This is a genomic window from Hyphomonas sp. CACIAM 19H1, assembly GCF_003325995.1.
Taxonomy (GTDB): Bacteria; Pseudomonadota; Alphaproteobacteria; order Caulobacterales; family Hyphomonadaceae; genus Hyphomonas; species Hyphomonas polymorpha.
Genome location: NZ_CP016437.1, coordinates 2722464 through 2778351, shown reverse-complemented (window position 1 = coordinate 2778351; position 55888 = coordinate 2722464). Strand labels below are relative to the sequence as shown.

54 protein-coding genes, 1 tRNA gene and 4 pseudogenes (2 of these 59 only partly in view) are annotated in these 55888 nt (G+C 61.2%); 16 read left to right on the top strand and 43 right to left on the bottom strand.

Annotation, left to right across the window (positions count from 1 at the left end; all coding sequences use genetic code 11):
- Together rpmA and BBF93_RS12825 are read right to left on the bottom strand one after the other, a co-directional pair.
- Nucleotides 1-144, bottom strand: partial view of a 50S ribosomal protein L27 gene (gene rpmA / locus BBF93_RS12830; RefSeq protein ID WP_035596616.1) — the 5' portion only. 126 nt of this gene lie to the left of the window's left edge; the window shows 144 of its 270 coding nt (coding positions 1-144); it begins with the start codon at nucleotides 142-144; the stop codon falls past the left edge of the window.
- A 42-nt stretch (nucleotides 145-186) separates the two neighbouring features.
- Nucleotides 187-783, bottom strand: a complete 597-nt coding sequence (locus BBF93_RS12825; protein WP_035596613.1) for a 50S ribosomal protein L21 — start codon at nucleotides 781-783, stop codon at nucleotides 187-189.
- 281 nt (nucleotides 784-1064) lie between these two features.
- Here BBF93_RS12825 and BBF93_RS12820 point away from each other — a divergent pair, with 281 nt between their 5' ends.
- Nucleotides 1065-2177 (top strand): endonuclease/exonuclease/phosphatase family protein, encoded by a 1113-nt coding sequence (locus BBF93_RS12820; RefSeq protein WP_114106185.1) that lies wholly within the window; start codon nucleotides 1065-1067, stop codon nucleotides 2175-2177.
- Between the two features lie 16 nt (nucleotides 2178-2193).
- Here the strand turns inward: BBF93_RS12820 and BBF93_RS12815 are convergent, their stop codons facing one another.
- Nucleotides 2194-3405, bottom strand: a complete 1212-nt coding sequence (locus tag BBF93_RS12815; RefSeq protein ID WP_114106184.1) for a GGDEF domain-containing protein — start codon at nucleotides 3403-3405, stop codon at nucleotides 2194-2196.
- 311 nt (nucleotides 3406-3716) lie between these two features.
- Between BBF93_RS12815 and BBF93_RS12810 the strand changes: the two genes are divergently transcribed.
- Nucleotides 3717-3806, top strand: a tRNA-Ser gene (locus BBF93_RS12810).
- 349 nt (nucleotides 3807-4155) lie between these two features.
- Here the strand turns inward: BBF93_RS12810 and BBF93_RS12805 are convergent.
- The 5 genes and pseudogenes from BBF93_RS12805 to BBF93_RS12785 form a co-directional block, all read right to left on the bottom strand.
- Complete coding sequence (locus BBF93_RS12805; RefSeq protein ID WP_114106183.1) at nucleotides 4156-5811, bottom strand: recombinase family protein; 1656 nt, start codon at nucleotides 5809-5811, stop codon at nucleotides 4156-4158.
- Nucleotides 5811-6215 (bottom strand): DUF2924 domain-containing protein, encoded by a 405-nt coding sequence (locus tag BBF93_RS12800; protein ID WP_255417536.1) that lies wholly within the window; start codon nucleotides 6213-6215, stop codon nucleotides 5811-5813. Before BBF93_RS12800 ends, BBF93_RS12805 begins: the two co-directional genes overlap by 1 nt.
- Nucleotides 6212-6466 carry a DUF3489 domain-containing protein gene (locus tag BBF93_RS12795; protein ID WP_114106181.1) on the bottom strand — a complete coding sequence of 85 codons (255 nt, stop codon included), beginning with the start codon at nucleotides 6464-6466 and terminating at the stop codon, nucleotides 6212-6214. The genes BBF93_RS12800 and BBF93_RS12795 overlap by 4 nt, the downstream gene beginning before the upstream one ends.
- Nucleotides 6467-6592: 126 nt before the next feature.
- A complete protein-coding gene (locus BBF93_RS12790; RefSeq protein WP_114106180.1) occupies nucleotides 6593-6811 on the bottom strand; it encodes a hypothetical protein in 219 nt (72 codons plus the stop codon).
- 600 nt (nucleotides 6812-7411) lie between these two features.
- A pseudogene (locus BBF93_RS12785) lies at nucleotides 7412-7720 on the bottom strand (integrase core domain-containing protein); the annotation flags it as partial.
- Between the two features lie 134 nt (nucleotides 7721-7854).
- Between BBF93_RS12785 and BBF93_RS12780 the strand changes: the two are divergent.
- Nucleotides 7855-9127, top strand: a pseudogene (locus tag BBF93_RS12780) (IS110 family transposase).
- Nucleotides 9128-9364: 237 nt separating this feature from the next.
- Here the strand turns inward: BBF93_RS12780 and BBF93_RS19845 are convergent.
- The 4 genes and pseudogenes from BBF93_RS19845 to BBF93_RS12755 form a co-directional block, all read right to left on the bottom strand.
- A pseudogene (locus tag BBF93_RS19845) lies at nucleotides 9365-10194 on the bottom strand (IS3 family transposase); the annotation flags it as partial.
- A 25-nt stretch (nucleotides 10195-10219) separates the two neighbouring features.
- Nucleotides 10220-10468: a transposase gene (locus BBF93_RS12765; protein ID WP_114106177.1), complete on the bottom strand. Its 249-nt coding sequence runs from the start codon at nucleotides 10466-10468 to the stop codon at nucleotides 10220-10222.
- Between the two features lie 68 nt (nucleotides 10469-10536).
- The gene (locus BBF93_RS12760) at nucleotides 10537-11343 is read right to left on the bottom strand and encodes a hypothetical protein (RefSeq protein WP_114106176.1); all 807 of its coding nucleotides are present in this window, start codon (nucleotides 11341-11343) and stop codon (nucleotides 10537-10539) included.
- Nucleotides 11344-11345: 2 nt separating this feature from the next.
- Complete coding sequence (locus tag BBF93_RS12755; protein ID WP_114106175.1) at nucleotides 11346-12311, bottom strand: hypothetical protein; 966 nt, start codon at nucleotides 12309-12311, stop codon at nucleotides 11346-11348.
- Nucleotides 12312-12495: 184 nt separating this feature from the next.
- Between BBF93_RS12755 and BBF93_RS12750 the strand changes: the two genes are divergently transcribed.
- Nucleotides 12496-15228, top strand: coding sequence for a winged helix-turn-helix domain-containing protein (locus BBF93_RS12750; RefSeq protein WP_084324398.1), 2733 nt, complete (start codon nucleotides 12496-12498; stop codon nucleotides 15226-15228).
- An 89-nt stretch (nucleotides 15229-15317) separates the two neighbouring features.
- Here BBF93_RS12750 and BBF93_RS12745 read toward each other — a convergent pair.
- The 9 genes from BBF93_RS12745 to BBF93_RS19550 all read right to left on the bottom strand — a co-directional run bounded on the left by BBF93_RS12745 (nucleotide 15318) and on the right by BBF93_RS19550 (nucleotide 24752).
- Nucleotides 15318-16456 (bottom strand): IS3 family transposase gene (locus BBF93_RS12745; protein ID WP_233349123.1). Its coding sequence is split into 2 segments (ribosomal slippage): nucleotides 15318-16198 and nucleotides 16198-16456, totalling 1140 coding nucleotides; the frame shifts between segments, so codons are not numbered across the junction.
- A 197-nt stretch (nucleotides 16457-16653) separates the two neighbouring features.
- A complete protein-coding gene (locus tag BBF93_RS12735; RefSeq protein ID WP_114106173.1) occupies nucleotides 16654-19053 on the bottom strand; it encodes a heavy metal translocating P-type ATPase in 2400 nt (799 codons plus the stop codon).
- Between the two features lie 164 nt (nucleotides 19054-19217).
- On the bottom strand, nucleotides 19218-19697 hold the full coding sequence (locus BBF93_RS12730) for a nuclear transport factor 2 family protein (RefSeq protein ID WP_114106172.1): 480 nt from the start codon (nucleotides 19695-19697) through the stop codon (nucleotides 19218-19220).
- A 10-nt stretch (nucleotides 19698-19707) separates the two neighbouring features.
- Nucleotides 19708-20538, bottom strand: a complete 831-nt coding sequence (locus tag BBF93_RS12725) for a CopD family protein (RefSeq protein ID WP_114106171.1) — start codon at nucleotides 20536-20538, stop codon at nucleotides 19708-19710.
- Between the two features lie 12 nt (nucleotides 20539-20550).
- Nucleotides 20551-20904: a copper resistance CopC family protein gene (locus tag BBF93_RS12720; protein ID WP_114106170.1), complete on the bottom strand. Its 354-nt coding sequence runs from the start codon at nucleotides 20902-20904 to the stop codon at nucleotides 20551-20553.
- Between the two features lie 42 nt (nucleotides 20905-20946).
- Nucleotides 20947-21744, bottom strand: coding sequence for a copper resistance protein B (locus BBF93_RS12715; protein WP_114106169.1), 798 nt, complete (start codon nucleotides 21742-21744; stop codon nucleotides 20947-20949).
- Nucleotides 21744-23630 carry a copper resistance system multicopper oxidase gene (locus tag BBF93_RS12710; protein WP_114106168.1) on the bottom strand — a complete coding sequence of 629 codons (1887 nt, stop codon included), beginning with the start codon at nucleotides 23628-23630 and terminating at the stop codon, nucleotides 21744-21746. Before BBF93_RS12710 ends, BBF93_RS12715 begins: the two co-directional genes overlap by 1 nt.
- A gap of 69 nt (nucleotides 23631-23699) precedes the next feature.
- Nucleotides 23700-24221, bottom strand: coding sequence for a copper-binding protein (locus BBF93_RS12705; RefSeq protein ID WP_114106167.1), 522 nt, complete (start codon nucleotides 24219-24221; stop codon nucleotides 23700-23702).
- A gap of 108 nt (nucleotides 24222-24329) precedes the next feature.
- Nucleotides 24330-24752 (bottom strand): hypothetical protein, encoded by a 423-nt coding sequence (locus tag BBF93_RS19550; RefSeq protein WP_162786554.1) that lies wholly within the window; start codon nucleotides 24750-24752, stop codon nucleotides 24330-24332.
- A gap of 58 nt (nucleotides 24753-24810) precedes the next feature.
- On the opposite strand from BBF93_RS19550, the gene BBF93_RS12695 reads away from it, so the two are divergent.
- The 9 genes and pseudogenes from BBF93_RS12695 (at nucleotide 24811) to BBF93_RS12650 (ending at nucleotide 33384) form a co-directional block, all read left to right on the top strand.
- Entirely contained in the window at nucleotides 24811-25086 is a 276-nt protein-coding gene (locus tag BBF93_RS12695; RefSeq protein ID WP_114106165.1) for a metal-sensitive transcriptional regulator, read from the top strand.
- Between the two features lie 85 nt (nucleotides 25087-25171).
- A complete protein-coding gene (locus BBF93_RS12690) occupies nucleotides 25172-25876 on the top strand; it encodes an IS6 family transposase (protein ID WP_114106164.1) in 705 nt (234 codons plus the stop codon).
- A 371-nt stretch (nucleotides 25877-26247) separates the two neighbouring features.
- A complete protein-coding gene (locus tag BBF93_RS12680) occupies nucleotides 26248-26826 on the top strand; it encodes a TetR/AcrR family transcriptional regulator (RefSeq protein WP_162786553.1) in 579 nt (192 codons plus the stop codon).
- Between the two features lie 38 nt (nucleotides 26827-26864).
- Entirely contained in the window at nucleotides 26865-28250 is a 1386-nt protein-coding gene (locus BBF93_RS12675) for a TolC family protein (protein ID WP_114107082.1), read from the top strand.
- Nucleotides 28247-29320 (top strand): HlyD family secretion protein, encoded by a 1074-nt coding sequence (locus BBF93_RS12670; RefSeq protein WP_114106162.1) that lies wholly within the window; start codon nucleotides 28247-28249, stop codon nucleotides 29318-29320. The genes BBF93_RS12675 and BBF93_RS12670 overlap by 4 nt, the downstream gene beginning before the upstream one ends.
- Before the next feature lie 9 nt (nucleotides 29321-29329).
- Complete coding sequence (locus BBF93_RS12665; protein WP_114106161.1) at nucleotides 29330-30487, top strand: ABC transporter permease; 1158 nt, start codon at nucleotides 29330-29332, stop codon at nucleotides 30485-30487.
- A complete protein-coding gene (locus BBF93_RS12660) occupies nucleotides 30484-31620 on the top strand; it encodes an ABC transporter permease (protein WP_114106160.1) in 1137 nt (378 codons plus the stop codon). Before BBF93_RS12665 ends, BBF93_RS12660 begins: the two co-directional genes overlap by 4 nt.
- A 237-nt stretch (nucleotides 31621-31857) precedes the next feature.
- Nucleotides 31858-32520 (top strand): annotated as a pseudogene (locus tag BBF93_RS20070) (IS6 family transposase).
- A 159-nt stretch (nucleotides 32521-32679) separates the two neighbouring features.
- Nucleotides 32680-33384: an IS6 family transposase gene (locus BBF93_RS12650; protein WP_114106159.1), complete on the top strand. Its 705-nt coding sequence runs from the start codon at nucleotides 32680-32682 to the stop codon at nucleotides 33382-33384.
- Nucleotides 33385-33633: 249 nt separating this feature from the next.
- Here the strand turns inward: BBF93_RS12650 and BBF93_RS19830 are convergent, their stop codons facing one another.
- From BBF93_RS19830 to BBF93_RS12635, 3 genes are read right to left on the bottom strand one after another with little or no spacing between them, the layout of a single operon-like run.
- Complete coding sequence (locus BBF93_RS19830) at nucleotides 33634-34035, bottom strand: Atu4866 domain-containing protein (protein ID WP_114106158.1); 402 nt, start codon at nucleotides 34033-34035, stop codon at nucleotides 33634-33636.
- A 1-nt stretch (nucleotide 34036) separates the two neighbouring features.
- On the bottom strand, nucleotides 34037-34594 hold the full coding sequence (locus BBF93_RS12640; RefSeq protein WP_114106157.1) for a nuclear transport factor 2 family protein: 558 nt from the start codon (nucleotides 34592-34594) through the stop codon (nucleotides 34037-34039).
- 25 nt (nucleotides 34595-34619) lie between these two features.
- A complete protein-coding gene (locus BBF93_RS12635) occupies nucleotides 34620-35687 on the bottom strand; it encodes an aldo/keto reductase (protein ID WP_114106156.1) in 1068 nt (355 codons plus the stop codon).
- Nucleotides 35688-35854: 167 nt separating this feature from the next.
- On the opposite strand from BBF93_RS12635, the gene BBF93_RS12630 reads away from it, so the two are divergent.
- The gene (locus tag BBF93_RS12630) at nucleotides 35855-36733 is read left to right on the top strand and encodes an AraC family transcriptional regulator (RefSeq protein ID WP_114106155.1); all 879 of its coding nucleotides are present in this window, start codon (nucleotides 35855-35857) and stop codon (nucleotides 36731-36733) included.
- Between the two features lie 325 nt (nucleotides 36734-37058).
- Here the strand turns inward: BBF93_RS12630 and BBF93_RS12625 are convergent, their stop codons facing one another.
- Nucleotides 37059-38375 (bottom strand): MFS transporter, encoded by a 1317-nt coding sequence (locus tag BBF93_RS12625; RefSeq protein ID WP_114106154.1) that lies wholly within the window; start codon nucleotides 38373-38375, stop codon nucleotides 37059-37061.
- 162 nt (nucleotides 38376-38537) lie between these two features.
- On the opposite strand from BBF93_RS12625, the gene BBF93_RS12620 reads away from it, so the two are divergent.
- On the top strand, nucleotides 38538-39431 hold the full coding sequence (locus tag BBF93_RS12620; protein WP_114107081.1) for an AraC family transcriptional regulator: 894 nt from the start codon (nucleotides 38538-38540) through the stop codon (nucleotides 39429-39431).
- A gap of 237 nt (nucleotides 39432-39668) precedes the next feature.
- Nucleotides 39669-40601: an SDR family oxidoreductase gene (locus BBF93_RS12615; protein ID WP_114106153.1), complete on the top strand. Its 933-nt coding sequence runs from the start codon at nucleotides 39669-39671 to the stop codon at nucleotides 40599-40601.
- Between the two features lie 373 nt (nucleotides 40602-40974).
- Here the strand turns inward: BBF93_RS12615 and BBF93_RS12610 are convergent, their stop codons facing one another.
- The 18 genes from BBF93_RS12610 to BBF93_RS12525 form a co-directional block, all read right to left on the bottom strand.
- Entirely contained in the window at nucleotides 40975-41745 is a 771-nt protein-coding gene (locus BBF93_RS12610) for a sulfite exporter TauE/SafE family protein (protein WP_114106152.1), read from the bottom strand.
- Nucleotides 41746-41760: 15 nt separating this feature from the next.
- A complete protein-coding gene (locus BBF93_RS12605; protein ID WP_114106151.1) occupies nucleotides 41761-42954 on the bottom strand; it encodes a molybdopterin molybdotransferase MoeA in 1194 nt (397 codons plus the stop codon).
- Nucleotides 42951-43433, bottom strand: coding sequence for a cyclic pyranopterin monophosphate synthase MoaC (gene moaC, locus BBF93_RS12600; RefSeq protein ID WP_114106150.1), 483 nt, complete (start codon nucleotides 43431-43433; stop codon nucleotides 42951-42953). The genes BBF93_RS12605 and moaC overlap by 4 nt, the downstream gene beginning before the upstream one ends.
- Nucleotides 43434-43437: 4 nt before the next feature.
- The gene (moaB, locus tag BBF93_RS12595; RefSeq protein ID WP_114106149.1) at nucleotides 43438-43968 is read right to left on the bottom strand and encodes a molybdenum cofactor biosynthesis protein B; all 531 of its coding nucleotides are present in this window, start codon (nucleotides 43966-43968) and stop codon (nucleotides 43438-43440) included.
- Nucleotides 43969-43974: 6 nt separating this feature from the next.
- Nucleotides 43975-44436 carry a molybdenum cofactor biosynthesis protein MoaE gene (locus BBF93_RS12590; protein WP_114106148.1) on the bottom strand — a complete coding sequence of 154 codons (462 nt, stop codon included), beginning with the start codon at nucleotides 44434-44436 and terminating at the stop codon, nucleotides 43975-43977.
- Nucleotides 44437-44440: 4 nt separating this feature from the next.
- Nucleotides 44441-44689: a MoaD/ThiS family protein gene (locus BBF93_RS12585; RefSeq protein WP_035596566.1), complete on the bottom strand. Its 249-nt coding sequence runs from the start codon at nucleotides 44687-44689 to the stop codon at nucleotides 44441-44443.
- A 3-nt stretch (nucleotides 44690-44692) separates the two neighbouring features.
- Nucleotides 44693-45724: a GTP 3',8-cyclase MoaA gene (gene moaA / locus BBF93_RS12580; RefSeq protein WP_114106147.1), complete on the bottom strand. Its 1032-nt coding sequence runs from the start codon at nucleotides 45722-45724 to the stop codon at nucleotides 44693-44695.
- The gene (locus BBF93_RS12575; protein ID WP_114106146.1) at nucleotides 45717-47234 is read right to left on the bottom strand and encodes an NTP transferase domain-containing protein; all 1518 of its coding nucleotides are present in this window, start codon (nucleotides 47232-47234) and stop codon (nucleotides 45717-45719) included. Before BBF93_RS12575 ends, moaA begins: the two co-directional genes overlap by 8 nt.
- Nucleotides 47235-47265: 31 nt before the next feature.
- Nucleotides 47266-47994, bottom strand: a complete 729-nt coding sequence (gene soxA, locus BBF93_RS12570) for a sulfur oxidation c-type cytochrome SoxA (RefSeq protein WP_233349119.1) — start codon at nucleotides 47992-47994, stop codon at nucleotides 47266-47268.
- 62 nt (nucleotides 47995-48056) lie between these two features.
- Entirely contained in the window at nucleotides 48057-48377 is a 321-nt protein-coding gene (gene soxZ, locus BBF93_RS12565; protein WP_114106144.1) for a thiosulfate oxidation carrier complex protein SoxZ, read from the bottom strand.
- A 12-nt stretch (nucleotides 48378-48389) separates the two neighbouring features.
- Nucleotides 48390-48863: a SoxY-related AACIE arm protein gene (locus BBF93_RS12560; RefSeq protein WP_114106143.1), complete on the bottom strand. Its 474-nt coding sequence runs from the start codon at nucleotides 48861-48863 to the stop codon at nucleotides 48390-48392.
- A 7-nt stretch (nucleotides 48864-48870) separates the two neighbouring features.
- Nucleotides 48871-49326: a sulfur oxidation c-type cytochrome SoxX gene (gene soxX / locus BBF93_RS12555; protein WP_114106142.1), complete on the bottom strand. Its 456-nt coding sequence runs from the start codon at nucleotides 49324-49326 to the stop codon at nucleotides 48871-48873.
- Nucleotides 49323-50600, bottom strand: coding sequence for an NAD(P)/FAD-dependent oxidoreductase (locus BBF93_RS12550; protein WP_114106141.1), 1278 nt, complete (start codon nucleotides 50598-50600; stop codon nucleotides 49323-49325). The genes soxX and BBF93_RS12550 overlap by 4 nt, the downstream gene beginning before the upstream one ends.
- Nucleotides 50597-50800 (bottom strand): hypothetical protein, encoded by a 204-nt coding sequence (locus tag BBF93_RS19545; protein WP_162786552.1) that lies wholly within the window; start codon nucleotides 50798-50800, stop codon nucleotides 50597-50599. Before BBF93_RS19545 ends, BBF93_RS12550 begins: the two co-directional genes overlap by 4 nt.
- 140 nt (nucleotides 50801-50940) lie before the next feature.
- Nucleotides 50941-53124 carry a molybdopterin cofactor-binding domain-containing protein gene (locus BBF93_RS12540; RefSeq protein WP_114106139.1) on the bottom strand — a complete coding sequence of 728 codons (2184 nt, stop codon included), beginning with the start codon at nucleotides 53122-53124 and terminating at the stop codon, nucleotides 50941-50943.
- Between the two features lie 14 nt (nucleotides 53125-53138).
- Nucleotides 53139-53594, bottom strand: coding sequence for a (2Fe-2S)-binding protein (locus BBF93_RS12535; protein WP_035596547.1), 456 nt, complete (start codon nucleotides 53592-53594; stop codon nucleotides 53139-53141).
- Between the two features lie 652 nt (nucleotides 53595-54246).
- A complete protein-coding gene (locus BBF93_RS12530; protein ID WP_114106138.1) occupies nucleotides 54247-55626 on the bottom strand; it encodes a sulfatase in 1380 nt (459 codons plus the stop codon).
- 76 nt (nucleotides 55627-55702) lie between these two features.
- Nucleotides 55703-55888: the 3' portion of a TonB-dependent receptor gene (locus BBF93_RS12525; RefSeq protein ID WP_114106137.1), read on the bottom strand. Its footprint extends 2151 nt past the window's final position; 186 of the gene's 2337 nt are visible here — the last part of the coding sequence; its start codon lies beyond the right edge, outside the window; it ends in the stop codon at nucleotides 55703-55705.

Genomic DNA, 55888 nt, shown 5'->3' with positions numbered 1-55888 from the left:
GCCCGGCCACTTCTGGGTGCCGCGCTGACGCACGATGATGTTGCCCGGAACGACGACTTCGCCGCCGAACTTCTTCACGCCGAGATATTTAGGGTTCGAATCGCGACCGTTGCGGGACGAACCACCTGATTTCTTATGAGCCATAGTCTGCTCCTACTGTCCTTTAGCGGAAGGCCGGGGGTGGCCTTATGCGTCCTTAGCGAGTTCTTTGGCCTGCTCGACCCAGCCGTCCTTGGCGAAACGGCCCGAGAGGCTCAGCTCTTCTTCGAGCTTGGCGATGTCGGCCTCGGTGAGGGCAGCGATCTGAGCGAAGGTGGTGATGCCTGCGCCGTTCAGCTTTTTCTCAAGGGCCGGGCCAACGCCGGTGAGTTTCTTCAGGTTGTCACCAGCCGGGGCGTCAGCAGCGGGAGCGGCTTCAGCCTTCGGGGCGTCTTCCTTCTTGGCAGCGGCTTTCTTGGCCGGCGCCTTGCCATCGGTGTTGATGGAGGTGATCGTGACTTCCATCAGGTCCTGACGGTGGCCGATGGTGCGGCGGTAGGTCTGGCGCTGACGCTTCTTGCGGGTGATCAGCTTCGGGCCGCGCACTTCAGCGGCGACTTCGCCGGTGACCGTGGCACCTGCAACCGTGGGCGCGCCCACGGTGACACCGGCGCCTGCGCCAACCATGAGAACGGAGTCAAACGTGACCGTCTCGCCGGCAGCAGCTGCCAGACGCTCGATGACGATGGTATCGCCTTCGGCAACCTTGTACTGCTTGCCACCTGTTTTAATGACCGCGAACATGGGGCCAATCCTTCCGGCATGGAATAGTGAAAATGTGTGAGGGCGCCGCACCAGAAGGCGCCGCGCCCGAAGGTCGGGGGTAAACACCAAAGCGATGCGCCTGTCAAACCCCAACTTCACGCTGATTGCGGGAAAAGTGGGGGGATCTGCAGAGAGTTATGCCTGAGGCAGGCCGGCGGCGCCAGACCGCCAGGCAGCAGGCACATTGATCGGCCGGGCCGGGGCAAGTATTCCCTGCGGCCGCCGCAAATCCAGCCAGAAAGGGGGCTTCCCTGCACCCCATGCCGAAACCAAGCGCCCTTTTGAAGAACAAGCGTCTGCGGGCCTTGCTGGCGGGGCCGGCCCTGGCGATGCTGGCAACCGGATGCGCTCAATGGCCCAAGGAGCAGACGCTTCGCTGCAGCCCTGCCACCGGGCCTGGCGGGGGCACGGTTTCGGCCGATGGGGCGCTGAGATCCACCGAGCTTTCGGTTCTGATCTACAATGTGGAAGGGCTGCCCTGGCCGGCCCGGCGCAATCGGGGGCCTCTGCTCGACCAGATCGGCGAAGAGCTGGCGCGGATGCGGCGGGAAGGGACTGCGCCCGACGTGCTGCTGGTGCAGGAGGCGTTTACGGCGCGCGGCGCCCGGATCGGCCAGACCGCCGGATATGCCAACCGCGTGCGCGGACCGAGGCCGTCGGACATGGCGGACCCCGGGCTGGTTGATCAGGATCATATCGCCGGCCGCCGTTTCCGGAAGGGCGAGCGGTCTGGCAAGCTGCTGGGCTCGGGCCTCTATGCGTTCAGCGACTATCCGGTCATCGCGGTGCACCGGCGCGGTTTTTCGCGCCATGCCTGCGCCGGGCTCGACTGCCTTTCCGCCAAGGGCGCGCTGCTGGTGAGGATTATCATTCCCGGCATGCCCTCGCCGGTGGACATAATGACCGTCCACATGAACGCGCAGGGCGCCGCGCGCGTCCGCGAGGCGCGCACGCTGGCGGCGCACCGGTATCAGACCCTGGAAAGCGAGCGCTTCCTGCTGGAGACCCGCGACCCGGCCAATCCGCTGATTCTGGGCGGGGATTTCAACATGCGCCGGTCACCGGACCGTCTCGAACATTTCGATCAGCACAAGCCCTATAACATCGTGCGCCGCTGGTGTTCCGAGCCTGCCAATGACTGTGATGTGCGCATGTCATGGGATGGCGACGCGCCCTGGCTGGATACGCAGGACCTGCAGGTGTTCGATGATGGCCAGCTTGTGACCATCCGCCCGCTGCGGGTTGAGGCGGTGTTCGACGGGCCGGAGACCGGAGGAAAACTCTCCGATCATGACGGGTATCTGGTGACTTATGCGCTGAGCTGGCCTGCGGCTGCGGCCCCTATGCCGGCGGCGGCATGCTCCGGCGGCTGACCGCACGGCAGGCCAATCACTGCGGGATCTTGATCCGGACGACGTTGACCGCCGGGCGCGTGCCGAAGAGGCGGACCTGGTCGCGGCCGGCCTTCTTGGCGTCATAGAGGGCTTCGTCGGCCTGATTCATCAGGCCGTGCAGATCCGCCCCCGGCCCGGCCGCGCAGACGCCGATGCTGACGCTGGGAGCGACCTTGGGCGGCAGCATGCCGCTCCAATAGTCCCATGGGCAGGCCCGCAGGGATTCGGCAAACAGGCGCGCGGCCTGAATCTCATGCCCCGGCAGCAGCACGGCAAACTCTTCCCCGCCGATCCGCCCGGCCACCATCTCGTCGCTGCACATCGCCGCGACATGGCGCCCGAACAGGCCGATCACGGCATCGCCCACCGAATGGCCGAACGTGTCATTGATCTGCTTGAAATGGTCCAGATCGGCTATGATTATGCAGGCGGGCAGGCTGTTGCCGGCCTGGCAGCGCTTCAGGGCCGCCGTGGCCGCCGCTTCAAAGCCGCCGCGATTGAGCAGGCCGGAGAGCTTGTCGGTGCGCGCCTCCTGGCGCAGCTGCTCGATCAGATCGATGGCGATGGCGACCATCAGCGTGAGGGCGAGCGCAATGGAGATCAGCGGCTGGGTGAACTGGACCGTAGTCCAGTAGAGCGAATGCTGGAAACTGGTGTCGCTGCCAAAGCCGCCGGCCACCATCAGGATCACCAGCGGGCGCAGCACATAATTGGCAACCGACACGATCGCGACGGCGAAGATCAGCCGGTCGATCATGTGCTTCTTGCGGACCGGATAGAGCATTACCGCAATCATCAGCGTGACCACGCCGAGGGCCGTGTTCATTGCCAGGATGCGGCCGGGCACGCTGGGCTGGACCAGGAAGAACCAGCCAAGGGCAAGGGTGGCGGCGACGGTCGTGATCGCGAGAATCGGATAATGCGGCCGGCGGCCATAGCGCCCGAGAACGGCCGCGGCGAGCAGCCAGCCGGAGAACAGGAACATCAGGTTTGTCAGGATACGTTCGCCGCTTTGAGGCAGGGGCGTGACCAGATACTGGAAGACGATGTCCTGAATGAAGAAACCGGCGGCATTTATGCCATAGCCGGCAGAGGCATAGAGGATGTAGGTTTTCCCCCGCTGGCTGAGCCAGAGCAGGCAGAACGCGCCCGACAGCAGCGCGCCGATGCCGGGATTCAGCAGCATTATGAAGAATTCGGCGCTCATGGAGGTGGGCAAGCAATCCTTGTTGTCCAGGCTCTTCCTTTGACGCAGTTGGGATAAGACCCGCTTTCGCCGGTCTGGCAAATTTCATCGATTACTGCATTTTGACGGGGGCGCGGGCGAAAAAGGCCCGGCCGGGGGCCTTGGGGCGGGCGCAGGGCAAACCTCCGCAAAGCCAGCGGGACGCCTGCCGGGGCCGGGTGCGCGGAGCGGGCGCTGTTAAAAAAGCGGGAGACAGGCGAGGATTTACCAATCGGGCGCTTGCGCTTTGCGCCGCGCCGCGATAGTTCACCGCCCTTCAAAGACCCCGGCGCGGAGAGGTGGCGGAGTGGTCGATCGCGTCGGTCTCGAAAACCGATATACTCGCAAGGGTATCGAGGGTTCGAATCCCTCCCTCTCCGCCAGCCATTTTCAGATTTTGAGACAGTTCCGTTAGGCGGCTCCAAAACCCCGCAAACAGGCGGGGTTTGGCGCGAGGCTGCGGTCTCCGTTTTCCGTATCAGCGAATTTTTTGGCGCTTTTTGGCGCCCCGTCTCTATTCGGCTTTTGCAGCAGTTCCCTTATCGCCATTTTCCCTGCTCCAGGCCGATTTACAGGGAATTTCCTCAAAAGATCAGGGAATGCCTCTGATAGGCCCGATAAATCGCCCGTCATTTCAGGGCGATGCGCGCAAATTCCCTAAACGCGAAACAGGGAATTTTCCCGGCCCAAACAGGGACGGCCATTGCAAAAGCAGGGAATGATTTGACGTTATCAGGCGCTGGCTGAAAAGCCGAGTTCTGCCCACTGATCATCCCAGTCGAGCGGAATAGGATGGGTGATCAGCTTGGTGAGCGTCAGGTCGTGAGGCTGGCGACCTGCGAGGATAGCCTCGATGACCTTGGGCGAGAGAAACGCCAGCGGCAAACGCTGACGGATGAAGGCGAGCGTGCAGCTGCGGCGCTCGGCGAGGGTGGTCATAGAAGTGCCGGCGCGAAGCTCTGTTGCCCAGGCATGCGCCAGCGCAATTGCGCGGATCAATGTTTCATCCGTCCGGGGTGTAACGCCGCCGATGATGAGACGGGCTTCGACGCCTCGGCGCTTGATCTGAAAGGGCGAGGTGAAGCTGAGGGAGGATGCAGCCAGATCGGATTCCTGCACACTCAGCCGATCTGCGAGAGACTTCGCCGAGATTTCCAGCTCGAGTTGCCCTTGGGATATTTGGCATCGTTTGATGAGCTCCAGGCGCTCAGCGCCCGAGATCGACATCAACTGGGGCATACCTCGTTCAATGAGTGTCGCGGTGGGGCTTTGGAAGATCTGAGCGCCGGTTGTGATGAGATGATCGCTGACAGCCTGAGCAAGTTGAGCTTCGAGCTGTTTCGCAGGCAGGCGCCAGCCATCGGCGCGCTTGCCTCTGCCTTCGAGAAGGCGAGACGACACGTAGTAGCGATAGCGCCGAGGGCCTTTGCTCGCATGAGAGGGCGTAAGCCGATCGCCGGTTTCATCGACCAGCTTCCCGGTCAGAAACGGGCGATTGACAGATGTGCTTCGCCGGCCAGGCTTATCCTGCGCGCCGAGCTTTGCCTGAACCCGGTCCCACAGCGCCTCATCGATGAGCGGCTCATGCAAACCGTCGTGGACTTCGCGCTTGTGGCGAATGCGACCAATGTAAATTGGATTGCGCAGCAGAAAGTGGATGTGACCGCGCCTGAGCAGTTCCCCGCCTACTTTCCGGCCATTGCTGAACGAGCGGAATTTGGTTCGGTAGCCTCGGCGCGCAGCTTCCGCCTCGACCAGCCGGACGCAGCCAAGCGCATCATAAAGCTGGAACAGTTCCCGGACGACATCCGCTTCGGGAGAATTTATCACCAGGCTGCGGGTCTGAGGATCAGGATGGGGTTCGTAGCCGAGCGGCGGGAGTCCCCCCATCCAGTAGCCCTTTTTCTTGGATGCTGAAATCTTGTCCCGAATACGCTCAGCGGTCACTTCCCGTTCGAATTGGGCAAAGGAGAGCAGCACGTTGAGGGTCAGCCGGCCCATGCTGGTGGAGGTGTTGAACGCTTGGGTGACCGAAACGAAAGAGCAGCCGGCTGCATCGAACCTTTCCACCAGCTTGGCGAAGTCTGCGAGAGACCGCGTCAGACGGTCGATCTTGTAGACGACCACAAGGTCAATCTTCCCCGCGTTTATGTCGTCCAGGAGACGGGTTAGGGCCGGACGCTCGAGCGTTCCGCCGGAAAGCCCACCATCATCATAATGCGCAGGGACCAGCTTCCAGCCTTCATGTCGTTGGCTGGCGATATACGCTTCGCAGGCCTCCCTCTGCGCGTCGAGCGAGTTGAAGGCCTGGTCGAGACCTTCCTCGCTGGACTTGCGCGTGTAGATGGCGCAGCGGACAATCCGTCGGCCTGATCCGGCTGCTGACATTACGATGTGCCTTTCAAGCCGAAAAAGCGGGGGCCCGACCAGCGGGCGCCCGTGATTTCTCTCGCGATGGCAGAAAGGGATCGGTAGACGCGCCCCTGATATCGGTATCCTCCTTTCGCAACATCAACGACATGGGTGACCCCATTCCAATCACGGACAAGCCTTGAGCCGGATCGAAGGGAAGACCCTGCTGGCACGACGGCCTGGTCACTGGCAATCGCCTGCAGCTTGTTCCGGGTCCTGAGAGGTAGGCCACCATACCTGGCGGCCTGAACTTCATATGCAACGAGGCGGCAGAGCAGGGGCGTGCTTATACCTTTGGGCGGCGGCGCGCTGATCAGGTGCTCATACTGATCGATAAGGTAGGAGCGAGGCATCATTTCAAGTTCTGCCGTGGACGTCACTTCTTCGCTCCGGCGATACGGTAATGGGACTGGCGAGCGCCGTCAGCTGGATCGAGTTTCTCCAAACTGATACCGGCTTGTTTCAGGCGGGTGAGGGCGGCCCGCGTTGTGTGGGTCTGCCAGCCGAGTTTTGCGGAGAGCGCCTCGACTGTCATGCCCTCGGGTTTTCTGAGGAGACTTTTGAGTTGATCTGTTTTCGAGGACTTAGGTTGTGGTTTCTTGTCGGCTCGTGTCGATTTGCGTTTGGTCATGCAGTTCCTTTCGGGTTGAGGAAGCGATCAGCGCTTCCACGACCCAAAGGCCCGACTATCTGGCGGGCTGTCGCGGAGGCTGCCGCGACAGAGATAGCAATGCTTGGAATAGGGCCGTAGTCCAGCCTAATCGCTCTGTAGGCGGATATATTCGAGCATAAATGCTTCCGCTTCGGCGCATTGCGATTTTGCAGTGTCGATGAGGCGGTTGAGGGCTCGTATTTCCTGGAGTCGCGTTTCGTTTGGCAAATCTGGCAGTTGCGCTTCAGTTGCTTGCTCGCAGGCGTCCTCAAGTGCCTCTAGGGTCTTGATCAAGTTCCCGCGAATTCTATCGAGATTGTCCATACGGAGCACTTGGGCTTAGGTCGAAGCAGAAGTCCACGTTGCTGGCCGAGTGCTTCGATATTTGTTCAAGCTGAATTCCAGAGGTGCGAACCACTAGTCTGAATGCTGCCAAATGGGAGGGGCACCTGAGGTATCTATTGCGTCTGTTGAGGGCGCAGGAGGAGACGTATGGAACCCGGTACATTCGATTAGAGGAGGAGAAGCCCGCGCCTTCTTCGGCAGCAAGGCTTGAGCAGTTCGTCTTCCGGCTTCTCCCATGGCAGGCAAGTTTGCTCTTTTGAAGTACCGAGTTCATCGATTCCGTGTCTGAACGAGTACGGTGAGCACATACTCACTTTGTTGCAGAACCTGCTGTAAGTAACGATTATGGCCAGACGTTAGAATTCCAAATTCTCCAGGCGTCCAATCGTAGAACAAAAAAAGTACAAGCACTACCCCTTGCGCTTGGTTACAGCCATCACCACTTCATCTGGGGTGTCGCGACGGAATGTCTGATGTTGGTCAATTTGGCTGATAATACGATTGATAAACCGGCTGGCCTGCCCAATACGGCTAGTCCAACCGTAAAGTTAGAGTTGGCGGTTGGTATTGAAGCGGCGTTCATGCTGCCGCTTCCACATAGTAAGGCGGCATGAACGCCGCGGGCAAGATGGCTTTCGGCGCAGGCGGGTGGTAGCCCAGCGAGGAGTGCGGTCTGCGAGTGTTAAAGTGGCGGCGCCAGGCTTCGATCAGGATCTGAGCCTCGCGCAGATCGTAGAAGATCTCCCGAGCCAGCAGCTCATCTCGGAGTTTCGAGTTGAAGCTCTCGCAGTAGCCATTTTCCCATGGGCTGCCCGGTTCGATATAGAGTGTCTTCACACCAATCCGTCCCAGCCAATCTCGTAGGGCGGTGGCGATAAACTCCGGTCCATAGCACATTGGGAACCGACGTTCCGGAGGTCATGATTGCCTGCTTGTTCCATACATGCAGGCGGGCGGTCATGACCGGGCTCTCAGGTCTCTTACAGTGGTTTTGCCGACCACAACTGAAGAGGAGACCGGCCATGACCAAGATATCTCATAAGACAGAGCAGCCTGTTCTGGTAGCGATTGATATCGCAAAACATCGCAACGAAGTTCTGATCGCGGTGCCCGGACGACAACGCCGCAGGCGCCTCACGGTTCGCAATGCCAGGGAAGACGTCGACCGACTTGTCGAGACACTCGCCGCCTTTGAGGTGCCAGTGCAGGTCGGATTCGAGCCGACCGGTGACTACCATCGGCCGCTGGCATGGCTGCTTCATCAGGCGGGATTCGACCTGCGTCTTATTTCTTCGCTGTCGCTCGCCCGGACGCGCGAGGCGATGCACAACTCATGGGACAAGAACGACCCTAAGGATGCGCAGGTGATGCTGCATATGATGCAGACCGGACTAACCCAGATCTGGCATGATCCGCTCGTGCACGGCGTGAACGACATTCAAGAGCTGTCGAAGACCCATGCCGTCATCTCACAAACAAAAACCGAGTTCTGGCATCGCTTGAGAACACACTATCTGCCGCTCTACTTTCCCGAGGTTGAGCGCTTCATGGGCAACTCGCGCAGCGATTGGTTCCTTGCCTTCCTCGAACAGTTCCCCACACCGGGATCGATCACATGTATGTCTGAAGATGCCTTCATCGAAGCGGCCTGGGATGTTGTCGGCAAGAAGGTATCAAAAGCCCGGTTGCTCGCTGATATATACGCCACCGCCGCTGATTCCATTGGTCTGCCAGTCGATCAAGAGACGCCAGCGATCCGCATGTTTCGTCTGGTTCTCGGCCAGGGAAGGCATCTGATTGCCCAACGTGATCAGATCGAACAGCAGGCCAGCGACCTGCTCGGAACACATCCGGACTTCGTGCGCCTGAGGACCATCCCAGGAATCGGGCCAATCAATGCTCTCACCATCCTGGCCGAAGCCGGGGACCTGCGCCGCTTCGGACATCATCGGCAGTTTCTCAAGTATTGCGGGTTCAATCTCTCGACCCAACAGTCCGGCGTGTTCCGAGGACAGACCAAGCTCTCCAAGTTTGGCAACGCCAGGCTGAGACGGACATTCTGGATGGCGGGACAGGTCGCCATTCGGCAGCGCGAGAACAGCTTCCGCGACAAGTATGAGAGATACATTGCCAGAGATCACAGCGATCCGCACCTAAAGCGCAAGGCACTCACCGCCGTTGCCGCAAAGATCGCACGCACCGCACATTCGGTTATCAAGACCGAGACCGATTACCGCCCCTTCTTCGAAGGACGCGGTCCCAGGCGGAAGGACCCCGCTCTGCAAGTGCCGTTGAGGCATGCATCGTCATGACCTCGTAGATAATGTTCGGGTCTTCTGCCTGGGTATTCGGATCTCGTCTTGAGGACGGTGAGGGCCGCAATCCAGCGTACCCTGTGTTTGCTATGGAAGAACTGATTCCTTGACGACAGAAGACGCCTGGGTGACTTTCATAAAAGAGCGCGAAGCTGATTGGCTGTCGCGCATCACTGACCTGTTGGCCCAATACCGGATTTCGTTCCTTTCATAGGACGTTGTCAGAGCGTATGTGCTCGGGTGGCCCATGCCGGACGAACAACTCCCCAAGGACATCAAGCACATCGCTTGAACGAAGCTTGCGCTCAACCCGGATGGCAAGGCATTCCCGCGTATACTCATCGATCACGCATAGCATACGGAATACCTTCCCGTCATGGGTTCGGTCCTGCACAAAGTCGTAAGACCAGACATGCCCCTTGTGCGCGGGCCGCAACCGAACGCAAGAGCCGTCATTCAGCCATAAACGACCGCGTTTAGGCTGTTTCATCGGCACTTTCAGCCCTTCCCGACGCCAGATGCGATACACCCGGCCCGCACTCACCCGCCATCCGCCTGCTCTCAGCAGCGCGGTCATACGCCGGTAGCCGTACCGGCCAAAGCGCTCGGCAAGAGCGACGATGGCCCGCGTAAGGTCGGCTTCATCGTGGCGAGGTGTCGGTACCCTGCGCTGGGTGGCGCGGTGCTGGCCGATCACATGGCAGGCCCGGCGCTCTGATACGCCAAGCGTTTCCACCACATGATCGACCGCGTCTCGCTTGCGGGAAGGGCTCAGTACTTTCCCGAAAGGACTTCCTTCAGGATCTGGTTGTCCAGAGTCAGATCAGAGACCGCCTTGCGAAGCCGACGGTTCTCCGTCTCAATGTCCTTCATCCGCTTCGCCTGATCCACCTGAAGACCGCCATACTCCTTGCGCCAGCGGTAGTAGGTCTGCTCCGTCACACCGATCGCGCGCGCTGCTTGCCCGGCCGTCTCGCCACGGGAAAGACGAACCTCGACCTCCCGCAGCTTCGCTATAATCTCTTCTGGCTTGGCTCTCTTGCTCATTCTCAGCTCCGTATCGAAGCCAACTCTAAATCAAATATTGGACCAGTTTTCTTGAGGCAGACCACTTCAGCTCCTCGCGTTCGGCGCTCGTCACGCCATCATCGCGTTCACCGCTGTCCTGCTGGGCTTCCTTAAACCAAAGGTGGATGGTCGCTGCACACGGCTCAAACTCCCGCGCGAGGCTCTCGACACTGCGCCCAGACCGGGCCAGCGCAATGATATGTTCCCGAAATTCCGTCGGGTACGGGCTCCTTGTTCTCGGTATGAGAAACATCCTGTTCGATGAAGAAAAAATTGTCCATCAAACCGGGGGAAGTCCAAGTCCAGTCAGCGCCTGAGGGTTTAGTCGAGCTGAATGAACTCGAACTGGCGTTCGTCGTTATAGCGTTTGCTGTAGATGCCGTATTCGGTGATGCGGCCCTGGATAACGAGACCGTTGCTGCGCCGCTGGATGCCGGTGAGCTCGATCTTTGTGTCGAGGTCCACCTGGCGGCTTGTGTGCTGGAGGATTTCCTGGGCGCGGCTTGCCTCGACCGGCCAGAAGAAGGCGCTGGCCATATTGTCGAGCTGCAGGCTGACCTGTTCCCTGCCACCGAAATTCACCTGGTTGCCAGGCGAGAAGGCGGTTAGGTAGTAGCCGCCCCGGCCGGCGTCATACTGGCTGAGCTGGGAATTGAGGCGGATATGAAGGACGCCGACGCCTTCGGTGGAGGCGTAGATGTCGGCCAGGCGCGCGGTTTCCGCTTCGAGTTTTGCCGCCTTGCTGAATTCGTCCGCATACTTCACTTCGTAGACTTCACTGGCCCAGGCCGCGAGCGGGGGCTCCCGGTCTGTGAGGCGATAGGCCAGCAGTGTCATCTGGAAGTCATCGGGATAGGCGAGCGTGGCCGTGCCAAAGGGGCTGGGGCCCGGCGCGGCAGCGGCTTTCGGGGTATCGCCCTTTGCCTTGGCATCTTCCTTGGGCGCCCAAGCGGGCTTGGCGGGCGTGACGCCGGTCTCAGAGACGGCAGCGGGGGCGCTGGCCGCGCCAGCCTCCGCGCCTTCTTCGCCGGAACCTCCGGCCGGGCCCCCACAGCCTGCGATCAGGACGGCAGCAGCCAGAGCGGCCAATGCCGGAAGACAGAATGATCGAGTGTTGATCCAGCGCATGATCAGAGATCCACCTTGGTGTTCTGGGCTTTCTCAAGCTCGTCGGTGCGGCGCTTGTTCTCGATCTCGTTGAGCTCGTTCTGGAACTGGTCGCCAAACTCGTAGAGGGCGGTCTGGTCGAACATGCCGACGCTGAGTTCTTCCACCACGTCCGGGTTTGAGCGGAAGGTGCGGATCATGGCAGTGACGGACATGCCGCAGCCACTGCTCCAGGACTGGTGTTCATCGCCCCGGCCATTCACGCCATTGGCGCACTGGTTCAGCATGGGGTGGGCTTCGCTGAGGACGTTGCCGGCAGAATCGGTGACCCAGTTGTACTCGTTGACGTAGCCGAAATAGTTCGCGTCGCGGCCTTCATATTGCTGGTAAGGGCCGTATTTTTCGGTGAGGGCAGCCAGGACGGCGGCCTTGGCGGGCATTTCGCCTTCCTTCCAGTTCTGGGTGCGCCAGACGCCGTGGACTTTCTGTTTGCCGGGCACGCCGGGGGTGGCCAGGGTGATCTTCTCGGCGATGAAATCCCACTGGCGATTGCCCGCGCCGCATTTCTGCATGGCGTCATACGAGCCATAGCTGCATTCCTTGTTCTCGCCGGTCTGGGCGGTAATCCTCTGCTTTTCGAGACGCATCGTGCCGGTTTTGAGGCTGTAGGGGCTGAAGAATTCGTTGTCATAGGTGACGAGGCCATCGGGCATCTGACAGGCGATAGCATTTTCGGCCTCGGCGAAGGTCATGCCGAGCCTGAAGCCGGCGATGTCCGGGCCGGGGAGGTCCTTGCTGAGCTTGACAGGGCATTTGGGCTTTTTGGCCTTGCCGCCATCGGCTGAAGCGGCGGCCGGGGCGCTCAGGTCGCCGCCGCCATCATACCCGTTCTCGTCAAAGCCGCCTGAGGCTTCGCTGCCACCCCCGCATGCGGCAAGGAGGAGGGCTGAGGAGATTGCCAGGGCGAGGCCGAGCTTTCCGAATTTCATGACTGTGATGCCTTTCAATCGACCGCCCGGAAGCGGCCGGTGCGGGAACCTTGAGATTCGTTTGAAATCTGAGGCGCGCGCGGGCAATAATCTTCACTGAGGCATCACGGATTTCTAACGCCGTGATAGGATCTTTGATTTCACTGGTTTTTCTGGTGGCGTGCGGCGTGGGTACGCGGGGCGGATGATGGACGATCTGAAGCGTGAAGAAGTCCCGCTCTACCGCTACCGGTTTGGCGCGGCGGAATTTGACGAGGCGAGTTTCGAGTTGCGCGTGGGCGGGTTGGTGGTGGAGCTGGAGCGGCGCCCGCTGGAAGTGCTGAGCCTGCTGCTGCGCCATGCGGGCGAGGTCGTCACCAAGGAGGAACTGCTCGACACGGTCTGGCAGGGGCGGATCACGGTCGAGAATGTGCTGGCCAATGCCATCACCAAGTTGCGCAAGGGGCTGGGCGAGACACTTTCCGGACAAATCCGGACACAGGCGCGCATCGGCTACCGGTTTACCGGTCAGGTGGAGCGGGTGGCGGCCGGGCGGCGGCTGGTCAACCGGCTGGACCTGAGAGCCGGGCAGCCGGTGCCGGGGCGTAGTCATTTCATGCTGCGCGAACAGCTATCGGGCACGCGGGGCAGCGAAGTGTGGCTGGCGCGGCATGACAAGACCGGGGAGCTGCGCGTCTACAAGTTCAGCCCGGACGGGGCGCGGCTGGCCTCGCTGAAGCGGGAGGCGACGCTGGCCCGCGTGCTGCGCGAGAGCCTGGGCGAGCGGGACGACATTGCCCGCGTGATCGACTGGAACTTCGAGACCCCGCCCTTCTTCCTGGAATGCGAATATGGCGGGGAGAACCTGCTGGCCTGGGCCGAGCAGGAGGGGCGGCTCGCGGCGATGCCGGCGGAGGAGCGGCTGGGGCTGGCGCTGCAGACGATTGATGTGGTGGCCGCCGCGCATGAGGCCGGCGTACTGCACAAGGATCTGAAGCCGGCCAACTTCCTGGTGGCGCCCCGCAAGGGCGGGGGCTGGCAGGTGCGCGTGACCGATTTCGGCGCGGGTGGGCTGGTTGAGCAGGGGCGGCTGGAAGACCTGGGCATCACGCCGATGGGCATGACAATCGGTGAGGGCGGATCGGGCAGTTCGAGCATGGGGACGCCGCTATACATCGCGCCGGAGATACTTGATGGGCAGGCGCCGTCGGCGCGGTGTGATGTCTATGCGCTGGGGGTGATGCTGTATCAGATCCTCACCGGGAACATGAGGAAGCCGCTGGCGACGGGCTGGGAGCAGGACATCGGCGACCCGCTGCTACGGGAGGATATTGCCGAGGCGACGCATGGCGATCCGCTGCGCCGGATAGCGTCGGCGGGGGAACTGGCGGCGCGGCTGCGGGCGCTGGAGGCACGGCGGGCGGCGCGCGCGCGGGAAGCGGCGCTGGCGGCGGAGGCGGACGCGGCGCGAGCCGAGTTGGAGCGGGTGAAGACGCGGCGGCCCTGGGTGACGGCGACCTTTGCGGCGCTGGTGGCAGGCTTTGCGGCGAGCGTGTGGCTCTACCTGCAGGCAGCCGATGCCAGGGCGGTGGCGGAGATGGAAGCGGCGCGGGCCGAAGCGACCGGCGGGTTCCTCCGTGATCTGCTGGTGAATGCCGATCCTTACCGGCCGGGTGGAGCGGGGGACGTGACCGTGCGCGCGGCGCTGGACAAGGCGGTGGGCGGGATTGGGCCCCGCTTTGCAGATGATCCGCTTACGGAGGCTTCGATTCAGCAAACGGCGGGGGAGATCTATTCGAGCCTGGCGGTGTATGACGCCGCTGCCGAGCGCAAGGGGCGGGCGGCAGACCTGCTGGCGGAATTTTACGGGGAGGGCGATCGGCGCACGCTGCTGGCACGCTACCGGCAGGCCGAAGCGCTGGCGAATGCGTCCAGGATTTCAGAAGCGGGCGCCGTGCTGGACATGGCGGACAAGACGCTGATGCTGCGCCGCGAGGGCGACGCGCAGCTGGCCTTTGCGGCGGCGCAGACGCGGGGGCGGTATTATCTGGTGCAGGCGGATATGGAGCGGTCTGCCCCGTTGCTGGAGGAGGCCGTTCGCCTGCTGCCAGAAGCAATGCCGGATGATCCGGAGACGGCCTATCGCCTGAAGATGGATCTTTCGCAGATCTACAGCCGGGTGGGGCGGCATGAGGACGCGGTGGATCTGCTGGCGGGGTTGCAAGATCCCTCTCATGCGGCGGCCGGCGTGAGTGAGGCAACGCGGGCGCGGGCGACGATGTTCCTTGGCGCGTCGCTGTTCTACGCGGGGCGGTATGACGACGCCGAGCCTGTGCTTCAGGATGCGATCCGCCGTCTGACGGATGTGTTCGGGGCGGACGCGGCGCAGGTGGTGGAGGCACAGAGCGCGCTGGCCAATCTCTATGCCACGTCCGGCAATTGGGAGCCGGCGTTGCCGCTGGTGACCGATGTGCGCGCCAAAATGTGCGCGCTGCATGGCGAAGACCATCTCACCTGTCTTATGACACGGGGCAATGAAGCGGTGTTCCAGTGGTTCCTGGGCGACGCGGAAGGGGCGGTAGCAAATCTTGGGCCGGTGGTGGACACGTTCCGGGCGCAGCTGGGGCCGGACTCTCCGGCGGTGCATGTGATGGCGTATTATCTGGCCATGGCGCAGCTTGAGCTGGGGCAGGCAAGCAAGGCGATGGCGCTGGCAGAGGGGCTGGACGCAGGCAAGCTGGCAGCGGGCAGCCCGGGGGATGGCTGGGATACGCGGGTGGCGGGGCTGAGAGGCATCGCGTTGATCCGGCTGGGTAACTGCGCGGCAGGGCGAGCGATGCTGGCGCCGGCGGTGGACGCGATGAAGGTGGGCGGGATGCAACCATGGATACTGGAGGATTACGAGGCGGCGTTGGCGGCGGCGCCGTGTGGAGGCTGAGGTCGGTTATGTCCCGGCTATGGCCGTGGCCTGCCCCTCAGCAGTGGTCCACCAGATTTGTTAGCCCGGCGGTTTCAAGGTAGCAGCGTTCATGCTGCCACCTCCCCATAGTAAGGCGGCATGAACGCTGCGGGCAAGATGGCTTTGGGGGCGGGTGGCTTGTAGCCGAGGGACGAGTGCGGCCGGGCGGTGTTGTAGTGCTGCCGCCACGCTTCGATCAGGATCTTTGCCTCGCGCAGATCGAAGAAGATTTCCCTCGCCAGCAACTCGTCGCGCAGCTTGCTGTTGAAGCTTTCGCAGTAGCCGTTTTCCCATGGGCTGCCAGGCTCGATGTAAAGCGTCTTCACGCCGATGCGTTCGAGCCATTCGCGCAGAGCTGTAGCAATGAACTCTGGTCCGTTGTCGGATCGTATGTGCTCGGGTGCCCCGTGACGAACGAACAGCTCGCCCAGCGTGTCAAGGACATCCCTTGAGGAGAGCTTGCGCTCGACCCGGATGGCGAGGCACTCGCGTGTGTGCTCGTCGATCACGCACAGCATACGGAACACTCTTCCATCGTGGGTGCGGTCCTGTACGAAGTCATAGGACCAGACATGGCCTTTGTGCGCCGGCCTCAGCCGCACGCAAGAGCCGTCATTCAGCCAGAGACGGCTGCGTTTTGGTTGTTTCATCGGTACTTTCAGCCCCTCTCGCCTCCAGATTCGGTAAACCCGCTTCTCGTTCACATGCCAGCCGTCGTCCCTGAGCAGAGCCGTGATCCGCCGGTAACCGTACCGGCCAAACCGCTCGGCAAGGCGAGTGATCGCGATTGTCACGGCGTCTTCATCGTCTCGCCGGGTGTGTGGCTTGCGCTGGGTCGAACGATGCTGGCCGATCACGCGGCACGCCCGGCGCTCAGTCACGCCAAGCTCTTCCACCACATGATCGACCGCAGCGCGCTTGCGGGAAGGGCTCAGAACTTTCCCTGAGCGACTTCCTTGAGGATCTGGTTATCCAGGGTGAGATCGGAGACGGCCCGGCGCAGGCGCTGGTTCTCCTTCTCAAGGTCCTTCATGCGCTTCGCCTGGTCGACCTGAAGGCCGCCATACTCCTTGCGCCAGCGATAGTAACTTTGCTCGGTCACACCAACGGCACGCGCAGCAGCTGCAGCTGTCTCACCGCGGGCAAGGCGAACCTCCACCTCCCGCAGCTTCGCAATGATCTCTTCAGGCTTGGCTCTCTTGCCCATGTCTCAACTCCATAATCGGAGCCGGCACTAACTCAAATACTGGACCACTTTCCGGGAGGCAGACCAATATCGAAGGGAGGGCCAGATTCAAATCACTACGTGACGCCGCCCTTCGCGAATGGCGGGAACTTCTCATTGCGTAGCACCTGCTCGCGTGCGGATAACGGAGACCGGTTCGCATTAGTCTGACAGCACCCTCATTTCTGCTCAAGCGCTGTGAGCCGCAGGGAGTTGGCAATTACCGAAACAGAAGACAGGGCCATGGCGGCGGCTGCAATCATCGGAGAGAGTAGAGCGCCTGTCAGCGGGTAGAGCACACCCGCCGCAATGGGGATGCCAGCAGCATTATAGGCAAACGCGAAGAACAGGTTCTGGCGGATGTTTCTCATGGTCGCGTGTGAGATATTCCTTGCCCGCACAATGCCGCCAAGATCGCCCTTGAGCAGGGTTATCCCAGCGCTTTCAATGGCAACGTCCGTGCCGGTTCCCATCGCGATGCCGACATCAGCCGCCGCCAGGGCGGGAGCGTCATTCACGCCGTCTCCGGCCATGGCGACGACCCGGCCCTCGGCGATCAGGCGTTTCACGATCTCGGCCTTTTGGGCAGGCAGGACTTCAGATTCAACGGCATTGATGCCAAGTGAGCGCGCGATTGCGTCAGCCGTCGTGCGGTTATCTCCCGTCGCCATGACGATGCTTAGGCCCGCCGCACGCAGCGCGTTCAAGGCAGCCGGGGTTGATGGCTTCACGGGATCGGCAATCGAAATCACAGCCAGCACAACGCCGTCGACAGCCAGATAGATGGCCGTTGCGCCGTCCATCCGGCGGCGTTCTGCAAGTGCTTGGAGCGAGACAGTGTCGATGCCGAGTTCATTCATGAACCGCTCGGCGCCAAGAGCGACCTTCTGTCCCTCGACGATCCCCACAACACCTTTGCCCGTCGGCGAATCGAAGTCTGAGGGCTCAACGAGCGCCAGACCTTTTGTGCGGGCTGCGGCGACAATCGCGGCGGCAAGAGGATGCTCGCTGTGGCTCTCAAGACTGGCGGCAATTCGCAGGGCAGTGTCTTCATCGGTGCCAGCCGTCATGTCGATTCCTACAAGCGCCGGCTTTCCTTCGGTAAGGGTTCCGGTCTTGTCGATCAGCAACGTATCGACTTTTTCCATACGCTCGAGCGCTTCGGCGTTCCGGATCAGGACGCCGGCGCGCGCCCCGGCTCCGACACCGGTCATGATGGACATCGGCGTGGCAAGACCAAGCGCGCAAGGACAGGCAATGATCAGCACTGAGACGGCCGCTATGAGACCGTAGGAGAAGGCAGGCTCCGGGCCGAACGTCAGCCATCCGAAGAAGGCCGCGATGGCAATGACGATCACCGCTGGAACGAACCAACCCGACACCTGATCAGCAAGGCGCTGGATGGGCGCGCGGCTGCGCTGCGCCTCGGCCACGAGATGGACGATCTGCGAGAGCATGGTCTCGCTGCCGACGCGTTGCGCCTCGACGATGAGGCTGCCTGTCTGGTTGACCGTTGCCCCGATAACGCGGTCATTGACCGATTTGGTGACCGGCATGGATTCGCCTGTGACCATCGACTCGTCGATGGAGGAGCGTCCTTCAAGGACGACACCGTCTGCCGGAATCTTTTCTCCGGGGCGCACACGCAGCCTGTCACCGGCGGCGACCGTCTCCAGCGGCACATCTTCTTCGCTGCCATCCGCCTGGATGCGGCGCGCGGTTTTCGGGGCAAGGTCAAGGAGCGCACGGATGGCGCCGCCCGTTGCCTCACGGGCCTGAAGTTCCAGCACCTGGCCGAGCAAGACCAATGTGATGATGACTGCAGCGGCTTCAAAGTAGACCGGCACGGTGCCATGCGCCGAGCGCAGTTCGGCCGGGAACAGATCCGGCGCAATCGCCGCCACCATGCTATAGATCCAGGCTGCGCCCGTGCCGAGCGCGATCAGTGAGAACATGTTGAGGCTGCGGTTCCTGACCGAGGCGACGCCCCGCGCAAAGAAAGGCCAGCCCGCCCAGAGCACGACAGGCGTCGCCAGCGCCATCTGGATCCAGGGATTGATGGTTGGCGGAATGAAGCGGTCGACGCCGAAGAAGTGCCCGCCCATTTCAATAGCCAGCAACGGTAGGGACAGAACGAGCCCGAACACAAACCGCCGCTTCATGTCGCGCAGCTCAGGATTGGGCCCGTCGCTTGCGCTTGGGGTCAACGGCTCCAGCGCCATGCCGCAGATCGGGCAGTCTCCAGGGCCATCTCTAAGGATTTCCGGGTGCATGGGGCAGGTCCACTGGCTTCCGGGCGCCGCTGTCTTGGGCGCGGGTGTTGCCGCGTGATGATGACAGCCAGCGCCATGACCTGAATGGCCATGCGCGTGGGATTCCGGGACGGCGCGTGTTTCTTCTGCGACGGGGTAGGCGGAGGGATCGGCCTCAAACTTAATTTTGCAACCTGCGCTGCAGAACAGGACCTCTGCGCCTTCGTGCACCAATCGGTGCGGACTGTCTGCTTTCGGCATCATTCCGCAAACGGGGTCCCGTTTGGCTTTTTGATCAGGTGTGATCGGTTTTACGATCAAGGACATGCTGGAGCTCCTGGGGGCGTAGGCTAGCAAATCATTTATACCCCTATGGGGTATTCGTCAATTGCCCCATAGGGGTATATTTCCAGCTATATGCCCGTACCTGTCCGATTACAGAAAAGCGACCAAAGTCCGCCCAAAACGGCCTTTGGTTCTGCCCCTGCATTTCAATGGTCATGATCCGTGGCAAGGCTGGCCGAGGACCAGTGAATGTGAACAATCTTCCACACGTCGCCGGTGTCCTGCAGGACCATCGTCTCCATCAGGCGGCTGTTGACCGGCTTATCCCGAAACGTTCCTTTCGACACGTACTCAGTCAGAATGGTCACGAGGCCGCCGCCCTCAAAGACCTGCCGGTCGAGGACGGTTGTCTCGACAGCTTTGGAAAACGTGATGTCAGCAGCCATGTGGTGTGAGCGGTATTCTTCAAGCGACCGTTCGATGCCGCCGCTCTCAGCAATCTGCACATCAGCGGCCAGCAGGCCAACAAGCGCCGCTTCGTCACCTGCTTCCAGGGCTGCGCCGAAGGCAACAACAGTCTCGATGGGTGACTTCGCTGCTGACGGGCTAGGCGCTTCATCGGCGAGCGCTGGCCTTGAAAATGCGACCAGGGCGGCCAATGCGAGGCTGATCAGGACAGGTTTCATTTTAGGCTCCTCAGGTAGTTGGACCAGAAACGGTTGTGGCTGCGGCAATAATGATGACGATCGCGGCGAACAGAACAGCCTCGGATCGCAGTGTCGCGCGCAAAGCGGCTCGCCCGCGGACAGGTTGTGCTGCCAGCTGGCGCGTGACGAACATCAGATTGACCGCCCCGAGCCCGAGAAGCAGCGTTGCCGCCAGAAGCTTGGAGGCGAGCAATTGTCCGTATCCGGAGCTGAGCATACCAGAGAACCCGCCATTGATACGCCAGAACAGATAGACGCCGGAGAGGAACGCCAAGGGCACGATAACGCGAGCGACCCGGCTGAAGGCCTCGGTACGGGCCAGAACATCCGCGTCCTTCATCCCGGACCGGGGCCAAAGAGTCGCTGGCGCGGCAAACCAGAAGCCTGCGATCAGAAGATGGCCCGCCACGACCCATGGCGCGAAGCCCGGCGCCGCCAGCCCCGCTGAATGTCCTGTAAGGGCAAAGCTTGCGCTGATGCTGATGGCGGCGGGCACCAGAAGGACCCGGTGACGTATAAGGCCCACAGCAATGAGAAAGCCCGCGCCGACGAGCAGCGCGAGGGCAGGGCGCCCGCCAGCGGCCCAGGTCCAATCAAACTGTTCAGTCGAGAAAGCCGCGCCAAGACTTCCGCCCATCTGAGCGTTCAGAATGATGAGCCGCAGAATTGCTGCAACGGCCACCAGACCTGCGAGCCGGAAATATGCACGGCGGTTCGTCATCAGGCAGAGCGCCCCGTGGAGCGCCGCCCCAATCGCTCCGAGGCTGACGGCGTAGAGCAATACCTTGGTTACGATATTGGCGGCGTCCAGCAGGGGCATGGCGGCGGCCCCCTACTTCAGTTCGAAGGTCGATTTGCCGGTCATCGGATGACCATCTTTTGACATCGTGCGCCACTCCACAGTGTAGAGACCCGGCGCCAGGTCAGGTAGCGGAACTGTGAATGTGGCAGCCGGTGCCTTTGGAGGTGTGAAGCCAATCTCGACGGCCTCTCCTGCTCCGGTTTTCACCGAGAACGCGATCAGACCGACTGGCTGGCTGAAGCTGAACGTGAAGTCGTCCGGTAACGCGTCTATGACGGCGGCGTCTGCAATGTTGGTCGTCCTGACACTGACATGCGCGAGCGCAGGCGCGGCGGAGAGGACGAGGGCCAGAAGTGTGGCTGTAATCACTTTTGAACGGGGCATTTTGTGTCCTTTCGCGGACGGTGAGCTGAAGTTGGATACGGTTCAGAACCAGAGCCTGATCCCGGTGACGAAGGAGAGGGTTTCGGCGTCCTCGCCGCGGGCGCGGGCGAAGTCTGCGGTGTCGCCTGTCGAGGCTTTCCAGTTGACACCGACATACGGAGCAAACTGACGGTCAAACTCATACCGCAGGCGCAGGCCAAGCTCTGCCGTCGAAAGTCCGGCGCCTGTTTCAAGTTCCGGCACGTCCTGCATCGCGAAGTTCAGCTCTGTGCGGGGTTGCAGGACGAGGCGCTGTGTCAGCAGGAACTCATACTCCGCTTCTACACGGGCGGAGAGATCGCCGTCCTCGCTGAGGAATATAGCGCCGCCGACTTCGAACCAGTAGGGGGCAAGGCCCTGAATGCCAGCCACTGCGTAGCTGCGGGATGGGCCCGGTTCGAAGTCATGACGAAGTCCTGCCTGAAGGTCGAAGTACCTCGCGACGGGGCGTGACCAGAGCGCCTGGACTTCGGCTTCTTCGAAGCTGCCTGCATCGAGATCGTAGTCTATCTCAGACTTTATCCAGAGCCGGTTCTCGTCCGTGCCCCACCAGCCCTGGCCCTCAAGGAAAGCGGCCGATGAATCTTCGCCCGACTGGTATTCGAACCGGTTGGCGAGGATCATGTAATGTGTCCCTCCACCATGTTCTTTTTTCAGCGCGTCCCGCGACGCCTTGAGCTCATCCTTGTCCCAATAGGCTGCAGCCTGCGATCCGGGTACGGGCGCGTCCTGCGCGATGGCGGGAACTGCGGTTACCAAGGACAGCAATACGAAGGCTGAGTAAAAATGTCTGCTGTTCATCAGCGATGTCCTTCGTGCTGCATACCGGGCATTCCGGTTTCGGTCTTTGCCTTGTCTTCCGCTGACGGAGCAATGGAAGGCTTGTGTCCTTTGTGTGCGTCATCAGCCATCGCGGCTTCACTTCGCGGAACGACCGAGACCACCTGCATCATGCCGGCATGCATGTGGAACAGGAGGTGACAGTGGAAGGCCCAGTCGCCCACATGGTCTGCCGTGACGTCGAACGAGAGCTTCTCGGCAGGTTTGACGATCACCGTATGCTTGCGCGGCTTGAACGCACTTTCATCAACTACGAGATCGAAGAACATCCCGTGCAGGTGGATTGGGTGGGTCATCATGGTGTCATTGACGAGCGTGACACGCAGCCGCTCACCTTCGTGGAAGATGATCGGGCCTTCGACAGCACTGAGCTTTACGCCGTCGAATGACCACATGTACCGTTCCATATTACCTGTCAGGCGTATTTCCAGCTCCCGTTCAGGTGACCTGGGGTCTGGATTTGGCTCAAGACTTCGAAGCTGCGTGTAGGTCAGCGCGCGGTGCGGAACGTTCTCGAGACCGAGGCCCGGTTCATTGAGCCGAAAGACCGGCGCCATGGCGACGTTGTCGATTCCGACCCCGGTTTTCAGAACCTTTGCCGGCGAGCCCGATGCCATGCTGGCCATTCCGCTCATGGCAGTGTGATCCATGCCCGGCATGGGCTCGTGACCCATTGAGGAATGGTCCATCCCGGGCATGCCCGAGTGATCCATTCCGCCCATCGCGGAATGGTCCATTCCCATGTCCCGGTGCGTCAGGGTTGGGCGCTCGCGCAGAAGCGGCGCTGTAGCAACCAGCCCTGCTTCCGGCGCCAGGGTAGCAACGACCTGGCCGGACCGGTCAATGGACTCTGCCACCAGCGCGAAGGCGCGGGCGCGGGTCGGCGCGACAATCACATCGTAGGTTTCTGCGACACCGATCTGGAACTCGTCGGTCTCCACCGGTTGGACATTGAGCCCGTCAGCGGCAACTACTGTCATCGGTAGTCCCGGAATCCGGAAGTTGAAGATTGTCATGGCTGACGCGTTGATGATCCGTAGCCGCACACGCTCGCCGGAATTGAATATCGCGGTCCAGTTGTCTGAGGTCGCATGACCATTGATGAGGTAAGTGTAGACGGATGCGGTTACATCCGAGATATCGGTCGGAGACATGCGCATGGCGCCCCAGGAGGCCCGGTCAGCAAATGTCTTTCCGAAGCCATTCTCCCTGGCGTCCTTGAGGAAATCGCCAACGGTTCGCTGCTGGAAGTTGTAGACCGCCGCATCCTTCTTGAGGCGCGCAAATACCTTGTGCGGATGTTCGAACGTCCAGTCTGACAGGACGAGCACATACTCCCGGTCATAACTGACGGGATCCTTGCCTGCGGGGTCAATGATCAGAGGACCATAATGGCCCATTTGCTCCTGCAAACCCGAGTGCGAATGGTACCAGTAGGTACCGCTCTGCGGGACCGCGAACTCATAGGTGAACGTCGACTTCGGCTTGATGCCGGGGAAGGAGACCCCGGGAACCCCGTCCATGTGAAAAGGCACCAACAGTCCGTGCCAGTGGATCGATGTATCCTCATCGAGCGTATTGTTGACCTTGAGAGTCACCTTTTCGCCTTCGCGGAACCGGATGAGTGGTCCGGGCAGTGTTCCGTTGATCGTGATGGCATGGCCGGAGCGGCCACCGATCTCGACAGCGCCGTGGCCGATGTTGAGGTCAAAGGCATTACCGGAGACTTCGAATATTCCCCTGTTGCCGGCATTGCCGCTGCGCGCCCAGGCCGGAAACACCGCGCTTGAAGCGGTAAAGATGCCGCCGGCTGCGGCCGTGCGGAGTAGATTGCGTCGTGTGAACATGATGCGATTCCTAATGTCAGAATCGCCTGCCGCGGGAAATGGAGGTGCCACGCGCGGCAGGCTACCCGGTTAGTGCTGACTGTGGTCCATCTTGCCGTGGTCCATGCCTTTCATGCCGGTGTGATCCATTCCCGGCATTGCGCCATGATTCATGCCGCCCATGTCGCAGGATTTGCCGCTGGCTGCCGCGAGCGCCATGGCCGTCTCATGCATCTTACCCATGCAGGCGTCATGCAGGCCTTTCGGCGCGTCGAGCGAGCACATCGCTTCAATCCTGTAAGACTTTGATTTTGTGTCCTCAGTCAGAAGGAAATGGACGCGCTCGCCAGCTGCGAAAGCAGACAAGTCAACACCTTTGGCGGCCTTGAAGTCCATCGTCATGGCATCCCAGTCGAGGGCGGCGATAGGCGTGTGATCGATCGTGGCTTTGGAAGCTTTGACGTCGAGGGCAGTCACCGTGCCTTCGCCCATCGGCAAGCCGCAATGGTCTGAGTGCTGCATCGCGGCACCTGAAGTGTCGCCTTCAAGCGCAAAGGCTTGCGAAGCTGCAAGCACAGCGGCAGCGGCGAGAATTGAGTGGGAGAGCTTCATTTGGAAGAGTCCTTGAATTGAATGATTGTTGAGCGGGCGCGGGGCGCTCACGCTGAACGGATGAAACAGGCTGGGCGGCCGCGAGGCACGCACAGTGTCATCGCAGGATCAATTCTGCAGGCGGACTTTCAGTGTGACGGGAGACGATCGAGGTCGGGGCGGCCCTATATCTGGTTCTATCTTAAGATCGGCGAGCCTGAACAGGCTGTCTGATTTCAGTTCCGGAATCGGCGGAAGAAACGCGACGTCTGCGGGAAATCCACTAACCGCCTTCAGCGACGCGTCGCCGGGCAGCGCAACGGTCACACAATGGGTGCAATCGCGGACCGGAACTTCAGACCCCTTATTGCAGTGCTGGTCCTTCGACAGATCATTTGCAGCAGTGTGGTGGTTGTGGGCTGAAGGTGCGGAAACGGCAATGTCTGGTCCCGCCAGCGCGCCTGCCACCGCTGCACAAGCACACACCGCATGCCCGCCGCCCAGCACGAGCAGCGTAAGGACAATGATTGCGTTGCGAAGCGAACCCATCATGGAGCGTTGACCAATTGAAACTAAGAGGCTATCTATACCCCATAGAGGTATATGTCAAATGCATCATTCCCCGTCTAAATCCGTTGTAACCCGGCTGAAGAGAATCGAGGGGCAGGTGCGCGGTGTCTCCGGCATGGTCGAAGACGGCCGCTACTGTATCGACATCCTGACGCAGCTCCAGGCGATCAAGGCGGCGCTCGGAAAGGTTGAAGACGAACTCCTGAAGAACCACGCCGCGCACTGCGTGGAAGAGGCCATCCGGGATGGAGATGTCGAGAGCCAGAGGCAGAAGTTTTCTGAGCTGGTCGATCTGTTTGGGAAGTATCGTGGCTGACGCGTTTTCTTTAGCAAACCTTAGGCGGGTGATGTCAGCGCAACTGGCCCTTGAGGCGGCCGAGCAGGGCGGTTAGCCTTTGAAAATGACCCAGAACCCCTTCCGGTACTTCAAAACGTCCCCCGAGATCATCCAGCTTGGTGTGCTGCTGTATATCCGGTTTCCGCTGTCACTGCGTAATGTCGAAGACCTCCTCCATGAACGTGGCATCGATGTCTGCCACGAAAGTGTCCGCCTCTGGGTCGATCGATTTGGACCATACTTCGCCAACAAGATCCGCAAACGGAGATCTGAAGCGATGCGTCAGGTCCCGCAATGGCGCTGGCATCTGGATGAGGTGTTCGTGAAAATTCGAGGCGAGACGCACTACCTCTGGCGCGCAGTCGATCATGAGGGCGAAGTGCTCGAGGCCTATGTCACGAAGAAGCGGGACAAGGCTGCAGCCTTGAAATTCCTCAAAAAAGCGATGAAGCGGTATGGCAAACCTGAGGTTATCGTCACTGACAAACTTCGCTCCTATGGCGCGGCAATGAAGGAGATCGGGAACGTACATCGCCGCGAGACGGGTCGTCATCTCAATAATCGCGCTGAGAATTCTCATCAGCCTTTCCGCCGACGAGAGCGGGTGATGTCGCGCTTTCGGCGTATACGAAGTTTGCAGAAGTTCGCTTCAGCGCATTCGTCTGTGCACAACCATTTCAATCATCAGAGAAATATCGAAGGGAGAGCCAGGTTCAAATCGTTACGAGATGCCGCCCTTCGCGAATGGCGTGAACTTCTTGTTGCCTGACACCTGCTCGTGCGCGAATTTCGGAGACGGGTTCGCATTCGTCTGACAGCACCCATTCCTCCGTACACAACCACTTCAATCTCGAAAGGCATCTCTACTCCCGGACAAACTTCAAGGCCCGCCGTGATGCCGCGCTGCGCGAATGGCGGGATCTCCTTGTTGCTTGACACCCGCTCGCGTGCGAATTTCGGAGACTGGTTCGAGTTAGTCTGACACCACCCACCAACGGCTGAGAAGGTAGTGACCCTCCTCTGACAACAGGCGGCGGATTGTCTTGCTCATCTTAACTGATCGATGCGGACAGTCAACAATTTGACAAATGTAAAATAGATGCATATATGGGCAGCAAGCCGCTATCAGGAACCGCGACCATGTCCGCAAGATCCGCCGATCCCAGATTCAGCAGGAGCCGTGCAGCCCTGATCGGGGCCGTGGCGGACCTCGTGCGGGAAAAGCCCGTTGAGGACGTGTCGATCACGCAGATTGCCAATTCGGCGGGTGTCACGCGGCCGACTTTCTATCAGCATTTCGAGAATGTCCCCGCAGCCACACGGGCCGCCGCGCTCAGCCGCCTGGCGGATGCCTATCCGCGTGTGGCACTTCCCGCCACGGCCACGGCCACGGATACTCGCGAGGCGCTTGAGGCGCGGGCTGCCTCCGTGCTCGAACATCTCTGGCGGGACCGGACATTCTACCGCCGGGTGATCGACGGCGCCGGCAGTGCCGATTTCTTCGACGCCCTCATGGAGATCGTCGCCGATCGCATGATGCTGCCGGCATTTCACCACAGTGTGCGGCAGACCGCTTCGGAGCGCGACCGGAAACGGGTGCTGGCGGGCGGCATCATGTGGCTCGTCGTGCGCTGGCTGAGAACAGAGCAGGGGGCCGTCCGCCCACAGACCATGGCCCGGCGTATCACTGATATCGCGATGAAAATGGGTGACGTATGAGAGATTTCAGATATGTCCGGAATGAAGGCGGCCGCAGGATGGCCGGTCTGCGCCGTGCCGGTTTCGCCGCTGCCCTCTCTCTTGCCGCCTCTCTTGGCACCTGGGGCCTGGCCGCGGCGCAGGAGGCGGAACCGGTATCGCTTGACTATTTCGCAGCACAGCAGCGCTTCCTCGACCGTTCGGATGCGATCGAGGCGGCGGGCGCAAATGTCCGCAGCAGGGAGGCTCAGGAACAATCGGTGCGGCATCTGCGCCGGCCGGATGTCGATCTTGAGGTACAGCTTCTGGAATACCAGAAAACGCTTTATCTTCCGCTCGGTTCGCTCGCGCCGGTCGCCGGGCAATTCGGCATTGCGGACCCGCTCAGATTCAAGCAGGAGATGACGGTCACGCGGCCGATCGCGACGGCGACACTTCCCCTCTATACGGGCGGGCAGATCGACGCGACGCGTGCCGGCGCGCGCGCCCAGCTGAACGCGGCGAAGGCGGAGCGGGATCTGGCTACGGACACCGGCCTTTCTCAACTGGTTCAGGCATACTATGGCCAGCAGCTCGCCGAACGCGCGCTTGGAGTCCGGCGCGATGTGCTGGCCGGGCTGGAACGCCATGTGTCAGATGTCGCGCGGCTGGAACAGGAAGGCTTCGCCAGCCGTGCCCAGCTTCTGCAGGCGGAAGTGGCGCGCGACGAGGCGGCCCGGGAATACCAGAACGCCATCGCGGCGCTGGCGACCGCGAATGCGTCTCTGGCCGGCCTGTTGCGGTCTCCTTCCGGCGTACGCCCCGTCAGCCCGCTGTTTATCATCTCCAAGCCGCTGGAACCTCTTGAGGAATTCACGGCAGTGTCTCTCAGACAGCACCCGCAATTGCGGCGGCTGGGCGCCGTCAGGGATGAGGCCGCAGCGGGCATCCGGATAGAGGAGGCGAAGCGCAAGCCGCAGGTCTATGGCTTCGCCCAGTACAATTTCGCCCCGCGCGACGCATTGCTGACGGACCCGGACTGGACGCTCGGCGTGGGATTTCGCTACAAATTCCTTTCGGGTGTCGATCGCGGCGCATCGATCGACGCAGCGCGCCAGACCGCCGCTCAGGCGCTTGCCGGCGCCCGCGAGACCGAAACGCAGATCGGCATCGGCGTGACGAAAGCCTGGTTCGAGGTGGACGCCGCGCGCAGGAGTTTCCTCCTGCTCGAAAGCGCTATTGTCTCCGCGCAGGAAAACCTCCGTCTTCAGAGCATTGCCTATCGGGAGCAGCAGGCGACTTCGCTCGATGTGGTCGATGCACAGCTTGGTATCGGCCGGGCACGCATCCAGCAGGCGCAGGCGGCATATGACTATGTGACCGCGCTTGCAGACCTTCTTTCCGTGAGCGGCCAGATGGACCGTATGGCGGATTATGTGAACCGTGCTGACAGGATCGTGCCATGAGTGACGCCAGCGAAACTGAAAATAGTCCGGTTACGGATGAATCTGAGAGCGATGTGCCGGCCTCGCCACCGGCATCCCCCGGTGAGCATACGCTGAAGAAACGGCTTGTCCCCATCGGCATTGCGGCTGGCATTGCCGCACTGCTGATCGCCGGCCTCTGGCTCAGCTACAAGCCCGTGCCGGACCAGTTGCAGGGCATGGTCGATGCCCGCGAAGTGCGCGCGGCGAGCAAGGTGACCGGCCGGATCGAGGCCTTCCATGTGGAGGAGGGCGCCTATGTCACCGTCGGCCAGATTCTCTATACAGTGGACAGTCCGGAGGTGGCCGCGCGGTCGCAGCAGGCGGGCGGCGCGCTCGCCGCCGCGCAGGCTGTCGAGAGCAAGGCGAGGGAAGGGGCGCGGCCGGAGGATATCCGCGCCGCCGAGGCCCAGTGGCGCCGGGCGAAAGCGGCGGCGGATCTTGCCCAGGTGACCTATGAGCGGATGCAGCGGCTTCATGAAGAAGGCGTCATTGCCGGGCAGAATCGGGACGAGGCCGAGGCCAATGCCGTCGCCACTAAGGAAGCCGAGCGGGCCGCGCGGGCGCAGTACGACCAGGCGCTTGCCGGCGCGCGGGAAGAGGACCGTCTGGCCGCAAGCGGGCAGGTGGAGCAGGCGCTCGGCGCCGTCGCGGAAGTCGAGGCGGCGGCGGCCGAAACCCGCGTGGTCGCGCCGGTCGATGGCGAAGTGGGGCGGCGCCTCGCCCAGATCGGGGAAATCGTTCCGCAGGGCTTTCCCGTCTTCATGATCACAGAGATCGCTGATCCATGGGTGACGGTCTATGTGCGCGAGGACCAGTTCCACGGGCTGAAACAGGGCGCCGTGTTCAGAGGCAGGGTTCCCGCGCTCGGCAATCGTGCGGCTTCGTTTCGCGTGACCTTCATCGCGCCGGCGGGCGATTTCGCCACATGGCGCGCAACCCGGCAGTCGAGCGGGTTCGACATCAAGAGCTTCGAGGTGCGCCTTTCGCCAGTGGAGGCCGTCGAGGGCCTCAGGCCGGGTATGACGGTCCTGTTCGACTGGCCGCAGTGAGGCGGGACGATGAGCGCCTTCTTCAGCGCCTTCACAAGGGAAGTCGCCTTCCTGGCGTCCAGCTTCTGGGATCGGGCGATGGTCACATGGATCCCGCTCGCGCTGATGGGCGTGCTCGCGCTGCAGCTTTCATCGGGCGTCATGCGGGACCTGCCGATTGTCGTCGTCGATCAGGACCGGACGCAGGTTTCGCGCGAACTGACTGCCGGCCTGGAAGCGGCGCCGGGGCTGACGATTGCGGCCCGCAATCCGGACATCGCAGCAGCAGAACAATTCATCCGCTCAAAGAAGGCTTATGCCATCGTCCTGATACCTGACGGGACGGGCAGGGCCGTCCAGAGGGGCGGCACGGCGCCTGTGACAGTGCTCTACAATGCGAGTTATTCGACGGCGTCCGGTGCGGCAGTGCGGGACATCAATACTGTCATTCAGAACCACTCCGCTCGGCTTGCGGCAGAGCATACGGCCGCGCTTGCGGCCGCGGGGAGCGTGCGTCCGGCCCCGGTTTCCGTGCAGAGCACGATCCTCTTCAACCCGCAGGGCAGTTATGAACTGCAGCTCATTTCCCTGCTGCATCCCGCGCTCCTGCATCTTGCCTTTATGGTTGCGGTGACGAGTGCGCTGGGGCGGGAGTTGCGTGACGGCACGATCGGGGTGTGGCTCTCCGGCTCCGGTGCGGTGGCGCTGGCGATTGCGGGGAAGGTCGCGCCTTATGTGCTGGTCTTCATGGTGTGGGGCCTTGCGGCGACCGCCTATCTTTCCGGCCTGCGCGGCTGGCCGGTATATGGCAGTGTGCTGACGATCCTGGCGGCCTATTTCCTCATGTACCTCGCCTATGCCGGCATGGCACTGCTGATCGTGGGCATCTCCCGCTCGATGATGCAATCGCTCTCGGTCACCGGGCTCTATGCAGGCGCCTCGTTTGCCTTCGCGGGCGCCATTTTCCCGATCGAGGCGGCATCGGACTTCGCCCGCTTCTGGAGCGCGATCCTTCCGTACACATGGTTCGCAAGGGTGGTTGCCGAACAATGGAGCATGGACAGCCCGTTTGCGGTTTCGCTGGCGCATCTCGGATGCATGGCGCTTTTCCTCATTCCGGGCGTCGCAATCGGACTGCCCCGCTATGTCGGCGCGGCCGCCGAGCCCTCCGTGTGGGGACGCCGATGATCCTCCGCTACTTCATTGCGACCTTCAGGGCGATCCGGTCCGACCGGCCGGCCCTGCTGCTCCTCGTCGTGTCGACTCTGCTCTATTCCTTCTTCTATCCGTCTGCCTACTCGGGCGAAGTTGCGACGCGCATGCCTGTCGCGGTTGTCGATCTCGACAATTCCGCCGCCAGCCGGTCACTCGCCCTCAAGGCCGGCGCCGTTCAGCAGGCGGAGGTCGTCGCCCATCTCCGCTCCATGCCTGAAGCGAGGGCGCTGATGCAGGATGGAAGCATTGATGCGATCGTGCTGATCCCTGCCGGCTTTGCGGATGAGGTACATCGCGGCGGGCAGGGCAGCGTCGCCCTTTATGGAAACGGCGCCTACCTTCTGCGCAGCAGCACGGCCCTCGGCGGTGTCGCCGCCGCGCTCGGCGCGGTCGGCGTGGAAGCCGCAACCGATCAGGCGCGCATGCTCGGCGCCCCTGCGGCGCAGCCGCTGACGGTGATTTCCCGGCCCCTGTTCAATACGCGAGAGGGATATGGCAGTTCGGTGGTTCCGGGCGTCGTGTTCGTGATCGTACACCAGACGCTGCTCATGGGGCTCGCCATGCTCGCGGCAACCCTGCGTGAGAAAGAAGGCTGGGTCCATGTGAGCCCGCCGGGCCTTCTCGGCATAGCGCTTGCCTTCTTTGTCCTCGGCGCGGCTCAGGTGGCGTATTTTACCGGCTTCGTTTTCTGGTTTCAGGACTATCCGAGAGCGGGAGCGGATATCTTTGCCCTGTCGGTTGCCGGGGCGCTGTTCGTATCCGCGACGGTCGCAGGCGCGCTGGCGCTTTCGAGTTTTTTCCGGAGTCGGGAACGACCGTTGCAGATATGGATACTGACCTCGCTGCCGATTTATTTCCTGTCAGGGTTGTCATGGCCCATCGAAGCGACGCCCGCACCGCTCGTTTGGCTAGGCAAGATGCTGCCGACGACACCCGGCATTAATGCCATGATCGGTCTCAACCAGATGGGGGCATCTATCGGGGACATATGGCCGGAGCTTGCGAACCTTCTGGCGCTCACGGTGGTGTATGGGCTCATCGCCGTGTTTCGCTACGGCCGGTCATCCAATCGTTTCAGGACGGCGATTCATTTGTCGCCGGTTTGACAATCGAAGTAATAGTCCGGATATTCAGGTTGCGACGGTAGTGTCAAAGGAACCGGGGTTGAGGTGGCCAAATCTGCCGAATAACCTCATGATATGACGAAATCACCTTTCCGCTACTTCAAGACATCACCCGAAATGATGATGTTAGCGGAACCGGGTCTTGAGGCGTCCGGGCAGGGCAGTTAGCCTTGAAAAATGAGCAAGAACCCCTTTCGGTAATTCAAGACGTCGCCCGAAATCACCCAACTCGCTGTCCTGATTTATGTCCGCTTCCCGCTGTCATTGCGGAACTTCGAAGACCTTCTGCATGAACGCGGGATCGACGTTTGCCATGAAGGTGTGCGCTTCTGGGTCGATCGGTTTGGCATCTACTTTGCCCGGACGATCCGCAAGCGGAGGTCAGAAGCGATGCGCCAGGTGAAGCAATGGCGCTGGCATCTGGATGAGGTCTCCGTGAAGATCCGCGGCGAGACGCACTAATTGTGGCGGGCAGTCGACCACGAAGGCGAGGTTCTGGAAGCCTATATGACGAAGAAGCGGGACAAGCCCGCAGCATTAAAATTCCTCAGGAAAGCGATGAAGCGGTATGGAAACCCTGAAGTCATCGTCACAGACAAGCTGCGATCCTATGGTGCTGCCATGAAGGAGATCGGTAATGCCGATCGTCAGGAAACAGGCCGGCACCAGAACAATCGGTCTGAGAATTCACACCTTCCGATTCGACGACGAGAGCGGGCGATGTCGCGCTTCCGGCGAATGCGAAGTCTGCAGAAGTTCGCCTCCACCCATTCCTCCGTACACAATCACTTCAATCTCGAAAGGCGTCTCTACTCCCGGTCAAACTACAAAGCCCGCCGTGACGCCGCCCTTCGCGAATGGCGGGAACTGCTTGTCGCCTGACGCCCGCTCGTCCGCGATATCCGGAGGCCGGTTCGAGTTAGTCTGACAACACCGCCACGATATCCTCATAACATTCTGATTTTAATGTTATTTGTAGGGGGGGTGATGTCAGCGGAACCGGGTCTTGAGCCAGGCGGGCAGGGCGGTTAGCCTTGGGAAATGGCCCAAAATCCGTTTCGCTACTTCAAGACATCACACGAAATCATTCAGCTCGCCGTGCTGATGTATGTCCGATTTCCGCTCTCACTTCGTAATGTCGAGGACCTGCTCCACGAGCGTGGCATTGATGTCTGTCACGAAAGTGTCCGTCTCTGGGTCGACCGCTTCGGCACATACTTCGCTCACAAAATCCGGAAACGCCGATCGGAATCGATGCGACGTAGCCCCCAATGGCAGTGGCACCTGGATGAAGTCTTCGTCAAAATCCGGGGAGAACGGTATTATCTTTGGCGCGCTGTGGATCATGAAGGGGAAGTGCTGGAATCCTATGTCACGAAGAAGCGGGACAAGGCTGCAGCATTGAAATTCCTCAAGAAAGCAATGAAACGATATGGAAATCCTAAAGTCGTGGTGACGGACAAGTGTCCATCCTACCGGGCCGCGATGAAGGCCATTGGGAATGAGAACCGCCAGGAAACTGGCCGGCATCTCAACAATCGGGCCGAGAACTCGCACCTACCTTTTCGAAGACGCGAGCGGGCGATGTCTCGTTTCAGGCGCATGCGAAGTCTGCAAAAGTTCGCTTCAGTCCATTCGTCTGTGCACAATCATTTCAACCATCAAAGAAACATCGAGGGGAGGGCCAGGTTCAAATCGCTGCGTGACGCCGCCCTTCGCGAATGGCGGGAACTTCTCGCAGCCTGAGGCCCGCTCGCGCGCGACTATCAGAGACGGGTTCGCATTCGTCTGACAGCACCGCCAGTTTTCAAAATATTCAATATTAAGCAGAGTGTTGGCATCGGCCGGTGGAACGTAATGTAGCGCTTCTCACGACTGGATGTTGCAACGCTCGACATTCGGATGTGCGCGATGAGCGGTCGCCGCGGGCCGTGTGTGGTTCATCCCGGTGGCGTGGACCGGATACGAGGTCCTGTCAGTGAACCGCTTCTTCCTTCATTCCTGGCGGTAGAAAACCATGCCTGCGTGGTGGAGGGTGTTGTCGTCCACGAATGTGCCGTCCGCCGTGAAGCCTGTATCGTCCCAATAGTCGATATGATTGCCGGTTATCTCGTAGCGGCCCTGGTAAGCGCTCTGACGATTGCCGCGCGCTTCATCGTAGCGCCCGCTGGGCAGAAGCTCGTGCCGGATGTGGCCATCAGCGGTGACCCACATGCCGGTATAGGGATGGCTGATACTGGATTGGTGTTGCATGTCGTTGTCCGTCTGGTTTGCCGCGGGCGCGGCGGCATGTGCCGGAGCAGCTCCGTCATTGGACGGATGCTCCTGGGAAGCCGCCAGGCAGGCGGCCGGCAAAAGCGCCAGCAGCCCTATCGGAACCGGTCTGAGAAGCTTCATTTTAATTCCTTTCTGAGGCTGGTGCCGGGATGCGCTGGATGACATCCTCATAGGGCGCAAGGTCGAGGAAAGCGCTGACTTCTGCGGCCTTGCCGTTTTCCATACGGAGTATCCACACATAGGTGTTTCCATAAGGCGCCCCGTCGCGGGCAACGCCTTTGCCTTTCCAGTTTATGATTACATGGTCCCCGTCTGCCCAGATCTGCCACTCGACCGGGCGGATGGGCTGGGACAGGCGAATGGCAAAGGGCGCAACCGCGCGCACCACAAAGTCTGAGCGGCCCCGATAGATGCCGGAACTCTGGCTCGACCCTTCAATTGTCCACACGACATCTTCAGACAGGACTTCATTGAAAAATTCCGAGCCGCCTGCAGCCCAGCGCTCAATCGCGCTGGTGACAAACTGTCTGTTGGCTTCCTCCTGCCCGGGAGGGGCCTGCTCCAGGCTATGGCGGACCGGATCTCCCGGCGTCTGGGGTATTGCGGGGAGGTGGACGGCAGTTGCCGCGAGCATGGCGGCGGGAAGCAGACGGGTAATTCTCAGGGGACGGATTTTCATGGTGGGGTTCCTTTCGGGGCAGACTTCAGCGGCGCGCGATCATTGATCCGCCAGATATGAGTTGCTGGGCCATGGGGCGGGAAATGAAGCGGGCCGGAAAGATCGGCGCCGGGTCGCTTGCATTGTTGAGCCGGTCCAATTGTTCGGCTGTGAAGGATAAGCTCAGAGAGCGGATGTTATCTTCTGCCTGCGCCAGAGTGCGCGCGCCCATGATGGGAGAGATCACGGCAGGATTCTGGCGGGTCCAGGCAAGGGCGACCTGGGAGGGTGTGGCGCCGCTCTCCTTGGCAATATCGGCAACCACATCTGCAATCTTCAGGGCGCTTTCGGTGAGGTGGCCGATGGAGGCGATGACGCCTTTTCGCTCCGCCGAAATGCTGGCTGAATTCTCGTCGGTAAGGTCGGAGCGGTTGTATTTGCTCGTCAGGATGCCGCCGCCCAGAGGCGACCAGGGCAAGACCCCCAGACCCATAGCTTCTGCCATGGGGATCAGTTCATGCTCGACGCTGCGTTCGACCAGACTGTATTCGATCTGCAGGGCAACAAAAGGGGACCAGCCATGCAGGTCGGCGAGCGTCTGCATCTGGGCGACGCGCCAGGCCGGTGTGTTGCAGATGCCAGCATAGAGGATCTTCCCGGAGCGGACGAGATCGTCGAGGCCGCGCATGACTTCCTCAGGAGAGGTCGTAAAATCCCAGGCGTGGACATACAGGAGGTCGATCCGGTCCGTGGCGAGCTGGCGGAGGCTGGTGTCGACAGATCGCACCAGATTGAGGCGGTGGTTGCCGCCGGAATTGGGATTACCCGGCGTGCGCGCCATTGTGTATTTGGTGGCCAGAACGATGCGGTCGCGCTTGTCTGCGATCAGGCCGCCGAGGATGCGCTCTGAGGTGCCATTGGTATAATTGACGGCGGTGTCGATGAAGTTTCCGCCCTGGTCGACATAAGCGTCAAAAATCTGTTTGGCGCCCGCTTCATCTGTGCCCCAGCCCCAGTCGGACCCGAATGTCATCGTGCCCAGAGACAGGGGCGAGACGCGCAGGCCTGAGCGGCCCAGAAGTCTGTAGGTATCGAGTGTGGTTGGTCCTGTCATGGCGGCGTATCTCCTGCTCAGGGGAACTCAAGGGCTGTCTTGATGTTTTCCTGTATCTCCCGGCGGTGACGGATGCGGGTAGAAGAATTGTCCGGAGTTCTTGCACGATTGTCTGAACGCGAATGTTCCGAGCTTTTCCGAAGGAGGTCTGCGTGCGACAAGAGCCCATGAGCCCGATCATGATCCTGACAGACGTATTGCGCCGTCACGCCCCGGAAGATGGCACGTTTACGAGCCCTCTGCCCGGCGTGAAACTGATCCGTTCTTCGACGACAACGCTTCCGATGCCAGTTGTTTACGAGCCTACCCTTTGCCTGATTGCCCAAGGCCGCAAGCGGGCCATGCTGGGCCGTACGGCCTATGTGTATGATCCCGCGCGGTATCTGCTGGCGTCCGTGGACCTGCCGATAATGGGCTCTGTCATCGAAGCAAGCGCTGATCATCCCTATCTCTGTCTGCAGATAGATCTGGACATGGCGATCCTGGGGGAGCTTGCGCTTCGCTTTCCCCAGGCGGGCGGGGCGCAGGAGCGCACTGCGCCCGGATTGATGCTGCATGATATGTCCCCGGATCTTCTGGACAGTGCGGTGCGGCTGGTGCGGCTTCTGGATACGCCGGACGATATTGAAGCGCTTGCGCCTCTGACGGTTCGCGAAATCCTCTACCGGCTCCTGATAGGGCCGAGTGGGCCGGCACTGCGCCAGATGGCGCAGGCGGGGAGCCGCCTCAGTCAGATCTCCCGCGCGATCCTTTGGATCAGGGAAAATTTTCGGGATGCCTGCCCGATCGAGCAGGCCGCCGAAATTGCCGGGATGAGCCGCTCCAGTTTTCACGCGCACTTCAAGGAGGTGACGTCTATGAGCCCACTTGAATTTCGCACCCGTTTGCGGCTCCAGGAAGCGCAGCGGCTGATGGTGGGCGATGGGCTGGATGCTGCCAGTGCGGGGTTCAACGTGGGCTATGGGAGCCCGTCCCAATTCAGCCGTGACTATGCGCGGATGTTCGGGCTGCCTCCGGCAAGGCATGCCGGGGCACTGCGGGGCTGATCTGGCGCATAGGACAGGTCTCTCTTTGCCACGGACATTCCACATTGCAGGGGGACGCAGACTTGAGGTGCGTACCTTTGCGCCTGCAAGAACAGTGAACAGCACACGTACTTTTATGTATCTGGAAAAATGGGAAGGTTCCTGAAGAGGCCGGAGAGCCAGCCATCTTCAGGAACCCCGGGACTGAGACCGGTCAGTACAGGGGGGGGAGAACCGGTGATGTCCCGTCTCCGGGGCCGCGGAAGCATGCGGGTGGGGGGAGGAACGCTTCCGGCCCGGGAGCCTCTAGGCGCTGGCTTTTCCAGCGTATTCGTTTCTGCGGCCGTCAGCCTTTTCCCAGAGTGGCTGCGATCCGTTGGCTCGCCACCAGCATTGCCAGAGCGGTCAGTGTGCTGGCGACGGGAACAAGGAGCAGTCCGACCCCAAGACCGTTTGGAATGCTGGCGGCGGTCGCCGTGTCGCTGATCATGCCGACGAGCAGCGGTCCGAGGGCGGGCCCGAGGAGGCCTGATCCAATCATGGCGAGGCTGGACGCCATGGCTTCCTTGCCCCGGCCGGCGACGAGATGAGCCGCGCCGAAACACCAGGGCAGCATGAAAGCGAACGACAGCATTGCGGGAACCAGGAGCAGGACAGAGGCCCACGCAGCGGGCGAGAACAGCGCGGCCGTCGTGGTAAGGCTGGCGATCATGAACATGGCGGCTGGCGGCCCAAGTAGGCGCCGAGACCTGGAACGAACTGCATGGTCAAACCAGCGCCCGCCCACGAGCGTGCCGATGATCCCCATCAGCCCCTGCAGAAAGCCGAAGGCCATTCCCGCTTCACCGGCAGTCAGCGCGTGGGTCCGGATCAGAAACGGCGCGGCAAAGGCATAAAAAGGGGCAGAGGCAAAGCCCGCGAAAATGGCACCGATGAACAACCAGCGGAAACCCGGCGAAGCGAGAAGCTTCAGGCTTGCCTGAAGAAAGGGTTCGGCGTGAATTGCGGCGGATTTCAGAGGCGGAGTTGGCCCCAGGACGAACAGCGCCAGAAGCGCGATGATACCGCCCAACACGCCTGCGCCAATCAGAGCGGCTTGCCAGCCGTGCGTGTCGGCCATGGCGCCGCCAACTGCGAACCCTGCCATTGTGCCGAGGGGAATTCCCATCGAAAATATACCGATGGCAAGCCCGCGCAGGCCGGGCTTGATCTTCCGGGCAATAACCGCGTGTGCGGAGGGTATCGCGCCCGCCTCGCCGATGGCGACTCCAAACCGTGTGAGAGCTAGAAACAGAAAGCTTGCCGCCAATCCACCCAGCGCGGTCATGGCGCTCCAGACAAGGGTGCAGGCGATGAGGACAAATCGCGGAGACCCGCGGTCCGATAGCCTGGCAAGCGGAAGGGAGAGCAGGGTGTAACACACGGCAAAGGCAAGCCCGGTCAGGAGCCCGATCTGTGTATCGCTCAGGCCAAGATCAGTCTTGATGGCCTCGGCTAGAATAAAAGGAAGTATGCGGTCGATCTGGGCGAAGGCATTGATCAGAAAGAGAGCAATCAGAACTGCTGCAATGCGCAGCCCGCTTACATATTCATCCCCATCTCCGGCGAGTATCTGTGGCAGCGGGGACCTGTCCCGGGTTGACGGTTCAGCAGTTTCTGTCATTTTCTTGTTGATCCTCAGCTTTGGTTGGCACTGAAAAGCTAGAGGAGCCACCCCATGAACAGAATGCCTGAAGTCGCAACAAATTTGCCTATTCCTGCAAACTCGAATTTCAAGCGTGAGGCCGCTGACGCTTCTTTCGCGCCAGAACATCAGGAGACCTCAATGTCCTCAGCGCTCATTTCGGCTGTCACCGCTTACATCGATGCCAATGGCGGAGGCCAGGGCCGGTTCGGGACGCCGATGAGCGGGGTCCATATCGTCCGCAGCTTCCAGGAAGTCATGCCGGACCACAGGCTCTACCGGCCGTCGCTCTGTGTTGTCTTGCAGGGGGCCAAGCAGATGTATTTTGGCCAGGATACGCTCGACTATGGCGCCATGGAGTATCTTCTCGTCGGCGTGGAAGTGCCCGCGAGCGGATGGATCTCCCAGGCTGGCCCGACGGAGCCCTTCATCGGCCTGATGATCGATATTGATGTGACCATGATCCGGGAAGTGCTCGAACAGGTTGAGACCGCGCCGCTTCCCGATGACGGCACCAAGCCGTGTGTTTTTGTCGGCAAGGTGGATGACATGCTGGCAGACTGTGTGATGCGCCTCGTCAGGCTGGCAGGTACGCCGAAGGCAGTGCCGCTTCTCTATCCGGCCATCATGCGTGAAATCTGCTACTGGCTGCTCGATGGGCCGTATGGCAGCGAGATCCGGAAGCTGGCATCGCCCGAAACGCATGCCGAGCGGATTGCCAGGGCGCTCTATACGATCCGGAACAATTTTGCGCAGACGCTCCGGATTGATCAGTTGGCGGAGGAGGCACGGATGAGCGCATCTTCCTTCCATCAGCATTTCAAGTCCATGACGTCTATGACGCCGCTTCAATATCAGAAGCGTCTTCGCCTGCTGGAGGCGCGGCGCCTCATGCTTTCCGAGGCGGTGAGTGTGACGGAAGCGGCCTATCATGTGGGATATGAAAGCGCCTCCCAGTTCAGCCGGGAGTATTCCAGGATGTTCGGTGTCGCGCCGAAACGGGATTCGCTGAGCTACCGCGTCGCCGCAGAATAGTCTGCGGAGAAGGGCTCGCTTCGGGAAATACTCTCGACCTGAGCTGCGAGGACGCACCCCTCAGAACTCTGAACTCTGAACTCTGCGGTCGCGGGCGCGCTGCAGGAATGGGCAAAAAATATGCGAATTCCGGCATGGAAACCCGGAGGGCGCCGGGCAATCCTGCTGGCCTTCCCGGTCGCCATGCGGCCGGGCGGACCCTGCGCCAGCCTAGTTCCCGAAAGAGCAATCCCGACGATGATGGATTATACCACCCCCGAAAACTGGACAGCTGCCTACATACCCGATCAACGCGGCAGATCAGCCGTCATCACCGGAACAGGAGGGCTGGGACTGGAAACGGGTCTTGCGCTGGCCCGGGCCGGGGCCAGCGTTGTTCTTGCTGGCCGCAATGCTGACAAGGGGGCGGACGCTGTTACGCAGATCCGTCAGGGAGTACCTTCGGCCGATGTCCGGTTTGAAAGGCTTGACCTGGCCAGCCTCGCTTCGGTGACAGACTTTGCAGCGCGGCTCAGCCGGCAGACAGAGAGTGTGGATTTGCTGGTCAACAATGCGGCCGTGATGGATCCGCCGGTGCGGCTGGAAACCGAAGACGGGTTCGAGCTTCAGTTTGGCACGAATTATCTCGGGCATTTCGCGCTGACGGGTCAGCTCCTGCCATTGCTTCGAAAGAGCAGCCGCCCGCGGGTCGTCACCCTGTCCAGCGTTGCGGCGCGCAACGGCGTTATTCGTCTGGAAGACCTGCAGTCGATGCGCGACTATAATCCAAGAGTGGCTTATGCGCAGTCAAAACTGGCCTGTCTGATGTTCGCGCTCGAACTGCATCGCCGGAGCAAGGCGGGCGGATGGGGGGTCTCCAGCATTGGCGCGCATCCGGGGATATCCCGCACCAATCTCCTGCACAATGCGCCCGGCCGAGGCAGTCTGCGGAGCAACGCCCGCAGCCTGCTCTGGTTTCTGTTCCAGCCGGCTGATCAGGGCGCGCTTCCGACGCTTTTTGCGGCGACATGGCCTGAGGCAAAGTCGGGCGCCTATTATGGTCCACACCGGTTGAGTGAAACGCGGGGGTATCCCGCTCCGGCAAAAATTCCGCCCCAGGGCCTTGATGCGGCCATGTCAGCGCGCCTCTGGGAGGCGTCCGAGCGGCTGACCGGGACCGTATTCCGGTAAAGGTTTTGGCCGGCCGCCTAGAGAGGCTCGCGATCGGCCGTATCGGCGATTTCGGGAAAGGCAGATATTGGCGCCAATTTGCCTAAACCTCCAGAAGGAGTGTTATTGCTATCGAGGTGCCTGCGGGTGTTCCTCGCGCCGTGGACGGGAAGATGCCTAGCGGGAGAGCAGGGCTCGCTCACATTTTTCTGCATACCGGCGCGGTAGCAATTTTTCCAGCTATAATTGCATTAAATCCGTAAACGGAAGATATTTTATTTGGGAACAGGCCATTTTTCTGGGAGCTACGTTTGGCGGGCGGGGGGATCGGGCGAATAAGGGTAAGCTCCAGATCGAAGAGGCCAGAGCCTGATCGCGGCTGGAGCGCCTCTAGTCAGGTGAGCAGCCTGGATAGGCCGTCATAAAGCAGCCGCGCCGCTACATAGAGCAGCAGAATGGCTGTGAGGCGCTTGACGATCTGCGGTTGGAGCTTGCGGCTGGCCATCCAGCTGCCGATCTGGCCGCCGGCGATAACCAGGGGAAAGAGTATCCAGTAGGGCGCGGCCAGATGCAGGATATCCGTATCCTGCAGTTTCATCATTTGGCCGGTGAGCCCGGAAACCGAGTTCACAAGAATGAACAGACTGCTTGCGGCAGCAATCTGCTGGGGAGTGCCCCATTTCATGAAGTAGAGCACCGGCGCGAGGAAGATACCGCCGCCAACACCCACCAGTCCTGAAAGGAGACCAATGCCCCCGCCGACCATGAAGGGAGTGAGGCCTGCGGATCGGGGGGCGCTAGTCTCGGGCAGAGCTTCCTGCGGCCGTTCGAACGCCAGATAGAGGCAGGAGATCAGAAGGGCGGCGCCGAGCAGGTTTACAAACAGGGTTTCCGAGACCGGCAGGCGGCCGCCCAGCCACGCCGCCGGGATGGACGTGACCAGAAACGGAACCAGCCGCCGGAAGGCAAGCTGCCCAGCCAGATGAAAGCGGACAACGCCGCCAGCGACCACAAGGATATTGCAGACAAGGGCAATGGCGGGAAGAATGCGGTAATCCGTACCGTGAAGGATAAGCAGTGCGTTATAGGTGGATCCGCCACCGAAACCGACGGCCGCGTAGAGCGCCGCTGTCAGAAAGAAAAAGAAGCCCAGAGCGATCGTCATCTTTTGTGACGGTCTTCAGAGTTGGCCAATCAGCAGGACCGGCACGGCGGCGCCGGTCATCCCGGCTGGGGCATGCGCGGGGCGGCGGATCAGCCCATTGGCTGTGAGGAAAGGTTTCAGAAGCGAACTGTCCTGATTGGGCGCCGCGTCAGCCAGAAGCAAACCCTGGGGGGAAACGTGAACGCGTGCGCGCAGAAATTCTTCACGGGCGCCATTGGCGGGCAGAGGCGCAGCCAGCGTAGCAGTCAGGGAAGGCAGGGCGAAGTGGCCGGTCAGCAGCGGCCTGACAAACAGGTGGGCGCAGACAAAGGCGGATGCCGGATTGCCTGGCAGGCCGAGGACGCGCTGAGCGCCCCGCCGTGAAAACCAGGTGGGTTTTCCCGGCTTCACCGCAATCTTTTCGAATATGGGCTCAAACCCCGATTCCCGGAAAGCGGCGCGCATATGGTCATGATCGCCCACGGAAGCGCCCCCAACGGGGACAAAAAGATCAACATCAGCTGACTGAACATGATCAAGAATGGATGCCATACTGTCTGACGCAATTCCAAGGTCGACCGGGTCTCCGCCCCAGGAGGCGATGAGCGCGGAGAGGCCAGCGGCATTGGCATTGATGACCTGACCGGGCCGAAGCTCTGATCCGGGAGGACGCAGCTCGTCTCCATTCGCGAGGATGCCCACGCGCGGACGGCGGGTAACCTGCAGATGGCCGTGATTGGCGGCCGCCACCAATGAAAGTGCGGCGGGAGTGAGGATCGCGCCGGTATCCAGAAGGCGTTCCTCTTCTGAAAAGTCGATGCCCGCCGCCCGCACGAACTCAGCGGCTGCATACCCTCGCAGGCAGCGGACCTGATCGCCAGAAATCTCCGCATCTTCCTGGATCACGATATGGTCTGCGCCGGGCGGAAGATGCCCGCCGGTGAATATCCGGACAGCTTGGCCGGGCTTTAACAGGCCGGTGAAGGGCGTGCCCGCTGGGGCGTTTCCGATCACTGCCAACGTTGCGCCCGGCGCGCGCACATCGGTCAGCCGGACGGCAAAGCCATCCATTGCCGAGACAGCCGCTGGAGGCTGCGTCACCCGGGATATGACGGGCTCTGCGAGCCGGCAGCCGGCCGCTTCGGAAAGGGGCACCTGCCGGGAGGGCAGCGTCAATGCATTTTCCTGAAGCAGGCCAAGGGCCTGTTCCACCGGAATGGGGCGGTTCATGGCTTTGCTTTCCGGTAGTCGCCTGAGGCGCCGCCCGACTTTTCCACAAGCTCGATCCCTTCGATCACCATGGATTTGTCGATGGCTTTCAGCATGTCATAGAGGGTGAGGCAGGCCACTGTGACTGCCGTGAGAGCCTCCATTTCAACGCCGGTCTTGCCGGTGGTGCGGGCTGTGGCGCTGACCTGAAGGGCGCTGCCTTCAGCGGCTTCAGTGATTTCCACTTGCAGGCCGGTCAAGGGCAGAGGGTGGCAGAGGGGAATGAGGTCGGCAGTCCGCTTTGCGCCCATTATGCCCGCGAGTTCGGCGATGGCGAGCGGGTCGCCCTTCTTGGTATCGCGGGACAGGGCGCGGGCGAGCGTTTCCGGCGACATCCGTATACGGCCTGTTGCCAGGGCCCGCCGTTCGGAATCGGTCTTGCCGGAAATGTCTACCATGCGGGCGCGGCCATCCGGGCCGATATGCGTCAGGTCCGTCATCCTCTCAATGCTCCGTCAGACGCGGCATCAGCTCAACCAGGTTGCAGGGCTTGTGCCGGCTGTCGAGTTGGAAGGAAATGACCTTGTCCCAGCCATCCTTGACGGCGCCTGTAGAGCCGGGGAGACAGAAGATGAAGGTGCTGTTGGCAAGGCCCGCGACGGCGCGCGATTGGAGCGTGGAGAGGCCAACGCTCTGATAGCTGACCATGTGGAAGATGACTGAAAAGCCTTCGATGGTTTTCTCAAACAGGGGCGTGACGGCCTCTGGCGTTACATCGCGGCCCGTCAGGCCGGTGCCGCCGCTGGTGATCACCACATCGACATCGGTCGCGGCAATCCAGCCTGATACCGTATTGCGGATGGCGGCCTTGTCATCCGGCACGATCAAATGGTGAGCAACCTCATGGCCCGCCGCACGGATACGTTCAGCCAGCGTGTGGCCGGACGTATCTGTCTCATGGGTGCGTGTATCGCTGACGATCAGGATGGCAATCCGGACCGGTTTGAAGGGGAGGCTTTCATTGATGCCATGCATGTGTCTTCAACTTTCCTGCGGACCTGCCCAGCGGGCAGCGTCTCGATAATCTTCCGGGCGAGGCTCGATCCATTGATCGCCCGCCTCGGTCACTTCTTTCTTCCAGAATACGGCTTCGGTTTTGAGATAGTCCATCAGGAAGTCAGCCGCTTCAAAGGCTGCGCGCCGGTGGGGGGCTGCGGTGGCGACGAAGACGATTGGTTCTCCAGGCGCCATGCTTCCGGTTCGGTGAATGATGGAAAGACCTGTCAGGGCCCAACGCCTGCGGGCTTCCTGGGCTGCCTGTTCGATGCCTCGTTCGGTCATCGGGGAATAGGCCTGAAGGAATAGCGACCGAACGGCGCTGCCTTTGGCTTGCGCCCGCACAAGACCGGTAAAGCTGACGATCCCGCCACTGCCTGCCGTGGCGGCAGAGAAACGCGTGAGTTCTTCTCCCGGGTCGAAGGGGGTGCCCAGCAATCGTATCATCAAATCAGCCGCCCCCTACCGGTGGCATGAAAGCGATTTCATCGGAATTTGAAACCGGTGCCGGATCAACAACAATCTCGCTATTGATTGCGATACGGACGGTTTTTTCCATAAGGGCCCCGCCGGCAGATTGACGCGCATCAAGCCAGGCGCGCAGGGCCGTCGTGTCACTGATGCCGGCGGGCAGGTCGAGCACCTGGTTGGGGCGATCCACGATGTCGGCCAGACGGCCAAAGAAAAGGAGCTGCGCCATGGATTAGCCTCCCGTAACTGACATGTGGCGGGGCAGGGCAGGACTTTCGGCGCGGGCGCGGATACCGAAGGCGTGCTTTTCGGGTTTTCCGAGGAGCGCGCGGCTCAGCGCCGCGTCAAGGGCCATTTCGGGATTTGACGCTTCGCGCAACGCCGCCCGCAGATCGACATGATCATCCTGACCGAGGCACATATAGATGCGGCCTGTGCAGGTGACCCGGACCCGGTTGCAACCGGCGCAGAAATTGTTGGTAAGCGGAGTAATGAAACCTAACCGGCCGCCGGTCTGCGCCACCCGGACATAGCGGGAAGGGCCGGCATCGGCAAAACGGGCGCTCTCCTCAGTCAGCGTCCATTGCTGCTCCAGCCGGTCCCGGATTTCGAACAAGGGTATATATTGATCATAGCGGTCTTCGCCGGTCAGCCCGAGGGGCATGACTTCGATAAGCGTGATGTCAAAACCCTGGTCATGGGCCCAGCTGATCATTTCCGGGATTTCGTGAACGTTCTGGTTCTTCAGCGCGACCGTATTTATCTTTACCTTCAGGCCGGCAGTTTTTGCTGCGGCAATACCTGCCAGGGTCTGCGCGAGATCCCCGCGCCGTGTAACGGCCTTGAAGGTCTCAGGGGTCAGCGTGTCCAGCGAGATGTTCACGCGCCGGACCCCGGCGGCGTAAAGGCGTGCAGCATGCAGGGTCAACAGGGTCGCGTTCGTCGTGAGGGTGAGTTCTTCCAGTCCGTTCCCGAGGCGGCGGCCCAGGCGATCAAACAGGTCGCCAATGTCACGGCGCACAAGAGGCTCACCGCCAGTGATACGGATTTTGGTGACGCCCCGGCGGATGAACGCATCTGCGATCTGTTCCAGTTCCTCCAGGGAGAGCAGCTCCTTCTTCGGGAGGAAGGTCATCTGCTCTGCCATGCAATAGGTGCATCGCAGATCACACCGGTCTGTCACCGAAAGGCGGAGATAGCTGACCCGGCGGCCAAAAGTGTCCGTCAACGGCGCGGCGACGCTATGTTCCTGGCTGTCAAACATGGGCGGACTCCTCCGCAAGCTGAAGATCTGTCACTGTATCAATATCGAAAGCATAGGCCGGATCGAGGGAAATGCTCGCGCCGTCCTGTAAGGATTGGAAGAGTTCCCGGCCCCCGGAGTCGCCCTGAAGGGCAGTGAGGCTTTCAAAGGCGGAGCGGCTGAAAATGGCGGGCGGGCTGAGGCGCCCGCCGGACAACGTCATCGCCGCAGGATGACCGGAAAGCACTGCCATCTGGAGCCTGCGGAGGTGCGCGGTAGGAATGGCGGGCATATCGGCCAGGAGGATCATGACATGGTCTATGTCGGGAGAAGCGGTAATGGCGCGGACCCCGCACCGGAGGGAACTGGCGAGGCCGGTTGCGGCGTCGGGATTGGGGGTGACCGTCCAGCCGGCCTCGGCAAGTCTGGCTCCGCGATCGCCTGACGGAGCCGGCACAATGGCGATGCGGGCAGCGGCCGTATCATCCGGCAAGCTGGTGGCTGCGTGATCAATGAGTTTACGTCCCTGAAAGTCACTCAGCAGCTTGTCGCCCCGGGCAAACCGGCTGGACTTGCCCGCCGCCAGGAGGACCAACGCCGTCCGGGTAAAGAGGGAGGAGTGTCTCTTATGGTATTCGGCCACGACCTGACTGAGAACGGAGACGGCCAGCATCGAGGCGTCGCGCATGGATGGGACAAGGCCGACAGGGCCGTGAATCCTCTGAATGCTTGCCTCCGAGATGCCGCGCTGGCGCAACCGGTCGCAGCGGGCGGCATGGGTGCGTGCGCTGCCGACGGCGCCGACGAAGAAGGCATCGCCTGCCAGAGCGTCTTCCAGCAAACCGTCTTCCCGGTCGGCATCGTGAAACATCATGACGAACGCTGACCAGGCATCGTCCCGGACCGGCGGCAGTTCGCTGGCCGAGCCCAAGGCGATCAGGTTTTCATGCCCGTCGTTTTCAGCAATGCGCATATCGGGACCGCCCGGCAGATAAAGGGTGGTTTCAATCCCGCTGGCACGTGCCAGTCTCGCCAGGGCAAGAGGATCGGCGCCCCGGCCGGCAATGCGCAGGCGGAGCTTGGGGTGGTAGATGAAGTCCCGACCTGTTTCCGTCAGAGAGAGCATCGCCGGTTTCCGGGCCAGGAGGCGGGCATGGCAGTTTGCGAACAGAGATTCGTCAGGCTCCGGAAGAATGCAGACTTCAATGGCGCCGCCGCAGGGCAGTGGAAGATCGAGAAAGGGAGAGCCGGCTCCATATGTTAACCGGGCAGGCTTCCCTTCGGCGAGGCAGCGCTGGGCCTGAAGGATCACGTCTGCATCAATGCATCCGCCGGAAATATAGCCTGCGGCGCGTCCGTCTGCCGCGACGGCCATCAGCGCGCCTGGCCGGCGCACCGCGCCGCCGGTCGTCCGGACAATAATAACAAGGGCTACCGGCATGGCGGCGCGCCAGCTGATCCAGGTCGACAGAACGTCTTCCGGGTGTTCCTGATACTGACGGTGGGTGAAGGAGTGGATTGCCTGCGTCATTGGCTATCCTCCGGCAGGCGGTCGAAAGGGCTCATCGGCGGACCCCCGGGGATTCCATTGGCAGGCCGGATGCGCGGCTGGCGAGATAAAGTTCCACGGCGGTGTAGAGTTCCGAACCATAGTCCAGAGGCTCTGCCCTGATCCCGGCATCGCAATCACGCAGGCGCCGTTGCAGAGAGCCAAAGGCCTGCCACTCCAGCCGGTAGGCAGGGAAGGCGTTACCATGACCCTGGCTGATTGTATCCCCCCGCAACTGCCGGCCCCAATGTTCATTGTGGCATTGGCTGCAGGCGAGATTGAGCTGTCCCTTGCGCTGGAAAAAATAGGCGCGGCCCATCTCGTAATAGGGGGCTGCCTGACCCTCAATCGAGACAGAAACCGGCACTCCCCGGGAGAGGCTGGCGACATAACCCGTGAGCGCGAGCAGGTCTTCGCTCTCATAGGCAAGCGGCAACAGGGATTGATGCCGTTCGCGGCAAAGATTTATCCGTCCTTCAAGATTGACGAGCGATTTTGAGGCTTCGTCATAGACCGGATAATGCGCGGCGGCGCCTTCCAGCGGGTGATTTGTGGCGGTGTGGCATGTGGCGCAGGCCTCACCGCCGGACGGGGGCGTTCGGGAGAACAGCTCCGCGCCATGATCGACCCAGAGATAGGAAGGGTTTGAAAAGTCATCTGCCTGCAGCGCCTGGGTTTCGGGCTGAAGAAAGGTCAGGCCGGAGCGGATTTCAGACGGCGCAAGGGCGCTGTCTGACGCCATTGCGGGCGGCAGCGGCTGACTGCAGCCAGGAAGAAAAATCAGGGTGAAGAGGACGCTCCTGATCATGTAACCGTCAGTGTGCGGCGCTCGGACCAGGTTTTTCCGTCCTGATCGGTCCAGGTGAATTCCAACGTGCCGGTTTCTGCGGCGCGCGCATGAAATGACACGAAGGGGTTGGCGGCTGTGCCGGGAGAGAATTCCGCTTCGCACACCAGCGCAGTGTTATAGGTGCAGCGGAACCGCGTGATAATATCCCGTGGTATGATCTTGCCCTGTTCGTTGCGGCGATAGCCTGTTTCCATGGGATGCTGGATCATCGCCTTGACTTCGATAATCTCGCCCCGCCTCGCGGTTTCAGGAATAGAGATGCGGATTACAGCCATGCCTGCCTCTCCCTATCCGATGATGCACGCGGCGAGCGTGACATATGTGCTGGCCTTGCCAGACCAGAGTGACCCATCACTCATTTCTGCGACTACCCTCAGCGACTGGGTTCCGGCGAGGCGCACGCGGGTGGAGATTTCCGCTCGGCCGGAAGCGGGGCTCAGGCTGAAGATCGCTATCTCAGGTATCGGGTTACGGGGCGATATGATGGCGATCCGGCGCACGTGATCTTTTTCCGTCATCGGACTTTCGACGGAAACAGTCAGCTGCACGGAGTTACCGTTTTCGGCAATCGGAGGCAGCTTGAGGGTAACCTTGCCTTCCCGAATGGGCCGGTTGCCAAAGAGTTTGCGAACGGCATCTTCGGCGTCTTCCGGCTCGGCCATAGCGCGCAGGGGCAACAATGACAGCGATACAGCTGCGCCAGCAGCGGCAAGGAATGTGCGGCGGTGCCATAGCAGTGCGGGGGCATGAGAACGAGACATGGCGTAGTCAGTTTCCCTGTGAGCTCAAATAGGCGACCAGGTCTTCAATCTGCCTGGCGGTGAGGGCTGGTTGGCCTTCATATTCCCGCCCCACCTGCCGCAAACCACCGGTGCGGTAGTAGGACGGCATGACAGTGTCTGGCCAAATCCGCTGGGCGTCAACTATCCGGAGACGGATCTGGTCCTCGGTGAGCCGGGCGCCAACGCCGGTCAGATCCGGCCCGACATTCCCCTGAAACTCAGCTTGCAGCCCCTCTATGCGGTGGCAAAGAACGCAATGGCCGCCCTCGCGGGAAACAAATTCTGCTTGGCCGTCTGCCACGCGGCCCGCCTCGCCGGTCAAAGAGGCGGGAATGGCGTCGCCCCGGATCTCCACCCGGGCGGCGAGGGCAGCGCCATCGGCTTGCCCGCAGCCGCTGCAGAATATCGTGACCGCTGCAGCCAGCGCGCTCTGCCGTCTCATCCGAATGCCTGCCGTGTAATGGTGTCAAACCAGGTCTTTGCCTGCATTGCCTCATTCTCACGCACATAGCTGTCGGCGTTCATGGGGCTGAGGCCCCCTGAGCCTTCAATTGAGCGGAAGCCGCTCTCGCCTGCGCTGTAGACCCCAGTAATCGAGATGGCCGTATTGCTGGACGTGAAGGAGTAGCAGGTGTTTGTCAGCGGGACAGGTTGCGGGGGAAGGCCCGCCAGAAGGCGCGAAACCTGCAGGGCACAGAGCTTTGCCTGAAGATTGGCCGCAAAGGCAGATTTGGGCATCGGCGCTGCGATGATGGCGTCGCCGATGACATGAATGTCCGGCTGCAGGAGGGAGGCAAAGGTTACCGGATCTACCGGGCACCAGCCGGTCGCGTCTGCTACGCCCGCATTGTGTGCAATGCTTCCGGCTTTCTGGGGTGGAATGACATTGGCAACATCGGCTGTCACAGTCTCAAATTCTGTGGCAAGGCTCCGCGCGGCGGGATCAACAGAGATCACCCGGCCAAAATCCTGCGCTCCCCGGCGTTCGACTATGCCGGGATAAAGTTCGGCCCAGGCTTCTTCGAACAGCGGCTGTTTCGAAAATTGGTCCTGTGCATCGAGGATCAGCAGCTTCGATCTTGGTTTATGGGTCTTCAGATACTGCGCAATCAGGCTCGCGCGCTCATAGGGGCCCGGTGGGCATCGGAACGGTGCTGGCGGCACAGACATGACAACCGTTCCGCCGTCCTGCATGGCTTCGAGTTGCCGGCGCAAAAGCAGGGTTTGCTGTCCCGCTTTCCAGGCATGGGGAAAGACTGTGGCGGCCTCCTCCCCATAGCCCTCAATAACGTCCCATATGAAATCGATGCCCGGCGACATGATCAGCCTGTCATAGCTCCACACGGCACCGGACTGGCCGGTTACCGTATGGCGCGCAGCGTCAACAGCAATGGCGGTGTCGTGAACGACCGTTATTCCTGCCGCAGCGGTCTGATCATAACCGAACGTCTGCTCCGCAATGTCCCGCTCACCTCCGACCACCAGATTGCTGAACGGGCAGGCGATGTAAGCGGAATTGGCTTCGATCAGCGTGACCGAAGCTTCGGGCAGGAAGGTCTTGATGAAGCGGGCTGCCGTTGCGCCGCCAAACCCGCCGCCCAGGATAACAATCCGTGCGCGGGTCCGAGCGCTTGCTGCGCCCGGGAGCGCGGCTGCGAGCGTTGCCGCGCCGAGGCCGGCCAGCACCGCGCGGCGGGCGGGGCCGGAGCGGGTCATGGCTCTGCCTCCTCGCCAAGATAGGCGCTGATGGCGTCGATATCGGCTTCGCTGTATCCCCGGATCATCCGGTGCATGACGGTTGTACCTTCCGTATCCTGATAATAATACAGAAGAGCATTGCGGATATTTTCTGCCGGCCTTCCTTCAAGGCTGGATATCGCCCCGCCGGCCGGGTTGTGGCATCCCGAGCAGCTCATTGCGAGCGCGGCCCCCAAAGGAAACTCTGCGCGCGCGCTTTCAGGTATGTCTGCCGGCGGCGCGGGGGCGCTGCCGCACGCTGTTATCCCGTGCAGCAGCAAGCCGATCACCAAGGCGGCAGGTCGCGCCCGGCCCATGATCAACGCAGGGCCTGATCCTTGAGTGGAAGCTTGCGAATCCGTTTGCCCGTCGCAGCGAAGATGGCGTTGAGCACGGCAGGCGGCGCCACGGCAATCGTCGGCTCGCCGACCCCGCCCCAGAACCCGCCCGACGGCATAAGGAGCGTCTCGACTTCCGGCATCTCGGCAATCCGCATTGAATCGTAAGTGTCGAAGTTCTTCTGTTGCGCTTCACCGTCCACGAAGGTCACTTCCTGGTGAATCATTGCAGACAGGCCGTACACGAAGGATCCTGCCACCTGAGCGTCGATCTGCTGCGGGTTGACACCATAACCCGGATCTGTCGCGGCGACGATGCGATGTATCTTGAGCTCTCCGGCATCTGAAACGGTAACTTCCGCGCAGGCGGCAGTATAGCTGCCGAAAGAATAGTAACAGCAGAGGCCGCGATGCATCCCGTCATTGGAGCCCCAGCCGGACTTATCCGCGACCGCCTGCAACACAGCTGCCATCTGCGGGCTGTTCTGGAGGTGGGCCAGACGGAATTCCAGCGGATCGCGCCCAGCCGCATAGGCCAACTCATCCATGAAGCATTCCAGGTAAATCGCATTCTGGTTAGCATTCACACCGCGCCAGAAGCCGGGGCGCACGGGAGGATTGCGCATGGCGTGGTCGACGCGCAGGGCAGGGAAGGTGTATTTCAGCGTCTGGTCTTCGACACGCGGATCGGAGCCTGAGGGCAGGAGGCCCTGGAAGGTCGCGAAATCCATTCCGTTGACCAGGGCCTGGGGCATGATGCCAGCGAGGATCGACTGACCCGAGATCCGGATCTTCAGCCCGATCAGGTTGCCATCAGCGTCCAGCGCCCCCTGGCACCGGCCTTTGGAAATCGGGTGGTAGAAACCCTGTTCCATATCTTCTTCGCGCGACCAGAGCAGCTTGATGTGTGTGCCCGGCATCTGTTTGGCGATTTTCACGGCCTGAGACACATAATCCGTCGCGCCCTTGCGACCGAACCCGCCGCCCAGAAGCTGCTTGTAGACTTCGCACTGTTCGATGGGGAGTTCGGCGGCTTCAGATGCTGCCGCAAGCGCTGCTTCACCGTTTTGAGTCGGGCACCAGACTTCGCATTTCTCCGGGGTCCACACCGCCGTGGCGTTCATCGGTTCCATGCAGGCATGGTTCTGGTGAGGCGCGTTGTAGCGCGCTTCCACGACCTTTGCGGCCCGCCGGAAGGCGGCGTCCACATCGCCGGTCTGATTGCCGACAAACGCATCGGGCGCCGTCAGGCCGGCATCCAGCTCAGCCTCAAAGGCGGCGCTGGAATAGTCAGATCCCTCACCAGGGGCCCATTCAATCTGCAGGGCATCCAGAGCGGTCTTCGCCTGCCACCAGCTGTCAGCCACCACGGCCACAGCGGTCTCATCGACCTGCACGACCTTCTTCACGCCCGGCATGCCGGACACTGCCGAAGCATCGAAGGAAGCTACGGTCCCGCCACGCTTTGGCGCCGCCTTGATCGCTGCGTTCAGCATGCCATCGAACTTCAGGTCTGTCGCGTAAAGCTGCTCGCCGGTGACCTTGCCGACCGTGTCCAGGCGCTGGACGGCCTTGCCGATGATTTTCCACTCGGAGGGATCTTTGAGGGTGACCGATTCCGGAGGGGTGAGCGCGGCGGCGTCTGCGGCCACCTCGCCATAGCGCAGTGTCTTGCCTGACGGCGTATGCGTAATCACGCTGTTGGCCACGGTACATTCTTCCGGGGGGACGCCCCAGCGGCTGGCAGCCGCCTGGACCAGCATGATACGGGCCGCAGCGCCGCCTTCGCGGACATAGTCATGGCTTGCCCGGATACCCCGGCTGCCACCTGTCAGGAAGTCGCCCCACACACGGTCCCGCGCAAGGTTCTGACCTGGTGTTGGGTATTCGGTTCTGACTTTCGTCCAGTCGCATTCAAGCTCCTCGGCAACGAGCTGAGCGAGGCCGGTCAGCGTGCCCTGGCCCATCTCGGAACGGGCGATCCGGATGGTCACGATATCGTCGGTGCCGATGTGGACCCAGGCATTGACCTCCGGCGGAGGCGGGCCTTCCTGGGCGCTCTGCCGGACAGAAGGCGCGCAGGCGGCAAGAACGCCAAGCGTGAGGCCGGTTGCACCGGTTGCAATGATGAAGCCGCGGCGGGAGAGGTTGATACCTTCAGTCATGGTCGTCGCTCCCCTCAGGCTTTCTTGGTCTTGGCCAGATGCACGCCCTTGCGCACGCGGGAGAAAGTTCCGCACCGGCAAATATTCGTGATCTCCAGGTCGATGTCTTCATCGGTCGGATTGGGATTGCTGTTCAGCAGGCCGGCCACAGCCATGATCATGCCGGGCTGGCAGTAGCCGCATTGCGGAACATCCAGCTCGACCCAGGCCTGCTGCACGGGGTGGCTGCCATCCGGAGAGAGGCCCTCGATGGTTGTTATCTCTTCTTCTCCGGAAAGTGCGCCGATCGGATAAACGCAGGCGCGTACCGGCGCGCCATCAATGTGAATTGTGCAGGCACCGCATTGCGCAATCCCGCACCCATATTTTGTCCCCGTCAGCCCGAGCTGTTCTCTGAGAACCCAGAGCAGAGGCGTCGCCTCGTCGGCCTCGACCGTAATCGCCTTACCATTCACTTTGAGTTGCGCCATTTTGGGTCTCCGTCTTCAGCCATGACTGATGGCCAATTGCGTCACAGTAATTTAATTAACTTTGGGATGCACGGCCAATTCGGCCCACGCGCCAGAAATGAGTCCAGAATCCAACTCCGCATTCCTCTCCGGGAAAGCGCTCTGCTGTGCAGGTTCATGGGAAGAGAGAGCGCCCGGATCCGGATAACGAGTAGGACGTGAAGCGATCATCGGGATGTTCAGCGGGTCCGATGGATTGGCTATCTTCACAGTTTGCGCTCCGCCCGCGTTTATTCCCAAGCCAATGTGAAGAGTTCAGGCAATCTGTGCCATGCACAATTCTCTCAAAAACTTGCCTGATTATCCAAAATTGGGGGGCAACAGACTTGCTGTCCTCTGAGCTCCCTAGCGCGGTTCGGATGGAATTTGCAGGTGGGGGGACGAGCGCAGCCGCTTCGTGAATTCCCAGGGTCCAGTTTCCTGGACCTGAATAGCGCTGGCCGGCCCCGCCTGATGGGAAAATTGGAAATCGGGGACTCCCGGACGATATGGCCGCAGCGGCGCCAGAGCTGCTCGTACAGGAGGGGTGACGGCAACGCCGATTGGGTGTCGCCCCCCCGCAAGCCGCGTCAAGTTCACGTCGCCCCGGCCCGTCTCCGGGCCGGGGTATTTTTTAGTCGTTCAGTTGGGGACCGATGGGCGTGCCGTCAGTTGGTGGAAGGTGGCTGGTTGCCTCTTTCACGTTTCCGGCGACTTCCTTGCGCAGGGTTTGCACCGCCGCTTTCAGCCGGTCGGCATCTTCTGGATACTCCCGCATGAAACTGAAGGATTCCTGCGGGTCTTTCTCCAGATCAAACAGGAGGGCAGAGCCGAAATATTCAAACGGAACGCTCATTGTACGGTAGAATGTATTGAGCACCAGCCGGAACCGCTTGTCGCGTGCAGCAACAATATCATTGCCATCAAAAAAGAAGAGAAGATCGTGCGGTGTGGGGGCGCCGGAGGTCAGCAGACCTGTCAGGTTCTTGCCGTCGATCACGCGGTCATCGGGCAGATGAGCGCCGGAAATGGCTGCTGCCGTGGGGAGAAGGTCAATGTTCATCGCCATTTCATGGCTGACAGTGCCGGCCGGAATGCGGCCGGGCCAACGCGCCAGGAAGGGCACGCGGAAACCGCCTTCATGCGTTTCTCCCTTGCGGCCCCTGAAATCTCCGGCGCTGCCCTCAAACCAGGGGCCGTTGTCGCTTGTGAACACGATCAGCGTGTTGTCCGCCACGCCCGCTTCGTCCAGCGCATCAAGAAGAATTCCGATTCCGGCATCCAGTGTTTCCACCACGTCGCCATAAAGGCCGGCTTCTGATTTCCCGCTCCGGTCGTCTGAAACAAAGAGCGGGATGTGGGGGAAAGTTTCGGCGAAATAAAGGAAGAAAGGTTGGCCATCTGCTTCATTGATGAAGGCTTTCGCTGCCTTCGCATAGCTCAAGCTAAGCTGGCTCTGATCGGCCGGGCTCTGGATGATCTGCTTGCCTTCATAAAGGTCAAAGGGAGCCATGTCGTTTGAATACGCCACCCCATAAAACCAATCGAATCCGTGATTGGTGGGCCAGAATTCATCGGTATGGCCGAGGTGCCATTTGCCGATCATGCCGGTCCTGTAGCCCGCATCGCGCAGTATTTCGGAAATCGTGATCTCGTCGGTGGGAAGCCCGTCCTGAGAATGGGGAAAGATCACATGCTGCATCCCCGAGCGGATGGGATACCGGCCCGTCAGCAGCGCTGCCCGGGAGGGAGAGCAGACGTTTGATCCGGCATAGAAGTCCGTAAGCTGAATGCCTTCCTGACCGATCCTGTCGATATTAGGGGTCTTGATCAGCGGGGAACCATTGAGGCTGATATCACCCCATCCGAGATCATCCGTCAGGATAATGATGATGTTGGGAGGCTGAGCGTTCGCGTGCGAGGTTTCCGAAGCCGCGATACTGGTGGTGGGCGATGCTGCGCAGGCGGCGGCGAGCAGGAATACCGCAGTCCAGCGGACAAATCTGAAAGGCATGACGGGGTCCTTCCCGTTGCTGAATGGGGGAGGCTGGGCAACTGATAGCCGCCCAGCCTTACAGTCGAGGGAGGTGTCAGTAGCGCAAGGCGAGCTTTGCGCCCCAGGTGCGCTGGGCTTCCAGTGTCACGAACTGTGCGTAGCCTCCGGTATCGAACGGCATGCCAACGATGGCTTCGGCAAAGTTCTCATCTGTCAGGTTGCGCCCGAACACGGTGACGGTGGCCCGATCGTCCCAGAAGTTCACGCCAATCTGCATATC

Coding starts and splice junctions, on each gene's coding strand:
- BBF93_RS12825 (WP_035596613.1), bottom strand. CDS start 783: ATGTTCGCGGTCATTAAAACAGGTGGCAAGCAGTACAAGGTTGCCGAA.
- BBF93_RS12820 (WP_114106185.1), top strand. CDS start 1,065: ATGCCGAAACCAAGCGCCCTTTTGAAGAACAAGCGTCTGCGGGCCTTG.
- BBF93_RS12815 (WP_114106184.1), bottom strand. CDS start 3,405: ATGAGCGCCGAATTCTTCATAATGCTGCTGAATCCCGGCATCGGCGCG.
- BBF93_RS12805 (WP_114106183.1), bottom strand. CDS start 5,811: ATGTCAGCAGCCGGATCAGGCCGACGGATTGTCCGCTGCGCCATCTAC.
- BBF93_RS12795 (WP_114106181.1), bottom strand. CDS start 6,466: ATGACCAAACGCAAATCGACACGAGCCGACAAGAAACCACAACCTAAG.
- BBF93_RS12790 (WP_114106180.1), bottom strand. CDS start 6,811: ATGGACAATCTCGATAGAATTCGCGGGAACTTGATCAAGACCCTAGAG.
- BBF93_RS12765 (WP_114106177.1), bottom strand. CDS start 10,468: ATGTTTCTCATACCGAGAACAAGGAGCCCGTACCCGACGGAATTTCGG.
- BBF93_RS12760 (WP_114106176.1), bottom strand. CDS start 11,343: ATGCGCTGGATCAACACTCGATCATTCTGTCTTCCGGCATTGGCCGCT.
- BBF93_RS12755 (WP_114106175.1), bottom strand. CDS start 12,311: ATGAAATTCGGAAAGCTCGGCCTCGCCCTGGCAATCTCCTCAGCCCTC.
- BBF93_RS12750 (WP_084324398.1), top strand. CDS start 12,496: ATGATGGACGATCTGAAGCGTGAAGAAGTCCCGCTCTACCGCTACCGG.
- BBF93_RS12735 (WP_114106173.1), bottom strand. CDS start 19,053: ATGTCCTTGATCGTAAAACCGATCACACCTGATCAAAAAGCCAAACGG.
- BBF93_RS12730 (WP_114106172.1), bottom strand. CDS start 19,697: ATGAAACCTGTCCTGATCAGCCTCGCATTGGCCGCCCTGGTCGCATTT.
- BBF93_RS12725 (WP_114106171.1), bottom strand. CDS start 20,538: ATGCCCCTGCTGGACGCCGCCAATATCGTAACCAAGGTATTGCTCTAC.
- BBF93_RS12720 (WP_114106170.1), bottom strand. CDS start 20,904: ATGCCCCGTTCAAAAGTGATTACAGCCACACTTCTGGCCCTCGTCCTC.
- BBF93_RS12715 (WP_114106169.1), bottom strand. CDS start 21,744: ATGAACAGCAGACATTTTTACTCAGCCTTCGTATTGCTGTCCTTGGTA.
- BBF93_RS12710 (WP_114106168.1), bottom strand. CDS start 23,630: ATGTTCACACGACGCAATCTACTCCGCACGGCCGCAGCCGGCGGCATC.
- BBF93_RS12705 (WP_114106167.1), bottom strand. CDS start 24,221: ATGAAGCTCTCCCACTCAATTCTCGCCGCTGCCGCTGTGCTTGCAGCT.
- BBF93_RS19550 (WP_162786554.1), bottom strand. CDS start 24,752: ATGATGGGTTCGCTTCGCAACGCAATCATTGTCCTTACGCTGCTCGTG.
- BBF93_RS12695 (WP_114106165.1), top strand. CDS start 24,811: ATGCATCATTCCCCGTCTAAATCCGTTGTAACCCGGCTGAAGAGAATC.
- BBF93_RS12690 (WP_114106164.1), top strand. CDS start 25,172: ATGACCCAGAACCCCTTCCGGTACTTCAAAACGTCCCCCGAGATCATC.
- BBF93_RS12680 (WP_162786553.1), top strand. CDS start 26,248: ATGTCCGCAAGATCCGCCGATCCCAGATTCAGCAGGAGCCGTGCAGCC.
- BBF93_RS12675 (WP_114107082.1), top strand. CDS start 26,865: ATGGCCGGTCTGCGCCGTGCCGGTTTCGCCGCTGCCCTCTCTCTTGCC.
- BBF93_RS12670 (WP_114106162.1), top strand. CDS start 28,247: ATGAGTGACGCCAGCGAAACTGAAAATAGTCCGGTTACGGATGAATCT.
- BBF93_RS12665 (WP_114106161.1), top strand. CDS start 29,330: ATGAGCGCCTTCTTCAGCGCCTTCACAAGGGAAGTCGCCTTCCTGGCG.
- BBF93_RS12660 (WP_114106160.1), top strand. CDS start 30,484: ATGATCCTCCGCTACTTCATTGCGACCTTCAGGGCGATCCGGTCCGAC.
- BBF93_RS12650 (WP_114106159.1), top strand. CDS start 32,680: ATGGCCCAAAATCCGTTTCGCTACTTCAAGACATCACACGAAATCATT.
- BBF93_RS19830 (WP_114106158.1), bottom strand. CDS start 34,035: ATGAAGCTTCTCAGACCGGTTCCGATAGGGCTGCTGGCGCTTTTGCCG.
- BBF93_RS12640 (WP_114106157.1), bottom strand. CDS start 34,594: ATGAAAATCCGTCCCCTGAGAATTACCCGTCTGCTTCCCGCCGCCATG.
- BBF93_RS12635 (WP_114106156.1), bottom strand. CDS start 35,687: ATGACAGGACCAACCACACTCGATACCTACAGACTTCTGGGCCGCTCA.
- BBF93_RS12630 (WP_114106155.1), top strand. CDS start 35,855: ATGAGCCCGATCATGATCCTGACAGACGTATTGCGCCGTCACGCCCCG.
- BBF93_RS12625 (WP_114106154.1), bottom strand. CDS start 38,375: ATGACAGAAACTGCTGAACCGTCAACCCGGGACAGGTCCCCGCTGCCA.
- BBF93_RS12620 (WP_114107081.1), top strand. CDS start 38,538: ATGTCCTCAGCGCTCATTTCGGCTGTCACCGCTTACATCGATGCCAAT.
- BBF93_RS12615 (WP_114106153.1), top strand. CDS start 39,669: ATGATGGATTATACCACCCCCGAAAACTGGACAGCTGCCTACATACCC.
- BBF93_RS12610 (WP_114106152.1), bottom strand. CDS start 41,745: ATGACGATCGCTCTGGGCTTCTTTTTCTTTCTGACAGCGGCGCTCTAC.
- BBF93_RS12605 (WP_114106151.1), bottom strand. CDS start 42,954: ATGAACCGCCCCATTCCGGTGGAACAGGCCCTTGGCCTGCTTCAGGAA.
- moaC (WP_114106150.1), bottom strand. CDS start 43,433: ATGACGGACCTGACGCATATCGGCCCGGATGGCCGCGCCCGCATGGTA.
- moaB (WP_114106149.1), bottom strand. CDS start 43,968: ATGCATGGCATCAATGAAAGCCTCCCCTTCAAACCGGTCCGGATTGCC.
- BBF93_RS12590 (WP_114106148.1), bottom strand. CDS start 44,436: ATGATACGATTGCTGGGCACCCCCTTCGACCCGGGAGAAGAACTCACG.
- BBF93_RS12585 (WP_035596566.1), bottom strand. CDS start 44,689: ATGGCGCAGCTCCTTTTCTTTGGCCGTCTGGCCGACATCGTGGATCGC.
- moaA (WP_114106147.1), bottom strand. CDS start 45,724: ATGTTTGACAGCCAGGAACATAGCGTCGCCGCGCCGTTGACGGACACT.
- BBF93_RS12575 (WP_114106146.1), bottom strand. CDS start 47,234: ATGACGCAGGCAATCCACTCCTTCACCCACCGTCAGTATCAGGAACAC.
- soxA (WP_233349119.1), bottom strand. CDS start 47,994: ATGGCGTCAGACAGCGCCCTTGCGCCGTCTGAAATCCGCTCCGGCCTG.
- soxZ (WP_114106144.1), bottom strand. CDS start 48,377: ATGGCTGTAATCCGCATCTCTATTCCTGAAACCGCGAGGCGGGGCGAG.
- BBF93_RS12560 (WP_114106143.1), bottom strand. CDS start 48,863: ATGTCTCGTTCTCATGCCCCCGCACTGCTATGGCACCGCCGCACATTC.
- soxX (WP_114106142.1), bottom strand. CDS start 49,326: ATGAGACGGCAGAGCGCGCTGGCTGCAGCGGTCACGATATTCTGCAGC.
- BBF93_RS12550 (WP_114106141.1), bottom strand. CDS start 50,600: ATGACCCGCTCCGGCCCCGCCCGCCGCGCGGTGCTGGCCGGCCTCGGC.
- BBF93_RS19545 (WP_162786552.1), bottom strand. CDS start 50,800: ATGAGCTGCTCGGGATGCCACAACCCGGCCGGCGGGGCGATATCCAGC.
- BBF93_RS12540 (WP_114106139.1), bottom strand. CDS start 53,124: ATGACTGAAGGTATCAACCTCTCCCGCCGCGGCTTCATCATTGCAACC.
- BBF93_RS12535 (WP_035596547.1), bottom strand. CDS start 53,594: ATGGCGCAACTCAAAGTGAATGGTAAGGCGATTACGGTCGAGGCCGAC.
- BBF93_RS12530 (WP_114106138.1), bottom strand. CDS start 55,626: ATGCCTTTCAGATTTGTCCGCTGGACTGCGGTATTCCTGCTCGCCGCC.